36 protein-coding genes (1 of these 36 running past the window's edge) are annotated in these 42,837 nt (G+C 70.9%); 23 read left to right on the forward strand and 13 right to left on the reverse strand.

The window, feature by feature from the left end; genetic code table 11:
* The 4 genes from AB0D49_RS04680 to AB0D49_RS04695 all read right to left on the reverse strand — a co-directional run.
* On the reverse strand, positions 1 to 303 hold the 5' portion of the coding sequence (locus AB0D49_RS04680; protein WP_362750600.1) for a malonic semialdehyde reductase. The gene continues 288 nt to the left of window position 1, outside the view; only the first 303 of its 591 coding nucleotides appear in the window; its start codon is at positions 301 to 303; its stop codon lies off the left edge, out of view.
* A gap of 150 nt (positions 304 to 453) precedes the next feature.
* Positions 454 to 717, reverse strand: a complete 264-nt coding sequence (locus AB0D49_RS04685; RefSeq protein WP_362750603.1) for an exodeoxyribonuclease VII small subunit — start codon at positions 715 to 717, stop codon at positions 454 to 456.
* Between the two features lie 10 nt (positions 718 to 727).
* Complete coding sequence (xseA, locus tag AB0D49_RS04690; protein ID WP_362750606.1) at positions 728 to 1,948, reverse strand: exodeoxyribonuclease VII large subunit; 1,221 nt, start codon at positions 1,946 to 1,948, stop codon at positions 728 to 730.
* Between the two features lie 140 nt (positions 1,949 to 2,088).
* Positions 2,089 to 3,462, reverse strand: a complete 1,374-nt coding sequence (locus tag AB0D49_RS04695; RefSeq protein WP_362750609.1) for an APC family permease — start codon at positions 3,460 to 3,462, stop codon at positions 2,089 to 2,091.
* Positions 3,463 to 3,687: 225 nt separating this feature from the next.
* On the opposite strand from AB0D49_RS04695, the gene AB0D49_RS04700 reads away from it, so the two are divergent.
* Complete coding sequence (locus AB0D49_RS04700) at positions 3,688 to 4,698, forward strand: 4-hydroxy-3-methylbut-2-enyl diphosphate reductase (protein ID WP_362750612.1); 1,011 nt, start codon at positions 3,688 to 3,690, stop codon at positions 4,696 to 4,698.
* Between the two features lie 152 nt (positions 4,699 to 4,850).
* Positions 4,851 to 5,597: a polyphosphate--glucose phosphotransferase gene (gene ppgK, locus AB0D49_RS04705; RefSeq protein ID WP_362750615.1), complete on the forward strand. Its 747-nt coding sequence runs from the start codon at positions 4,851 to 4,853 to the stop codon at positions 5,595 to 5,597.
* A gap of 41 nt (positions 5,598 to 5,638) precedes the next feature.
* Here ppgK and AB0D49_RS04710 read toward each other — a convergent pair whose 3' ends face one another.
* Positions 5,639 to 6,136 (reverse strand): DUF6542 domain-containing protein, encoded by a 498-nt coding sequence (locus AB0D49_RS04710; RefSeq protein ID WP_362750618.1) that lies wholly within the window; start codon positions 6,134 to 6,136, stop codon positions 5,639 to 5,641.
* Positions 6,137 to 6,454: 318 nt separating this feature from the next.
* On the opposite strand from AB0D49_RS04710, the gene ychF reads away from it, so the two are divergent.
* A complete protein-coding gene (gene ychF, locus AB0D49_RS04715; RefSeq protein WP_362750621.1) occupies positions 6,455 to 7,543 on the forward strand; it encodes a redox-regulated ATPase YchF in 1,089 nt (362 codons plus the stop codon).
* Between the two features lie 115 nt (positions 7,544 to 7,658).
* Here ychF and AB0D49_RS04720 read toward each other — a convergent pair whose 3' ends face one another.
* Positions 7,659 to 8,240: a Uma2 family endonuclease gene (locus tag AB0D49_RS04720; RefSeq protein ID WP_362750624.1), complete on the reverse strand. Its 582-nt coding sequence runs from the start codon at positions 8,238 to 8,240 to the stop codon at positions 7,659 to 7,661.
* 725 nt (positions 8,241 to 8,965) lie between these two features.
* On the opposite strand from AB0D49_RS04720, the gene AB0D49_RS04725 reads away from it, so the two are divergent.
* The 3 genes from AB0D49_RS04725 to AB0D49_RS04735 all read left to right on the forward strand — a co-directional run bounded on the left by AB0D49_RS04725 (position 8,966) and on the right by AB0D49_RS04735 (position 10,353).
* The gene (locus tag AB0D49_RS04725) at positions 8,966 to 9,358 is read left to right on the forward strand and encodes a hypothetical protein (protein WP_362750627.1); all 393 of its coding nucleotides are present in this window, start codon (positions 8,966 to 8,968) and stop codon (positions 9,356 to 9,358) included.
* 162 nt (positions 9,359 to 9,520) lie between these two features.
* Positions 9,521 to 10,105, forward strand: a complete 585-nt coding sequence (locus AB0D49_RS04730) for a DUF2975 domain-containing protein (RefSeq protein ID WP_362750630.1) — start codon at positions 9,521 to 9,523, stop codon at positions 10,103 to 10,105.
* Positions 10,105 to 10,353, forward strand: coding sequence for a helix-turn-helix transcriptional regulator (locus AB0D49_RS04735; RefSeq protein ID WP_362750633.1), 249 nt, complete (start codon positions 10,105 to 10,107; stop codon positions 10,351 to 10,353). The genes AB0D49_RS04730 and AB0D49_RS04735 overlap by 1 nt, the downstream gene beginning before the upstream one ends.
* Positions 10,354 to 10,424: 71 nt before the next feature.
* On the opposite strand, the gene AB0D49_RS04740 is transcribed toward AB0D49_RS04735, so the two are convergent.
* A complete protein-coding gene (locus AB0D49_RS04740) occupies positions 10,425 to 11,129 on the reverse strand; it encodes a TetR/AcrR family transcriptional regulator (protein ID WP_362750636.1) in 705 nt (234 codons plus the stop codon).
* 171 nt (positions 11,130 to 11,300) lie between these two features.
* On the opposite strand from AB0D49_RS04740, the gene AB0D49_RS04745 reads away from it, so the two are divergent.
* Complete coding sequence (locus tag AB0D49_RS04745) at positions 11,301 to 12,428, forward strand: serine hydrolase domain-containing protein (RefSeq protein ID WP_362750639.1); 1,128 nt, start codon at positions 11,301 to 11,303, stop codon at positions 12,426 to 12,428.
* A gap of 503 nt (positions 12,429 to 12,931) precedes the next feature.
* A complete protein-coding gene (locus AB0D49_RS04750; RefSeq protein WP_362750797.1) occupies positions 12,932 to 13,432 on the forward strand; it encodes a glycogen debranching N-terminal domain-containing protein in 501 nt (166 codons plus the stop codon).
* 819 nt (positions 13,433 to 14,251) lie between these two features.
* Here AB0D49_RS04750 and AB0D49_RS04755 read toward each other — a convergent pair.
* Positions 14,252 to 15,193: a LysR family transcriptional regulator gene (locus tag AB0D49_RS04755; RefSeq protein ID WP_362750642.1), complete on the reverse strand. Its 942-nt coding sequence runs from the start codon at positions 15,191 to 15,193 to the stop codon at positions 14,252 to 14,254.
* Between the two features lie 107 nt (positions 15,194 to 15,300).
* On the opposite strand from AB0D49_RS04755, the gene AB0D49_RS04760 reads away from it, so the two are divergent.
* From AB0D49_RS04760 to AB0D49_RS04795, 8 genes are all read left to right on the forward strand, one after another.
* Complete coding sequence (locus AB0D49_RS04760; protein ID WP_362750645.1) at positions 15,301 to 16,131, forward strand: SDR family NAD(P)-dependent oxidoreductase; 831 nt, start codon at positions 15,301 to 15,303, stop codon at positions 16,129 to 16,131.
* 316 nt (positions 16,132 to 16,447) lie between these two features.
* Positions 16,448 to 18,118 carry a S8 family serine peptidase gene (locus AB0D49_RS04765; protein ID WP_362750648.1) on the forward strand — a complete coding sequence of 557 codons (1,671 nt, stop codon included), beginning with the start codon at positions 16,448 to 16,450 and terminating at the stop codon, positions 18,116 to 18,118.
* 171 nt (positions 18,119 to 18,289) lie between these two features.
* On the forward strand, positions 18,290 to 19,447 hold the full coding sequence (locus AB0D49_RS04770) for a DUF4190 domain-containing protein (RefSeq protein WP_362750651.1): 1,158 nt from the start codon (positions 18,290 to 18,292) through the stop codon (positions 19,445 to 19,447).
* A gap of 146 nt (positions 19,448 to 19,593) precedes the next feature.
* A complete protein-coding gene (locus tag AB0D49_RS04775) occupies positions 19,594 to 20,346 on the forward strand; it encodes a GntR family transcriptional regulator (RefSeq protein ID WP_362750654.1) in 753 nt (250 codons plus the stop codon).
* Between the two features lie 410 nt (positions 20,347 to 20,756).
* Positions 20,757 to 20,966, forward strand: coding sequence for an SPOR domain-containing protein (locus AB0D49_RS04780; RefSeq protein ID WP_362750657.1), 210 nt, complete (start codon positions 20,757 to 20,759; stop codon positions 20,964 to 20,966).
* A gap of 496 nt (positions 20,967 to 21,462) precedes the next feature.
* Complete coding sequence (locus AB0D49_RS04785) at positions 21,463 to 21,873, forward strand: (deoxy)nucleoside triphosphate pyrophosphohydrolase (protein WP_362750660.1); 411 nt, start codon at positions 21,463 to 21,465, stop codon at positions 21,871 to 21,873.
* Between the two features lie 254 nt (positions 21,874 to 22,127).
* Positions 22,128 to 22,559 (forward strand): ATP-binding protein, encoded by a 432-nt coding sequence (locus tag AB0D49_RS04790; RefSeq protein ID WP_362750663.1) that lies wholly within the window; start codon positions 22,128 to 22,130, stop codon positions 22,557 to 22,559.
* 251 nt (positions 22,560 to 22,810) lie between these two features.
* On the forward strand, positions 22,811 to 25,477 hold the full coding sequence (locus tag AB0D49_RS04795) for a SpoIIE family protein phosphatase (protein ID WP_362750666.1): 2,667 nt from the start codon (positions 22,811 to 22,813) through the stop codon (positions 25,475 to 25,477).
* Between the two features lie 110 nt (positions 25,478 to 25,587).
* Here the strand turns inward: AB0D49_RS04795 and AB0D49_RS04800 are convergent, their stop codons facing one another.
* The 5 genes from AB0D49_RS04800 to AB0D49_RS04820 form a co-directional block, all read right to left on the reverse strand.
* A complete protein-coding gene (locus tag AB0D49_RS04800; RefSeq protein ID WP_362750669.1) occupies positions 25,588 to 27,048 on the reverse strand; it encodes a hypothetical protein in 1,461 nt (486 codons plus the stop codon).
* Positions 27,049 to 27,295: 247 nt separating this feature from the next.
* The gene (locus AB0D49_RS04805; RefSeq protein ID WP_362750672.1) at positions 27,296 to 28,069 is read right to left on the reverse strand and encodes a succinate dehydrogenase/fumarate reductase iron-sulfur subunit; all 774 of its coding nucleotides are present in this window, start codon (positions 28,067 to 28,069) and stop codon (positions 27,296 to 27,298) included.
* Positions 28,066 to 29,991 carry a fumarate reductase/succinate dehydrogenase flavoprotein subunit gene (locus AB0D49_RS04810; RefSeq protein ID WP_362750675.1) on the reverse strand — a complete coding sequence of 642 codons (1,926 nt, stop codon included), beginning with the start codon at positions 29,989 to 29,991 and terminating at the stop codon, positions 28,066 to 28,068. The genes AB0D49_RS04805 and AB0D49_RS04810 overlap by 4 nt, the downstream gene beginning before the upstream one ends.
* Positions 29,991 to 30,824, reverse strand: coding sequence for a hypothetical protein (locus AB0D49_RS04815; protein WP_362750678.1), 834 nt, complete (start codon positions 30,822 to 30,824; stop codon positions 29,991 to 29,993). The genes AB0D49_RS04810 and AB0D49_RS04815 overlap by 1 nt, the downstream gene beginning before the upstream one ends.
* Positions 30,825 to 30,857: 33 nt before the next feature.
* Positions 30,858 to 31,145: a hypothetical protein gene (locus tag AB0D49_RS04820; protein WP_362750681.1), complete on the reverse strand. Its 288-nt coding sequence runs from the start codon at positions 31,143 to 31,145 to the stop codon at positions 30,858 to 30,860.
* Between the two features lie 384 nt (positions 31,146 to 31,529).
* Here AB0D49_RS04820 and AB0D49_RS04825 point away from each other — a divergent pair, with 384 nt between their 5' ends.
* From AB0D49_RS04825 to AB0D49_RS04855, 7 genes are all read left to right on the forward strand, one after another.
* The gene (locus AB0D49_RS04825; protein WP_362750684.1) at positions 31,530 to 33,659 is read left to right on the forward strand and encodes an ABC transporter family substrate-binding protein; all 2,130 of its coding nucleotides are present in this window, start codon (positions 31,530 to 31,532) and stop codon (positions 33,657 to 33,659) included.
* A 284-nt stretch (positions 33,660 to 33,943) separates the two neighbouring features.
* A complete protein-coding gene (typA, locus tag AB0D49_RS04830) occupies positions 33,944 to 35,860 on the forward strand; it encodes a translational GTPase TypA (protein WP_362750687.1) in 1,917 nt (638 codons plus the stop codon).
* Between the two features lie 491 nt (positions 35,861 to 36,351).
* Positions 36,352 to 37,398, forward strand: a complete 1,047-nt coding sequence (locus AB0D49_RS04835; protein WP_362750690.1) for an ABC transporter permease — start codon at positions 36,352 to 36,354, stop codon at positions 37,396 to 37,398.
* Positions 37,399 to 37,501: 103 nt separating this feature from the next.
* Positions 37,502 to 39,295: an ABC transporter substrate-binding protein gene (locus tag AB0D49_RS04840; protein ID WP_362750693.1), complete on the forward strand. Its 1,794-nt coding sequence runs from the start codon at positions 37,502 to 37,504 to the stop codon at positions 39,293 to 39,295.
* A gap of 99 nt (positions 39,296 to 39,394) precedes the next feature.
* Entirely contained in the window at positions 39,395 to 40,372 is a 978-nt protein-coding gene (locus AB0D49_RS04845) for an ABC transporter permease (RefSeq protein WP_362750696.1), read from the forward strand.
* Positions 40,373 to 40,387: 15 nt separating this feature from the next.
* Positions 40,388 to 41,449: an ABC transporter ATP-binding protein gene (locus AB0D49_RS04850; RefSeq protein WP_362750699.1), complete on the forward strand. Its 1,062-nt coding sequence runs from the start codon at positions 40,388 to 40,390 to the stop codon at positions 41,447 to 41,449.
* A 14-nt stretch (positions 41,450 to 41,463) separates the two neighbouring features.
* Positions 41,464 to 42,573 carry a dipeptide ABC transporter ATP-binding protein gene (locus tag AB0D49_RS04855; RefSeq protein ID WP_362750702.1) on the forward strand — a complete coding sequence of 370 codons (1,110 nt, stop codon included), beginning with the start codon at positions 41,464 to 41,466 and terminating at the stop codon, positions 42,571 to 42,573.
* Positions 42,574 to 42,837: the final 264 nt, after the last annotated feature.

The raw sequence follows: 42,837 nt of genomic DNA on the forward strand, positions 1-42,837 counted from the left end.
GAAGAGCTGGGGCAGCTCCTGGTGGAACTCGTTGTCCGCGGACAGGATCGCGACCAGCGGGGCGGCGGAGGTCTTGTTCCGGTTGCCCTCCGACATGTGCGCGACCAGACGCTCCCGGGCCTCGGCGGAGCGGACCAGGGTGACCCGCAGCGGGGACTGGTTCATGGAGGTCGGGCCGAACTTGACCAGGTCGTAGATCGCCTGCACCTGCTCCTCGGTGACGGGCTCGTCGGTGAAGGTGTTCGCGGTGCGCGCCTCGCGGAAGAGCAGGTCCTGGGCGGTGGGGTCAAGAACGAGAGACATGGGGGGCGCTTTCTGTACGGCCTGTGCGGCGAACCCGGTTGGTTCAGGGTTCAACTAGCTGACGCGCCAGAGGTTACGCCGTTGAAGGTTCAACCTTCAATCAAAAGTGGGTTCGCGTGATCCGTTTCACATAAACGGACCGTGGTCCGTCTAGTCGTCGTCCCGGGTGGCGGCGCCGGTGCTGGCGTCGGGCCGGGCCTCGTCGTCCTGGGCCAGGGCCGCGTCCAGCCGGGCGCGGGCGCCCTCCAGCCAGCGGCGGCAGACCTTGGCCAGCTCCTCGCCGCGCTCCCACAGGGCGAGGGACTCCTCCAACGTCGTACCGCCCGCCTCCAGCCGTCGTACGACCTCGATCAGTTCGTCGCGCGCCTGCTCGTAGCCGGGCGTCGTCTCGTCCACCGTGCTGCTGCTGCTCATGCCGTCCACCCTAGACATCGCCTCGGACATCGGCCCGTACCGTGAGTTCGCCCTCGGCCACGCGGGCCCGCAGGGGTTCGCCGGGGGTCACCTCGGCGGGGTCGCGGACGACATGGCCGTCGGGCTTCTGGAGCACCGCGTAGCCGCGCCGCAGGGTCGCCGCCGGGGAGAGGGCCACCACGCGGGCGTGCGTATGGGACAGCTCCGAGTCGGCGCGGTCCAGGAGATGGCCGAGCGTCCGGCGACCGCGGGCGAGCAGCGCGTCCAGCTGGTCGGCGCGTTCGTCGATCATGCGGTACGGGTCCTGTATCGACGGGCGGGTCACCGCGTGCGCCAGCCCGCGCTCCTCGCGCTCGACGAACGCCTCCACACTGCGCCGGGCGCGGGCCCGCAACTGCCCGACCCGCTCCAGCTCCTCGCCCACGTCAGGGACGACCTTCTTCGCGGCGTCGGTCGGGGTGGAGGCGCGCAGATCGGCCACGTAGTCGAGGAGCGGGGTGTCGGGTTCGTGGCCGATCGCGGAGACGACGGGCGTACGGCAGGCGGCCACCGCGCGGACGAGCTGTTCGTCGGAGAACGGGAGCAGGTCCTCGACGCTGCCGCCGCCCCGGGCCACGACGATCACATCCACCTCCTCGTGCGCGTCCAGCTCCTGCACCGCCTGGACGACCTGGTGGACCGCGTGCACGCCCTGCACCGGGACGTTGCGGACCTCGAAGCGGACGGCGGGCCAGCGGTGGCGGGCGTTCTCCAGGACGTCCCGCTCCGCGGCGGAGGCGCGTCCGCAGACCAGGCCGATGAGACGGGGGAGGAAGGGGAGGGGTTTCTTCCGGTCGGCCGCGAAGAGCCCTTCCCCGGCGAGGCGCTTCTTCAGCTGCTCCAGCCGGGCGAGCAGCTCACCGACGCCGACCGGGCGGATCTCGGTGGCGCGCAGCGACAGCTGGCCCCTCGGGGCGTACCACTCCGGTTTGGCCAGGACGACGACGCGGGCGCCCTCCGTGACGACATCGGCGACCGTGTCGAAGACCTGGCGGTAGCAGGTGACGGCGACGGAGATGTCGTGGGACGGGTCGCGGAGGGTGAGGAAGACGACGCCCGCGCCGGGGCGGCGGCTGAGCTGGGTGATCTGTCCCTCGACCCAGATCGTGCCCAGGCGGTCGATCCAGCCGCCGATCAGGCGGGAGACCTCGCCTACGGGGAGGGGGGTTTCGGGGGTGGAGGTGACGGCCATGGGGTGAGGGTAGTGGGAGGGGGTGACAAGGGGTGCGGTCCAGGTGTTGGTGCGGGTGGGTGGGGGCTGGTCGCGCAGTTCTCCCCCAGGGGGGTACCTCCAGCGCCCCTAGAAGCAGGGCGTCGCTGTCGCCCGCGCCCCTACAGGGAGGCGTTCTCCGCTCGCCCCCGTTGAAGCACCAGCACCCCCACCCCCACCGCCAGCCAGATCGCGCCCACCACCTGGGCCGTGCCGCTGGCCTCCACGATGACCGCGATCGTGATCGCCGCCCCGAGCACCGGCATCAGCACATGCCGCCACCAGATCACCGGCCCGCCCCGCCGCCGTACCGCGAACCAGCCCACCACGCTGGCGTGCAGCAGGGTGAAGGCGGTCAGCGCGCCGATGTCGACGACGGAGACCAGATGGTCCATGCCGTCCGCCGCCCGTGCCGCCCACACCGCCGCCACCAGCGTGATCACCGCCGCGCACAGCACCGCGACCCGGGGCACTCCGGAGTCCGTCCGGGACAGCGCCCTCGGCAGCCGCCGGTCCCGGCCCATCGCGAACAGCAGCCGTCCCGCCGCCGCCTGTCCCGCCAGCGCCGCGAACGCCGCCCCGATCGCCTTGCTCACCGCCACCAGATCGTGCAGCCAGGTCCCCACGGACGCGTCCACGGCGTCGTAGAAGGCCGTGCCCTGCTTGCTCGGGTCGGCGGCCAGTTCGGCGCTCGTGGTCGGTTCGAGCAGCGCCACCAGGTACGTCTGGACGACGAACAGGAAGCCCGCGAGCGCCAGGCAGAACAGCACCGCCCGCGCCACCTTCCGCGAGCCCCCCGTCACCTCCTCCGCGAACGACGCGATGGCGTCGAAGCCGAGATACGACAGCACCGCCACCGACACCGCCCCCAGGACCGCCGACAGCGCGAACGCCCCCTGGGAGCCGTCCCCGGACAACGGCGACAGCCAGCCGCGCTCCGCCCCGTCCCGGGCCAGCACCACGATCGCCGACACCACGAACACCAGCAGGACGACGATCTCCATCGCCAGCACCAGGAAGCCGACCCGCGCGGCGGCCCGTACGCCCCACAGGTTCAGCAGGGTCGTGATCACCACGGCGACGGCGGTCCACACCCAGCGGGAGACCTCCGGGACCAGCGCCTCCATGGCGATCCCGGAGAAGAGGTACGCCACGGCGGGGATCAGCAGATAGTCCAGCATCGCCATCCACCCGGCGATGAACCCCACGTCCCGCCCCAGCGCCGCCCGCGCGTAGGCGAACACCGACCCCGCGAGCGGCACCACCCGCACCATCTGCGCGTAGCTGAACGCGGTGAACGCCATGGCCACCGTCGCCACGAGGTACACGAGGGCGACCGCGCCGTGCGAGCGGGCGTCCAAGGTGCCGTAGATGCCGACCGGGGCCATGGGGGCGATGAACAGCAGTCCATAGACGACCAGGTCCCGGAAGCCCAGGCTCCGGCGCAGCTCGTGCTGGGCGTCGGCCGGGGGAGGGGTGGTGCCGGGTTCGGACATCGGTTCCTCAGCTCCTCGGCTGCCGGGCTGTTCACGTCCGCGATTCGTGATTCCGCGATGGGGAGGTTCGGCGATGCTGTGATTTTGGGAATCCGCGATTCCGTCGCAGCGCCCAGTGTCCGCCGATCGGTCATGGACGTCTCCGAGACCCGCCGAAGAGCCCGTCCGCTCGGTCAGGCGTACGGGTCGCGCACCGGGCCGAAGGGTCCGTAGGACGGCCGTACGATGGGACGCATGACTGCTTCGACTGGCCGCCGTGTCCTGCTCGCCGCCCCCCGTGGCTACTGCGCGGGCGTGGACCGCGCGGTGATCGCCGTCGAGAAAGCCCTGGAGCAGTACGGGGCCCCGATCTATGTCCGGCACGAGATCGTGCACAACAAGTACGTCGTGCAGACCCTGGAGCGGAAGGGTGCCGTCTTCGTCGAGCGGACCGAGGAGGTCCCGCCCGGGAACATCGTGATGTTCTCGGCGCACGGCGTGGCCCCCGTCGTCCACGACGAGGCGGCGCAGGGCAGGCTCGCCACCATCGACGCCACCTGCCCGCTGGTCACCAAGGTGCACAAGGAAGCCGTCCGGTTCGCGAACGAGGACTACGACATCCTGCTGATCGGCCACGAGGGGCACGAGGAGGTCATCGGCACCTCCGGCGAGGCCCCCGACCACATCCAGCTGGTCGACGGCCCCGGGGACGTGGCCAAGGTCGAGGTGCGGGACGAGTCCAAGGTCGTCTGGCTGTCCCAGACCACCCTGTCGGTGGACGAGACGATGGAGACCGTCGACGCCCTGAAGGAGAAGTTCCCGCAGCTCATCTCGCCGCCCAGCGACGACATCTGCTACGCCACACAGAACCGCCAGCTGGCCGTGAAGCAGATGGGCGAGGACGCGGAGCTGGTCATCGTGGTCGGCTCGCGCAACTCCTCCAACTCCAAGCGCCTGGTCGAGGTCGCCAAGCTGGCCGGCGCCCGCGCGTCCTACCTCGTGGACTTCGCGAGCGAGATCGAGGAGGCGTGGCTGGAGGGCGTGAGCACGGTCGGCGTCACCTCGGGCGCGTCGGTGCCGGAGGTGCTGGTCGAGGAAGTCCTGGAGTGGCTGTCGCAGCGCGGGTACGCGGATGTGGAGCTGGTCAAGGCCGCGGAGGAGTCGATCATCTTCTCCCTCCCGAAGGAGCTGCGCCGGGACCTGCGCGAGGAGGCGGCGACGCTGGTCGCGGAACGGGGCGGGTCCGGCACGGAGTGACGCGTGGCGGCGGCACGGAGTCCCGCTTGGCGTGGCGGCACGGATGGAAGTCTGGCCGGGCGGCACGGATTGACGCCTGAGCGACGGGGGGAAACCGTCGGCTCGGTGACGTCCGGGGAGTGACTGTCAGTGGTCCGTCGTAACGTGGAGCCATGCAGATCTTCGGTGTGGACATCGGTGGTTCCGGCATCAAGGGCGCCCCTGTGGATCTCGACAGGGGCGACCTGGCCGAGGAGCGCTTCAAGGTGCTCACCCCGCACCCGGCGACCCCGGACGGCGTGGCCGACGGGGTCCGGCAGGTCGTGGAGCACTTCGGCTGGACGGGCCCGGTCGGACTGACCTTCCCGGGCGTGGTCACGGGCGGCGCGATGGTCCGTACGGCCGCCAATGTGGACAAGAGCTGGGTCGACACGGACGCGCGGGCCCTGTTCAGAGACGCGCTCGGCGGACTGCCGGTGCTGGTGGTCAACGACGCGGACGCGGCGGGCGTCGCCGAGCTGGCCTTCGGCGCCGGACAGAACCGCGGGGGCACAGTGATCCTGCTGACCTTCGGCACGGGCATCGGCAGCGCCGTCTTCGTGGACGGGGTCCTGGTCCCCAACACCGAGCTGGGCCATCTGGAGCTGCACGGCCATGACGCAGAGAAGCGCGCCTCCAGCAAGGCCAAGGAGGACCACGACCTGACGTGGGAGCACTGGGCGCACCGGGTCCAGAAGTATCTGGCGCATGTGGAGATGCTGTTCTCGCCGGAGCTGTTCATCATCGGCGGCGGCGTCAGCCGCAAGGCCGACAAGTTCCTGCACTTCATCGAGGGCATCAAGGCGGAGATCGTCCCGGCACAGCTCCAGAACAACGCGGGGATCGTGGGGGCGGCGATGCGGGCGGCGAAGGCGCAGTAGGGGGGGAGGGGAGGGCTGTAGAGGAGTGCGGCCGTGCCCTTCTAGGACCCGGCGGTCATACGGCGCCGACTCGGCGGTACGGCCCCGCCGCCCCGCCGTCGCCGCGCCATGACCCGCACCTTCCGTACGGTCGCGATGGACCCGGCGACCAGGGTGCCGCCGTACAGCCACCCGGCCTCGGTGGCGAGGGCGGTGAACAGCCCCATCAGCCGGGCGAGCACCCCGTTCCCCTCGGCGATGGGCAGCAGCCCGAAGGCGAACGCGATGGGGACGACGACGGGGGCGGTCACCAGGTCGCCGGGCCGCACCCAGAGCGCGGTGAGCGCGCAGACGGGCAGGAACAGCACGCCGTACACCGTCACCGAGCCGTCGAAGAGCAGCCCGATGAGCAGGGCGAGGACCAGCATCGTGCCCACGCAGAACAGTCCGCCGCCGAGCCCGGTCAGCCGGGGGCCGGGCAGCCGCCGGGCGGTCGGGGCGGGGGAGGGGGGAGCGGTTCTGGCGCCACTGGCGCGCCCGGACCGGGCCTGCGGCGGCACGGGCGGCACACGCCGGGCACGACGGCCTGGGCCGCCCGGTCGGGACTGGGGGGAACGCATCCTGGGTTGCTCCACTGGACCAACTTAGGTCGGTTAATGTGCCGAATAGGCCGACAGACACGCCGGTGGGGAGAGCTTGACCTCTGTTCGAGGGGAGGCGGGGGCGACGGGACGCGCTTCGGCGCCGGGCACCGGACGGACGTCCGGGGGCCGGGGACCCACCCCGTAGACTGGTGGATCGGCCAGTGAGAGCCGCCCCCGGCTCGCCCTCCGGTCACCCCGCCCTCCAGGCCCCATCACCCACGGGAAGACTTCAACGTGTCGCTCACGATCGGAATCGTCGGTCTGCCGAATGTCGGCAAGTCGACCCTGTTCAACGCCCTGACCAAGAACGACGTGCTCGCGGCCAACTACCCGTTCGCCACCATCGAGCCGAACGTGGGTGTGGTCGGTGTCCCCGACCCCCGGCTGGCGAAGCTGGCGGAGATCTTCAAGTCCGAGCGGGTGCTCCCGGCGACGGTCGACTTCGTCGACATCGCGGGCATCGTGCGTGGCGCCTCCGAGGGCGAGGGCCTGGGCAACAAGTTCCTGGCGAACATCCGTGAGTCCGACGCGATCTGCCAGGTCATCCGCGCCTTCAAGGACGAGAACGTGGTCCATGTCGACGGCAAGGTGTCCCCCAAGGACGACATCGAGACCATCAACACCGAGCTGATCCTGGCCGACCTCCAGACCATCGAGAAGGTCCTCCCGCGCCTCCAGAAGGACTCGCGGATCAAGAAGGACCTGGCGCCGAAGGTGAAGGCGGTCGAGGAGGCGAAGGAGATCCTGGAGAAGGGCGACACGCTCTTCGCACATGGCGTCGTCCAGGGCAGCGAGAAGGCGTCCCCCCTGCACGACCTGCACCTCCTCACGACGAAGCCCTTCCTCTACGTCTTCAACGTCGACGAGGACGAACTCCTCGACGAGTCCTTCAAGACCGCCCAGCGCGCCCTGGTCGCCCCCGCGGAGGCGATCTTCCTGAACGCCAAGCTGGAAGCGGAACTGGCGGAACTGGACGACGCCGACGCCCTGGAGCTCCTGGAGTCCGTCGGCGCCGAGGAACCCGGCCTCGCGACCCTCGCCCGCGTCGGCTTCAACACCCTCGGCCTCCAGACCTACCTCACGGCCGGCCCCAAGGAATCCCGCGCCTGGACCATCAAGCAGGGCGCGACGGCCCCGGAAGCGGCCGGTGTCATCCACACCGACTTCCAGAAGGGCTTCATCAAGGCGGAGGTCATCTCCTTCACAGACCTGGTGGAGACGGGGTCGGTGGCGGAGGCGAGGTCCAAGGGGAAGGCTCGGATGGAGGGGAAGGACTATGTGATGCGGGATGGGGATGTGGTGGAGTTTCGGTTCAATGTGTAGTCGCTTGACTACTGTGTGTTAGCTATGTGTGTCAAAAACGTGCAGGTCGGAAGGGGTCGGACTCTGACGAGTTCGACCCCTTCTGTGTTTCCCGTGCTGACTTGGCGCTGACTCTTCAGCCCCTTCGGGGCGGTGTGAGCTTGTCAAGGTCCAGGCTGACTTGGAAGGGCACCGGGCGCTGGAGGGTGCCTCGGAAGATGCCGGCGGGCGCGTAGGCGCCGGTGGGTTCGTCGAGCTCGTAGACATGGACGACGGGGGCCCCGTCCTCCTCCTCGATGCACCAGTAGTGCGGGATGCGGGCCTCTGCGTACTTGCGGAGTTTTACTGTGCGATCGCGATGGGCCGACTCTGGGGACACGACCTCGATGACGAGCTGGACGTCCTGCGGTGCGAACCAGGTACGGTCGCCGTCGAAATCGGCGGTCGTCACCAGCAGATCCGGTTCGGGACGGTTGCGCGGGTCGAGCTTGATGGTCATTTCGCGGCCGACTCTGGTGTCGGCGGGCACCTGCTCCATGAGTGCGACGGTGAGCATGGTGACGAGGTGGCCGTGCCACCACCTCTGGGGCGACATCATGAAGACGAGGGCTCCATCGATCAGCTCAGTGTGGCGGGGTGCCTCGGGGAGGCGGTCGAGGTCCTCCGCGAACCAGCCTTCCGCGCGCGGCGGGCGCATCCAGTCGGGCAGTGCGGTCATGGCTTCACGGTAGCTGCCCGCAGCTGAGGCTGGAGAGCCGACGGTCCCGGCCGGAGGCTCTCCGGCAGCTTGCCGCACCACAATCGGCCATCCACCTAACAGACGGCCATGAGCGACTCAGGGCCCAACGCGAGCAGGCGGAACCGTACGTCATCGTCGACATCAGGCCCCGCATCCCTGGTGCGTCATTGCTTGTGCTGGTGATCGAAAGCATGGGACAGACGTCGGCCCGCAACGTGCGCATCTCGTCGAGCACTGGGGCGGCAGTCGCGGTCGCTTGACGAGTTGAGTCAGCAGATTCAGCAGGGTGTTGGACGGCAAGACTCGGAGCGCCCGTCGGACGCTGACGTTCCCGACTTGGTGGAACCCGTCCTCCCTGAGATCCCTCTGGCGCCGCTGAGAGACGATGGCGATTCGGTGTAACAGTCGTACACCCGTGCTGATTCCGTGCTGACTTGGCCCGCTTAGAACTGTGTTTCCGCAGATGGGAGCCCTGTATTGCATATTTCCGGTTCAACGTGTAACGGACGACATGCCGCCACCGCGGACCCCAAGGGCCCCCGCTCCTCAGAGCCGCGCCCCTTCGTGCCACCCGAAGAAGTGCAGGTGGCCGCCGGTGAATCAAATTCATCACCGAACCCATGAACCTCACCTTCAAGCCAATCCGTCCACCTGGACAGCGCCCGCCCACTCCAGGGCGTGGCACCGGCAGAGTGGAGGCAGAAATGGCGAAGCGGTTCGGGATGAAGAAGGCGCTCGCGGGGGTGGCGGGCCTGATGCTCGCGCTCGGCGCGGCGGGGACCGCCGAGGCGGCCTCGTCCGCGGCGGCGGCCGAGTACATCGTCGTCGCCGTCGCGTACGAGCACGCCAACTACGGTGGCGAGTCCTACGAGCTGTGGGCGAGGCCGTGCGACACCACCGGGACGCAGTACATCAACGACCTGGGCGGCTGGAACAACCACATCAGCTCCATCGACATCCGGGGTTCGAGATGTGTCGTCACGCTCTTCTCGGGGACCTACGCCGGGGGGTACCGGAAGTCCTTCTACGGTGACTCCTCCTACGTGGGCAACGACTTCAACGACCGTGCACGCTCGCTGACCTTCTCCAAGTTCTAGGACGCACGGCACGGTCTGATGGGGCGGGGTCGGGTCCGGGGCGCAGGCGGCGCCTCGGACCCGACCCCGCCTCCTTCCGTCTCCCGACCCTCGGACTTGTCGATTATCGATATGCTCCGCTACCTTGTGCGTATCGAAACTCGATATGGGGGGTGCGGTGCAATGAACACGCGACTCATCAAGACCCTGGCCTCGGTCACCTTCGTGCTGGGGGTGCTGTCCGCGCTGGCCTTCGCCGGCATCGGGATCACGCACCTGCTCGACGACGGGTCTGTATGTGCGGAGACGGACTACTGGGCGAACGCCGCGCTGGAGGGGCCGCTCGCGGTCGACGCGGGGGTCGAGGCGTCCGGCAGTGTCACGCGGCTCTGTCAGGAGAGTCCGTCCATCGGGCAGCGTGCGGCCGGGCTCGGGGGTGAGCTGCCCTGGCTGCTGTTCGGCGCGGTCGCGCTGCTGCTCTTCTCCCGGCTGCTCGACGCCGTACTGCGGGAAGGGCCGTTCACCGAGGTGGTGGCCCGCCGGCTCACCGGCCTCGGCTGGTCCGTCGTCGTGGGGACGCCGCTGGCCGGGCTGGTCGTCGGCTGGTCGCAGTCCTGGCTGGTGGCGAGCATGGCGCCGACGGTGGGGTCCGGGCCCGAGTTCGCCGGGTCCATGGCGCTGGTTCTCGCCGGGCTCGCCGCGGTGATCATGGGGCGGATCATGCGTGAGGGTGTGCGCATGCGGGAGGACCTCGAAGGGACCGTCTGATGCCCGACGAGGAACCTCATGCCATCCGTATCCACCTCGACCGGCTGCTTGCCGAGCGCGGTATGACGCTCACCGAACTCTCCACACAGGTGGGTATCACCGTCGTCAACCTCTCCATCCTGAAGAACGGACGCGCCAAGGCCATCCGGTTCTCCACGCTCTCCAGGATCTGCGAGGTTCTGGGATGTCAGCCGGGGGAGTTGATCACCTTCGACGGGGGCGGGGCCGGGGCCGGGGGCGGTCCGTAACAGCTGGCCCGTCCCTCCCGGCCCCCGGGGAGTTGATTGCCGTCGATCCGGGCGGGGGCGGTCCCGACCGGCTAGCCCGTTCCGCCTGCCCCCTCGGCCCCCTCGTCCCCCTCGCTCCTCCCGTCCGTCCCGTACGCCGCCAAGAACACCCCGATCGCCGCCCCCGCCCGGCTCTCCGTCTCCTCCGGGGACAGGGGCGCGCCCGGCTGGAACATCGCTCGGTTGACCGGGGTCCACATCGTCAGGCCCGCGAAGTGTTCCGCCGCGGTGTGGGGGTCGGGGGTGTCGAGGAGGCCGCGGGCGGTGAGGTGCTGGAAGCCCTCCGCCAAGGTGCGCATCCCGCGTTGGAAGCCCTGTTCGTAGTAGGTGCGGCCGAGGTCGGGGAAGCGTTCGGCCTCGCTGATGACCAGGCGGCGGAGCTGGACGACCTCGGGGCGGTGCAGGGCCGTGATGCAGCGGTGGGCCAGGAGCCGTAGGTCTTCGGCGACATCCGCGGTCTTCTCGAAGGTGGCGATCACGTCCTGGAAGAGTGAGTCGATGCCGTGCACCGAGTCCAGGATCAGGCCCGTGAACAGTTGTTCCTTGCCGCTGAAGTGTTTGTAGAGGGTCTGCTTCGAGACGCCCGCCTTCGCGGCGATCTCGTCCATGCTCGTGCCGGGATAGCCCTTGGCCAGGAAGAGTTCCGTGGCCGACGTGACCATCGCCCGTCGCTTCAGGGCTGAGCGACCGCCGGTGGGGGGTGGTGGGGCGGGGCGGGTGCCGTTCGTCGGGGGCATGGGGCTCCTGTTCCTCGTCGTCCTCGTCGTCGTCGGTCGTTGCGCGACGGGCGTCGTCATACGGCTGTCGGGATAGTACTGGACAGTCTAGTTTTCTTGTGGGTACTGTACCGTCCAGTTCCGAAGCAGGGGCGCAGATGAGCCTCTCGCGGCCCGAGATGGGGGAGATCCATGCTGGTGCAGAAGAAGATCCAGAGTGTTGTCGACGACTTGGTCAGCAGTGGTGCCGAGCAGGGGGTGCAGGTCGCCGTCTACCGGGAGGGGCGGCTGGTCGCCGATGTGCGGGGTGGTGTCGCCGATGGTGAGCGGGGGGTCGCGGTCGGCGGGGACACGCTGTTCTACGCCACCTCCACCGGGAAGGCCGCCACCGCCACCCTCGTCCATGTGCTGGTCGAGCGGGGGGCGTTCGGGTACGACACCCGGATCGCCGAGCTGTGGCCGGAGTTCGCCGCCGAGGGCAAGGGCGAGGTGACCGTCGGACACGCCCTGACCCACCGGGCCGGGGTGCCGGGGCTGCCCGCCGACACCACCCCCGAGGACCTGTGCGACTGGGAGAAGATGTGCGCCGCCCTCGCCGCCGCCCGCCCCTGGTGGACGCCGGGGACCGAGATGGGCTACCACGCCCAGAGCTACGGCTATCTGCTGGGCGAGGTGGTGCGCCGGGCCACCGGGGTGCCGATGTCCGCCGCGCTGCGTCAGTACGTCACCGAGCCGCTCGGGATCGGCGACGAGCTGTACTTCGGGGTGCCGGAGGAGGAGCTGGGGCGGGCGGCCTGGCTCACCGACGGGCCGACCCCTGAGATGCCGGAGGGGATGGACCTGGCGGAGATCCCCTTCTTCCAGGTGGTCCACGGGTACACCGCCGCCCCCATGGCGGCCATGCCCGACGCCGCCTTCGGCAACCGCACCGACATCCTCACCTCCGACATCCCGGCCGGCGGCACCATGACCGCCCGTGGCATGGCCCGGATGCTCGCCGCGCTGATGGACGACGTCGACGGGGTACGGCTGATCAGCCCCGAGCGGCTGCGGCAGGTCACGGCCGTCGCCGCCGAAGGGGTCGACCGGGTCATCGGGTTCCCGCTCACCCGCGGGTGCGGCTACGACCTCGGCTACGCATGGCCCACCGAGCAGCCCGCCGCCTCTGTGTTCGGCGCCGCGGGCAGCGGCGGTACGGCCGCCTTCGCCGACACCGCCACCCGCACCGCGTTCGCCGTCATGAAGAACATCCACGCCCCCGGCGACTACAGCACCGTCCAGCGGATCGCCGATGTCATCGCCGAGGACGGGCGCCAGTGACCCGGTAGCGGCGGCTCACTCCTTCACCGCGCCCGCGTTCGCGCCCTGCACGAAGTGCCGCTGGAAGCAGAAGAACAGCGCCGCCACCGGCAGGGTCGCGAGCAGCGCCGCCGCCAGCTTCGAAGATGCCGGTCGCGTCCACCAGCAGCGGAAGGATCATGCCGGTGTACGACCAGCGCCACGAACGCCGAGTTGCCCAGCCAGCGCAGGAACGGCACCCCCGACGCCGACTCGCTCAGACCCAGCAGCCGTGCGTACGCGGACACGGCGGCGGGCCCCTCGGCCGCCGGGCTCCAGCCGTTCCTGCATGACGCGGTCGTCACGCTGCACGCGCCGAGCCTGGTCATCTCCTGTGCGGACGGGCAGCTCAGCGGAGGTGCGGACGGCTTCTGCCACGGGGACCGCCGGGCCCTCGGCGAGCTGACCGTCGCCGCCGAGGGCGTTCCGCTCGCCCCCGTGCACGGCGGCTGCGCGGCGCCGACCGGGCCGGGTTCCGGGCCGTCCTGCGCGGCCTCGGCGAGAGCACCCCGGACCCCGCCGTCGCCCTGCACCGCCGGCGCACCATCGCCGACGGCCGTCTCACCGAGGTCCTGGAGGTCACCAACGCGGGCGTCCACGCGGTGCGCGTCCGGCTGACGGTGACCGCCGGGACCGACCTCGCCACCATGGAGGAGGTCAAGTCGGGCCGGGTGCCGGACCGCCGGGCGCCCACCGCGTCCGACGCCACCGGCCTGACCTGGACCGACGGCGACTTCACCGCGCGGCTGACCCGCGACCCGGCACCGGACGCCCTGGACCCGGCGCCGGACGCCCTCGACCCGGCCGAGGGGGCGGCACCTCCCACGCCTTCTCCCACGCCCTCTCGTACGCCTCCTCCTACGACCTCGCCCCCCCGCCCGGCACCTCCTGGCGGGCCCCCCTCACCACCACGGCGGCCTACGCGGACGGCGACCAGTTCCCCGCCCCGCCCACCGGCTCGCTGCCCTGGTCGGTCCCCGCGCTGACCAGCGCCGACCGGGGTCTGGACCGCTGGCTGGAGCAGTCGCTCGCCGATCTGGACCGGCTGCGGCGGGCCGACGGACAGTCACCGGACCCGGCCCGCCCGGACCAGTTCCTCGCGGCGGGCGCCCCCTGGTTCCTCACCCTGTTCGGCCGGGACTCCCTGTGGGCCGCGCGGATGCTGCTGCCGCTGGGCACCGGCATCGCGGCGGGCACCCTGCGCACCCTGGCCCGCCGCCAGGGCGGGGTCGGCGACCCGGTCACCGAGGAACAGCCCGGCAAGATCCTGCACGAGGTGCGCCGCGGCACCCTCGACCACACCCTCCCGCCGGTCTACTACGGCACGGTCGACGCCACCCCCCTGTGGATCACCCTGCTCCCGAAGTACGTCGACACCACCGGCAAGGGCCTGTCCAACCAGGGCTGGAAGGACTCCACCGACTCCATCCGCTTCCACGACGGACGGCTCGCCGCAGCCCCCATCGCGCTCTGCGAGGTCCAGGCGTACGCCTACGAGGCCGCGCTCGGCGGGGCGGCGCTGCTGCGGGAGTTCGGGCGGGGCGGCGCGGACGAGTGGGAGGAGCGGGCGGCGGCCTCCGTCTCCGTGCCCCAGTCCGCGCTCGGCCTGGAGGCGGACCTCCCGGCGGGGACGCTCACCGTGCGCCCGGCCCTGGCCGCGTCCTTCGCGCCGCTCACGGTGACCGGGCCGCGCCTGGCCGACGGCCGGGTGGACATCACGGTGGACCGGGCCGGGACGGCGCGGGTGACGGCGCCGGACGGGGTACGGTCCCGGACGGCGTACGGCGGTGAAGGGCGCCCGCCCTTCATGGCCGCGCCTTCTCCGCCCCGTCGCCCACCACCCGCCCCGTCACCTCCCGGCAGGCCGTCACATACCCCCGTACCAGGTCCCGCCGCTCGGCCTCGCCGCGCCGCCAGGCCAGTACGTACCGGCTCGGGCCCAGGCCCGTCAGGGGGCGGGTGGTCACCCCGGGCTGGGTGATCAGGGGAGCGTTGCCCGCGGCGACCAGACAGACGCCGAGACCGGCGACCAGCGCCTCATGCGTCTCCTCCGCGCTCGCTATCTCCGCGCCCACCCGGGGCGGGGTGGTACGGGCGTCCAGGCCGAGGAAGTGGTCGCGCAGCGGGCCCGCGCCGTGCGGGAGGGCGAGGAAGGGCTCGTCGGCGAGTTCGGCGAAGTCGATCCGGTCGCGGGCGGCGAGCGGATGGCCCTCGGGGAGCGCGAGCAGCCGGGGTTCCTCGGCGACCGTCGTCCAGTCGAAGCGGTCGGGCCCGGCCAGCGGGAGCCAGACGAAGGCCACGTCCGTGCCGCCGTCCGCGAGTCCGGCCGTCGGGTCGTCCCAGCCGACCGGGCGCAGCCGGACCGTCGCCCCGGGGTGCGCGGCGGAGAACCGGGAGCGGATCGCGGGCAGCAGCCCGCCCCGGCCAGGGCTGGTGCTCAGCCCCACGGTCAGCGTGGCGCGCCGGGCCGCGCGGGTCTCCTCGACGGCCGCCGCGCCCCGCGCCCAGGCGGCCAGCATCTGACGGGCGTGCGGCAGCAGCGCGGCCCCGGCCTCGGTGAGCGTGACGCCTCCGGGACCCCGGTGGAACAGCTCCGCCCCGAGCTGCCGCTCCAGCGCGCGGATCTGCTTGCTGAGCGCGGGCTGGGACACGTACAGCCGCTCGGCGGCCCGGGTGAAGTGCAGTTCGTCGGCGACCGCGAGGAAATAGCGCAGGTCCCGGGCGTGTACGTCCGGCGTCATAACCATGGGGCATGAGGCTAGGTCTTGGACGCCGGGCCACGCCACGGAGAAAAGTAGGGATCACAGCGGGACGCAATAAAGCAGAACGAAGCAGAACGAAACGGGAGGACGCCATGGACAAGGTGTGGTTCGTGACGGGCGCGAGCAGCGGTTTCGGACGGGCGATCACCGAGGCGGCCCTCGCCGACGGGGACGTGGTGATCGGCTCGGCGCGCCGGGCCGCCGCGCTGGACGACCTGGCGCGGGCGTGTCCGGACCAGTTGGAGGCGCGGGAGCTGGACGTCACCGACACGGGCGCGGCCGGGGCGGCGGTCGCGGAGGTGCTGAAGCGGCACGGGCGGATCGACGTCCTGGTCAACAACGCGGGGCGGACCCATGTGGGGGCGGTGGAGGAGACCACGGACGACGAGCTGCGGGCGCTGTTCGACGTCCATGTCTTCGGTCCGGCGGCGCTGACCCGGGCGGTGCTGCCGGCCATGCGGGAGCGCCGCTCGGGCGCGATCGTGCAGATGAGCAGCATGGGCGGGCAGTTGTCGTTCGCGGGGTTCGGCGCGTACAGCGCGACCAAGTTCGCGCTGGAGGGGCTGTCGGAGGCGCTCGCGGACGAGGTGCGGGAGTTCGGTGTGCGGGTGCTGATCGTGGAGCCCGGCGCGTTCCGTACGGGACTGTTCCAGGGCGCCTCGGCCGGGGCGAGCGTGGACGGCGGCAACTACCCCGGCGTCACCGGGACCCGCCGGATGATCGCCGCCTCGGACGGCGCCCAGCCCGGCGACCCGGCGAAGGCGGCGGCCCTGGTGCTGGCCGCGCTGGCGGCCCCGGACGCCCCGCTGCGGCTGCCGCTCGGCGACGACGCGGTGAGCGCGGTGCTGGCCCACGCGGACCAGGTGCGCACGGAGGTCACGGCGTGGGCGGACCGGACCCGGGCCACGGCGCTGGAGGAGTGAGGCACCGGGGGTCCCGCACCTCCGCCCCCACCCCGTCCGCGCGCTGAACCACAGGTCAGTAGGGCACCCGCCCCGGCACTCCGGGCGGGTGCCGAACGGGTGCCGGGGCGGGCGTCGGCCGGTCATGTCCGGGGCGTGGCAAGGACGTTACGTCCGTGCCGCGCCCCTTGTGCAATCCCTGTGGAGGCAGCAATCTTTCGGCTGACACACCGGTGCACGACCCCTTTCTGATTGACATGGACCTGCCATGCGAAGGGCTCGTGTGCCGTACCACCCCCACACATGCGGCGCACCACCGAAGAGGAGGACCCCTCGGATGGCAGTGATGCGTACTCCCCACTCCTGGAACCACTCCTGGAACCACCCCTGGCACCACTCCACGAACCACCCCGCGAACCACGCCTCGACCGGCAGAACCGGCTCCACCCGGCGAAGACTGACGGCGATCAGCGTGTTCGCCTCCGCGGCCCTGGCCGCCGGTCTCGTCTCCGCCCTCCCCGCCGCCGCGGCCCCCGCTGCTCCCGCGGCCGAAGGGCGCATCCAGTACGAGGGCGCGGCGAACGCCGTCGCCGACAGCTTCATCGTCACCCTGAAGCCCGGCCACGCCCGCGCGGGCACCGCCGCGGGCAAGGCGATCACCGACAAGTACGGCGCCGGGATCGAGCGCACCTACCGCACGGCCCTCAACGGCTACGCGATCGAGGCGACCGAGGCCGAGGCCAAGCGGCTCGCCGCCGACCCGGCCGTCGCCTCCGTCGTCCAGAACCGCACCTTCACCATCGAGGCGACCCAGCCCAACCCGCCCTCCTGGGGCCTGGACCGCATCGACCAGCGCGCCCTGCCGCTGAACAGCTCCTACACCTACCCGGACAACGGCGGACAGGGCGTCACCGTCTACGTCATCGACACCGGCGTCCGCATCACCCACAGCGACTTCGGCGGCCGGGCCCGCTACGGCTACGACGCCATCGACAACGACAACACCGCCCAGGACGGCAACGGCCACGGCACCCATGTCGCGGGCACCGCCGCGGGCACCGCCTACGGGGTCGCCAAGCGGGCGGACATCGTCGGCGTGCGGGTCCTGAACAACGCGGGGTCCGGTACGACCGCGCAGGTCGTCGCCGGGATCGACTGGGTGGCCCAGAACGCGGTGAAGCCCGCCGTGGCCAATATGTCGCTGGGCGGCGGCGCCGACACCGCGCTCGACACGGCCGTCCGCAACGCCATCGCCTCCGGTGTCACCTTCGCCGTCGCGGCCGGGAACGAGTCCACCAACGCCTCCACCCGCTCGCCCGCCCGCGTCACCGAGGCCATCACCGTCGGCGCCACCACCTCCACCGACGCCAAGGCCAGCTACTCCAACTACGGCACGGTCCTCGACCTGTTCGCGCCGGGCTCGTCGATCACCTCGGCGTGGAACACCGGCGACACCGCCACCAACACCATCAACGGCACCTCGATGGCCACCCCGCACGTGGCGGGCGCGGCGGCGCTCCATCTGGCCGCCAACCCGGCCGCCACCCCGGCCCAGGTCTCGACCGCCCTGACCACCGCGGCCACCCCGAACGTCGTCACCAGCCCCGGCACCGGCTCCCCGAACCGGCTGCTGTACGTCGGCGGCGGCACCCCGAACCCGCCGGGCCCGCGGTTCGAGAACACCGCCGACCACGCCATCGCGGACAACGCCACCGTCGAGTCCCCGGTGACCGTCTCCGGCGTGAGCGGCAACGCGCCCGCCGCGCTGGCCGTCGAGGTGCACATCGTGCACACCTACATCGGCGACCTCCAGGTCCAGCTGGTCGCCCCGGACGGCACCGCGTACACCCTCAAGGCGTACGGCACCGGCGGCAGCACGGACAACATCGACACCACGTACACGGTGAACGCCTCCTCCGAGGTCGCCAATGGCGGCTGGCGGCTGCGGGTGAGCGACAACGCGAACGCGGACACCGGCCGGATCGACGCCTGGGCGCTCCAGTTCTGATGCCGTTCCCCGCCCCCTGACGGGCCGGGACGCACCGCACGACACCCCCCGCCCCCGTGGACGGCCACCGGTTGTTCCGGTCCGCCCCGGGGGCGGGGGCACGTACGATGCCCGAGCCCGCGCAGATCCGCGCGGACCCCCCGACTCGCCCCAGCCAGGAGCACGGCAGCCGTGTCCATACCCCCGCCGCCCCCGGACTCCCAGCCGCCGTACGGCGGCAACCCGCCCCCGCCCGGCCCGTATCCGCAGTGGAACTGGCCGCCCCCGCAGCCGCCGCGGCGGCCGTCGGTGAACGGGTTCGCGGTGGCCGCGCTGGTCCTCGGCATCCTGTGTCTGGTGCCCCTTCTCGGCCTGGTGCTGGGCGTGGTGGCGCTGGTGCAGATCCGGCGCAGCGGCGAGCGCGGCAAGGGCATGGCGATCGCCGGTGTGGTCCTGTCCTCGGTCGGCATGGTGCTGTGGGTGACGCTCATGGTCACCGACGGCCTCAGCTCCTTCCTGGACGACTTCGCGGCGGGGGTGCACGAGAGCAACACCCTCTATGTCGAGACGGGCACCTGCTTCAACACCCCCGGCGGCCCGTCCGGGGAGGTGACGTACGACCTCGACGAAGTGCCCTGCGAGGACCGCCACGAGGGCGAGGTGTTCGCCACCTTCGAACTGCCCGACGGCGACTTCCCCGGCGACGCCCGGATCGAGGAGACCGCCGACGAACGCTGCTACGCCCTCCAGAGCAGCTACGCGATGGACAGTTGGGCCCTGCCCGAGAACGTCGACGTGTACTACCTGGTGCCGATCCGCAGCAGCTGGCGGCTCGGCGACCGGGAGGTGGCCTGCTTCTTCGGCCATGTCGACACCGGCTCCCGCCTCACCGGCTCGCTACGCAACGACGGCACCAACCTCGACCAGCACCAGATGGCCTTCCTGCGAGCCGAACAGCTGCTGAACGAAGCCCTGGACAGCATCCCCGAGGAGGAGTACGTCGAGGACGACCTGCCCGGCCACCAGGAGTGGGCGCGCCGGATGGAGGGCGCCCTCGGCGAGCAGATCACGATGCTGGAGGCGCACACCTGGCCCGCCGCCGCGGCCGATCCGGTCGCCGCGCTGGTCAAGGACCTGCGTGAGGCGCGCGAAGCCTGGGACAAGGCGGCGAACACCACGGACGTCGACGCCTACTACGTCCATATGGACAAGGGGTTCACCCTGACCGACCCGGCCCGGTCGGTCGCCCCGCGCACGGCCCTCGGCCTGGCGACGGACCCGCCGTACACCTATGAGGAGGAGGGCGGTCCGGCGGACGGCGGCTCAGGAAGCGGCGGCGTCGACGTGTGAGCGGCGCCGCAGCGGGGAGAAAGTGCCTGCGTAGTGGATCTCCGGCCGGGCGTCATCACATCGAGTGAATCTCTGGCCTTTGCTTGCACCGTACAACCCACGGTTGCCACGCTGTTGCTGTCTGTACAACCTGATGGGAGCGGCCAGTGACTTTCGGTGAGCAGCCGGCGTACCTGCGGGTCGCGGGAGATCTCCGCAAGAAGATCGTCGACGGACAGCTGCCGCCGCACACCCGGCTCCCCTCCCAGGCCCGCATCCGCGAGGAGTACGGGGTCTCGGACACGGTGGCGCTGGAGGCGCGCAAGGTCCTGATGGCCGAGGGCCTGGTCGAGGGCCGCTCCGGGTCCGGGACGTACGTCCGGGAGCGGCCGGTGCCCCGCCGCATCGCCCGCTCCGGGTACCGCACGAAGGGCGGGGCCACCCCGTTCCGCCAGGAGCAGGCCGACGCGGGGGCGCGCGGCACCTGGGAGTCGGGCAGCGCCCAGACCGAGGCGGGCGGGGCCATCGCGGAGCGGCTCGGGCTCAAGCCGGGCGAGCGGGTGATGTGCACCAAGTACCTGTTCCGGGAGGCCGGTGAGCCGATGATGCTCTCCACCTCCTGGGAGCCGCTGTCCGTCACCGGGCGCACACCCGTGATGCTGCCCGAGGAGGGCCCGCTCGGCGGGATGGGCGTGGTGGAGCGGATGGCCGCCATCGACATCGTGGTGGACAACGTGACGGAGGAGGTCGGCGCCCGCCCCGGTCTCGCCGAGGAACTGCTCGCCCTCGGGGGTGTTCCCGGCCATGTCGTGATCGTCGTCCAGCGCACGTTCTACGCCTCCGGACGGCCGGTGGAGACTTGCGACGTGGTGATCCCCGCGGACCGCTACCGGGTCGCCTACCATCTGCCGGTCCGCTAGCGCACCGCTGACCGGCGGCTCCCGCGCCCCGCGTCGACGGGGCGCGCTCCCCTTGCCGTGGTGCGCTCCGTGTGAGCCAGCGTGCGCCGTCGCGCAAGGCCGCCCCCGGTTGTCCGTCGCCGGGGGCGGCGCGCGTCCGGCGCGGGGCGGGAGTCGTCGCAGGTGGCGGTACCAGGGCGGGCGCCGTACGGCGGTGGATGCGCGGGAGTGCGCGGACGGCGCGTTCGTGGGCGTGCGCCCCCGGTGTGCTGGCTGGTTGCGTGCCTCTTTGTGAAAAGGCGTATTCGCTGCGTGAAGGTAAGGCGTAGGCTCGGGCATATGCGGAGTGCGGTTTCCTTATCGGGTGGGGCTCGGCCCAGGACGCGGGCGGGGAGCGGACGCGTCGGGGCGGGACGGAGCGGAGAGGCGCGATGAACGACAGCGCGGTCGTACTTCCCTGGCTCGTCATACGGCAGGACGACAACGGCAACCGCTACCGCGTGGGGAGGTACGCCACCCGCGCGGAGGCCGAGCAGATAGCCGACAGCCTCGGCGACCGGGGCCACAAGCAGCTCTACTTCGTGGAACGCATCGACGGCCCCGACGCCGCCGACGCCGTGGGGGAGACGGCGCCGGGCTGAGCGGCCGGGGGTGACTGGACGATCGCTTGATCCACCGGGGGCCGCCGACCGGCCGGCTGCTTGAGCCGCCGAGGGGACGACCGGCCAGACGACCGCTTGAGCCGCCGACTGCTTGAGCCGTCGCCCCGGTCGACCTGCGGAGCTTCCGAGGCGCCGAGCGGTCGAGCCACCGACCGTTTGAGCCGCCGCATGGTCGACCCGCAGAGTTTCTGAGGCGCCGAGCGGTCGAGCCACCGACCGCTTGAGCTATCACCCGGTCCAGCCACCGCCCCGCCGGGCGTCCAGCCGCCCCACCGCCGTCTGACTGGCGCCCGCCCGCCGACCCACCGCCGCCCGCCCGCCGTCTCACCGGCGTCTGTCCGCCGCCCGCCCGGCGGCGGCCCCCCGCTGCCCTCCGCCGCCCGCCCGCCGACCCACCGCCGTCTCACCGGCGCCCGCCCGCCGCCCGCCCGGCGGCGCCCCCCGCTGCCCCCCGGGCCCGGCTAGGCTCCCGCGCATGAGTGAACGCATCCTCGTGGTGGGAGCCGCCCTCTTCGACGGCCCCCGGCTGCTCGCCGCCCGCCGCAGTGCCCCGCCCGCCGTGGCCGGTCGCTGGGAGCTGCCCGGCGGCAAGGTGGAGCCCGGCGAGCGCCCCGACGCGGCGCTGGTGCGCGAGCTGCGCGAAGAACTGGGTGTCGACGCCGACACCGTCGCCCAGGTCCCCGGCGAGTGGCCGCTGACCGGCCCGTATGTGCTCCAGGTCTTCACCGCGCGGCTGCGTCCGGGCTCCCCGGACCCGGAGCCGCTGGAGGACCATGACGCCGTGCGCTGGCTCGACCCGCAGGAGATCTGGGACGTCGACTGGCTGGCGCAGGACGTCCCGGCGGTCCGGGCGGCGCTCGCACAGGGTGACGAGGACCGGGCCTGACGGCGCCCCCGGCGCACGGCCCCGATCCGGGCGGGACCCCGCGTCGGACCCCTCGTCAGCGCACCCCGCGCACATCCGCCCGGAACCAGCGCACCCCCCGGCGCACAACCCCCGCCCCACCCCCCTGGTCACGCGCTGCGTACGCCCTGGGTGCCTCGGTGCGCCCAGACCGTTCCTTACCCGAGTCTCAGATTCGATGGCGATAGAGCCCCATGAATGCCGGGTATGTCGCTATTAATCCCACGAAACAAGACATGCGTGGGCTCGCGGTCTGGGAAGTGATCGGTGTGATCGACACCGAAGGCGACTGCGTCGACTGGACCTTTCCCGCGGAACCCGGGGCCGTGCGCACCGCACGGGCCGAGGTCCGCGAGCAGCTCCGGACCTGGCACCTGGAAAGCCTCATTGATCTCGCGGAGCTGCTGGTCAGCGAGCTGGTCACCAACGCGCTGCGGCACGCCACCGGACCGGTCGGGCTCCGGCTGATCCGGCGGCGCGGGCCGCACGGGATGCTGCTCGTGGAGGTCTCCGACCCGCTTCCGGACCTGCCCACCGAGCGCGCTCCGGACCCCGAGGACGAGAGCGGCCGGGGGCTGCTTCTGGTCGCCTCGTCGGCCGACCGCTGGGGCACACGACCGGACGACAGCGGTAAGACGGTGTGGTTCGAACTGGCGGTACCGGGGTGAATCGGGTGTACAGCGCCGCCGCCGCTGTCGCCTGGACGGTTCCGGCCACCGGAGCCCGCCCCTGAGCGTGGTTCGACGCCGTGTCCGCTGGTTAGAAGACTGGTTGTGTTCTCGCAGCGCGGGCCGAAATGCACCCGGCCCGTGCTGTGATCGTGAACACCGTGTTGCGCGGCGCCGTAGTGCTGGATACTGCGGGCAGCCGCCACCCGGTGACCGGTGCCGGGCGCGGTGAGCTGGAGGGGACGGTTCGCGTGAGCGAGATACCAGCGAAGGCCACGGGGTCCGAGGACCCGTCGGACCGAGCGAGGCGGACTGCGCAGTCGTCCGCACGCGCGGCGGACGGCGCTCTCGCCCTGGGCGGGGCGCGGCCCGGCGACGCCCTGTGGCAGAGCAGTCCGCCCGGCTCGATCTACGACTACATCAAGGTGGCTTCGTTCTCCGTCGGCCCCGACGGGCTGGTCGACCAGTGGAGTCTGCGGGCCGAGCAGCTGTTCGGCATCCCCGCGGTGCGGGCCGTCGGCATGGACCCCATCGAGGCGTTCATCGACCCCGAACTGCGTGAGCGCGGCCAGCGGAAGATGGCCGAGATCCTGGACGGCCGGGAGTGGACCGGGCTCGTCCCGTTCCGGACACCCGAGCACCCCGACGGCACTCCGGGGGACGAGGGGCTCGCCGAGGTGTACGTCATGCCGACCCGGGCCGAGAGTGGTGAACGGGCAGCGCTGTGCATCGTCGTCGATGTCCGGGTGCTCCGCCGGATCGAGACGGACCTCGCCGCCTCGCAGTCGATTTTCGGCCAATCTCCGTTCGGGTTCGTGCTGATCGACACCGAGTTGCGGGTGCGCCGTGCCAACGCCCGGTTCGCGTCCATCTTCGGCGGGGTGCCCGACGACCACCGCGGGCGCAGCGTCCACGACTATCTGCCCCGCCCGGAGGCCGAACGCGTCCTCGCCACCCTGCGCCGGGTGCTGGAGACCGGCGAGTCCATCACCGACATGCACATCACCGGCCATGTCCCCGGCTCCGAGGACCGCCGCCACTGGTCCATCAACCTCTACCGGGTGCACAGCGGCACCGGCCGCCCCATCGGCATCGCCTGGCTCGGCACCGACATCACCGCCCGCCGCGCCGCCGCCCGCGAGGCCGCCGCCGCCCGCCGCAACCTGGCCCTGCTCAACGAGGCCGGTGCCCGCATCGGCAACTCCCTGGACCTGGAGACCACCGCCCGCGAACTTCTCGACGTCGCCGTCCCCGGCTTCTGCGACCTCGCCAGCGTCGACCTCTACCAAGGACTGCTGGCCGGTGACGAGACCCCGCCCGGACTCGCCGACGGCAGCGCGGGACTGCGCCGGGTCGCCTACGCCAGCGCCGTCGCCGACCTCCCCTTCACCGGCACCACCACCCCCGTCCCGGTCGGCGCGGTGCACCACTTCGGCTTCAACTCCCCGCACGCCGACGCCCTGCGCACGGCCCGTACCCGGAATGTGCCGCCGGAGGACGGCGGGCTCGTGCAGTCCACCCTCGCCGTGCCGATGGTCGCCCACGACACCGTCGTCGGGCTCGCCCAGTTCTCCCGCACCAAGGGCAGCGAGCCCTTCGGGGACCGGGACCGGGACCTCGCCGTCGAACTCGCCGCGCGCGCCGCGGTCTGTATCGACAACGCCCGGCTCTACCGCCGGGAGCACGAGCGGGCGCTGATCCTCCAGCGGTCCCTGCTGCCGCCCGGCGACCCGGTCGCCGCCGGACTCGACATCGCCTGCCGCTACCGCCCCGGCAACGCCTCCACCGGCCGCCCCAGCGAGGTCGGCGGCGACTGGTTCGACGTCATCGAACTCCCCGGCCACCGCACCGCCCTGGTCGTCGGCGACGTCATGGGCCGCGGACTGCGCGCCGCCGTCGCCATGGGCGAACTGCGCACCGCCGTACGCACCCTCGCCCAACTCGACCTGGAACCCGCCGAGGTGCTCTCCCAGCTCGACGAGATCGCCCGCGGGCTCGGCACCCCCGGCGGCCCCGGCCCCGCGTTCGGCCCCGGCGGCGGCATCCAGCAGGCCACCCGCGCCGCCCGCCGCCACCCCCGCGAGGCGGAACTCGCCGAGGTGTACCTCGCCACCTGCATCTACGCCGTCTACGACTCCGTCACCCGGCGGTGCACCTTCGCCAACGCCGGGCATCTGCCGCCGGTCCTGGTCGAACCCGGCGAGAGCGCGCTGATGCTGGACGTACCGCCCGGGATGCCGCTCGGTGTCGGCGGCGAACCCTTCGAGGAGGTCGAGGTCGAACTCCCCGAGGGCGCGCTGCTCGCCCTCTACACCGACGGTCTGGTCGAGTCCCGGGACCACCCCCTGGACGAGGGGCTCCAGGCGTTCGTCGGCGCGCTCACCGACCCCTCCCGCCCCCTGGAGGACGTCTGCGACCACGTCCTGACCACCCTCGACACCCACCACGGCGAGGACGACATCGCGCTGCTGATGGCCCGGGTCCAGGGTCTGCCCGCCGACTCGGTCGGCGACTGGACCCTGCCGCGCGAGCCGCGCAGCGTGGGCCGGGCCCGTGAGTACGCCCGCGGCCAGCTGCTCAGCTGGGACCTCGAACCCCTGGTCGACACCACCGAACTGCTGGTCAGCGAGCTGGTGACCAACGCGCTGCGGTACGGCGAGGGCGAGATCCGGCTACGGCTGCTGCTGGACCGGACCCTGGTGTGCGAGGTGTGGGACTCCGGACTGGTGCAGCCCAGACGCCGCCGCGCCCGGGACACCGACGAGGGCGGCCGGGGACTCCAGCTGGTCGGGCTGCTCTCGGCGGCCTGGGGCTCCCGCCGAACCCCCCGGGGCAAGACCGTCTGGTTCGAGCTGCCGCTGCCCGACGGGGAGGGCGGGGTCGTCGACCCGGCGGAGGCCCTGCTGAGCCTGTTCTGACCCCCCGCGGGGGCTTCCCGGGGGCGCTACGGACCTAGGGGGTGTCTGACGGATCTCCGTGGCGTCGCGACGCCCGGCACGAACGCCGCTCCTTCTCCCACGGAGATCCATCAGACACCCCCGAGCCGCCCCCGGGTGTGCGGGCCGCCGAAGCTCACCGGCGGTCCGGCGTCCTCGCCCTCGTCCAGCAGCACCCCGCCCAGCACCGCGCCCGCCGTCCCGGCCTCGTGCCCGGAGTCCTCCGGATACGGATTGCCATGGGTGCGGACCTCCTGCTCGGCCAGCTCACGGGCGCGGCGGGCCAGTTCGTCCGCCCGCACCGGGTCGGTGTCCAGCAGCCGGAACGCGGTGGCCAGCAGGGTGCGGGGAGCCGCCGACACGGCCGCCCGGTGGGTGGTGACATACGCGTCCGCCGTCGCCGTACCGCTGCGCGCCGGGAGGTCCGCCGCCGTCGCCGGTGCCGCGCGCCCGACCCGCCGCAGCAGCTCCAGCGGGTCGTACGGCCCCCCGTCCGCGAGCGCCGCGCGGACGGCGGTCAGGGTCAGGTGCGCCGGGACGGTCTCGGTGTCCGGGCCGTCCCGGGCGGCGAGGTCGGTCTCGGCGCGGTCCAGCGCGGCCGGGAGGAGCGCCTGAGCCGTCCGCAGGTCCGCCGCCAGTCCGTCCACCGCGTCCAGCAGCACCGCCGCCTGCACGATCGCCCCCTCGGCCGCGCGCAGCCCGGCCGCCGCCGGACCCGGCTCGTCCCGGTCGGCGCGCTGGCGGGACCGGTTGAGCGCCAGCGCGGCGAACACCAGCCGGTCCCTGGCCTGCTCGACGAAGCCGGTGACGGGCGCGGTCGCGCCCGGGGTGTGCCGCCCGGCCAGCTCGGTCACGGTCCGCTCGGCCGGGGCGATCCGGGCGGTCAGCTCACGGAACCGGGCCTCGGCCCGCCGCAGCGCCGGGCCGGGGTCGCTCTCCAGCCGACGGGCCGCGTCCAGTGCCGGGGTCCGGGCGTCCAGCAGCCGTCCCGCCTCCGTACAGCGTCCGGCGATCCCGGTGAGCGCCTGCCGCCGGGCGTCCTCCTCGCGCGGGACGCCCTCGTCGTACCGCTGCCGGATCGCGAAGGCCGCCGACAGTTCCGTCCCGGCGTGCCGCAGGGTGTGCCGGAAGGGGGCGGCCGTCGGCTCGTCCCAGTCGGCGGCGGCGAGGTCCAGTTCCTCCCGGCTGGCGCGGACGCTGTCGTCGGCGGCCACCAGCAGGGCCCGTGACTCCTCGTCCAGCCGGGACAGCGGCCAGGACCCGGCGTCGGCGGACGGGGCGGGCGCCGGGGTGGTACGGCCGTGCAGGCGCCGGGTGCGGCGCAGATAGCCGTATGTACCGGCGACCACCGCGCCCACCGCGACGATCAGGGGCAGCGCGAGGTCGGCGGCCGAGGTGCCCTGCTGCTGGGCGGCCCGGTGACCCCGGGCGACCGGAAGCGCCAGGCCCAGCCAGAGCACCGCTATCACCACACCGAGTGCCGACTGGGCCAGGCGCGCGGATATGTGGGCCTTGGCCCGCCTGGGCCTGCCCCGGATCAGGGAGCGCGTCACAATTCGGAGCGTATGGGGAGGTCTCCGGCTCCGCGAGCGGGACGGGGCAGGCGTGGCGGCGGGCGGGACCGGATCGGATCGGATCCCGGGGGCTGACGGCGGGCGGGACCGGTCGGGCACCGCTCCCGGGACGCGGGGCAGGTCCCGGGGCGCGGCGGAGGAATCCGGTCAGATCCCGGTCGGATTCCAGATAGTCCCGGTCAGATCCCGGATAGTCCCGGTCGGATCCCGGTCGGATTCCGGTCGGCTACGACGTGGAGCGCCTCCTGATCTTCGAGCCCAGCCAGACCAGCGGGTCGTACTTGCGGTCCACGGCCCGTTCCTTCAGCGGGATCAGCGCGTTGTCGGTGATCTTGATGCCCTCGGGGCAGACCTCCGTACAGCACTTGGTGATGTTGCAGTAGCCGAGGCCGTGTTCGTCCTGGGCGGTGGTCTTGCGGTCAAGGCCGGACTCGGCGGCGGCGTCCAGCGGGTGCATGTCCAACTCGGCGACCCGCATCAGGAAGCGGGGGCCCGCGAACGCCTTCTTGTTCTCCTCGTGGTCGCGCACCACATGGCAGGTGTCCTGGCACAGGAAGCACTCGATGCACTTGCGGAACTCCTGCGAGCGGTCCACGTCCTCCTGGAACATCCGGTACTCGCCCGGCCCGACCCCGGCCGGGGGCACGAACGCGGGCACCTCACGGGCCTTGGTGTAGTTGAAGCCGACGTCCGTGACCAGATCGCGGATCACCGGGAAGGTGCGCAGCGGGGTCACCGTGATGGTCTCGTCCCGCTCGAAGACCGACATCCGGGTCATGCACATCAGCCGTGGCCGCCCGTTGATCTCCGCCGAGCACGAGCCGCACTTGCCCGCCTTGCAGTTCCAGCGGACCGCCAGGTCCGGGGTCTGGGTGGCCTGGAGGCGGTGGATGATGTCGAGCACCACCTCGCCCTCGTTGACCTCGACCGTGAAGTCCTGAAGACCGCCGCCCCCGGTGTCGCCGCGCCACACCTTGAAACGGGCCTCGTAGCCGCTCACTCGTACAGCTCCTCTTCGGCCAGGTACTTGACCAGCTCCTCCTTGTCGAACAGGGCGAGCAGGTCCGGGCGGATGGGTTCGGTGTTCTCCCGGGTCAGGGCGATCCGGCCGCCCGGCGGGGCGGTGGCGGCGGCGAGCGCGCAGAGCAGGTTCACATTGCGCCAGCGGCGGTCCATCTCCGGGTGGTCCTCACGGGTGTGGCCGCCGCGCGACTCGGTGCGCTCCAGCGCCGCGCGCGCCACGCACTCGCTGACCAGCAGCATGTTCCGCAGGTCCAGGGCGAGGTGCCAGCCCGGGTTGAACTGGCGGTGCCCCTCGACCGCGACCCGCCCGGCCCGCTCCCGCAGCTCGGCCAGCTTCTCCAGGGCGTGCGCCATCTCGCCCTCCCGGCGGATGATGCCCACCAGGTCGTTCATGGTCTGCTGAAGCTCCTGGTGCAGGGTGTACGGGTTCTCCGGCGCCCCCGTCCCGCTCTCCCCGGACCCGTCCCCGGTCGTGCCGAAGGGGCGCAGTGCCTCCGCCTCCGCCGCGTCCACCGTGCCGTCCGCCGCCCGGGGGCGGTCGGTGAGCCCGGCCGCGTACTCGGCCGCGTGCCAGCCCGCGCGGCGGCCGAAGACCAGCAGGTCGGAGAGCGAGTTGCCGCCGAGCCGGTTGGAGCCGTGCATCCCGCCGGCCACCTCACCGGCCGCGAACAGCCCCGGCACCCCGCGCGCCGCCGCCGTGTCGGAGTCCACGGCGACCCCGCCCATCACGTAGTGGCAGGTGGGCCCGACCTCCATCGCCTCCGCCGTGATGTCGACGTCCGCCAGCTCCTTGAACTGGTGGTACATCGACGGCAGCCGGCGTTTGATCACCTCGGCGGACATCCGGGTGGACACATCCAGGAACACCCCGCCGTGCGGGGAGCCCCGGCCCTCCTTGACCTCGGAGTTGATCGCGCGGGCCACCTCGTCGCGGGGCAGCAGTTCGGGCGGGCGGCGGTTGTTCTCGGGGTCGTCGTACCAGCGGTCGGCCTCCTCCTCCGTCTCGGCGTACTTCTCCTTGAAGACGTCCGGGACGTAGTCGAACATGAACCGCTTGCCCTCGGAGTTCCTGAGCACCCCGCCGTCGCCGCGCACCGACTCGGTGACCAGGATGCCCTTCACCGACGGCGGCCAGACCATGCCCGTCGGATGGAACTGCACGAACTCCATGTTCAGCAGGGGCGTCCCGGCCAGCAGCGCCAGCGCGTGACCGTCGCCGGTGTACTCCCAGGAGTTCGACGTCACCTTGAAGGACTTGCCGATGCCGCCGGTCGCGATCACCACCGCCGGGGCCTCCAGCACGAAGAAGCGGCCGGTCTCGCGGTCGTAGGCGAAGACCCCGGCGACCTTGCCGTCCGCGTCCTGGAGGATGCGGGTGACCGTGCACTCCTGGAACACCTTCAGCCCGGACTCGTAGTCCCCGCCGTCCTGGTGGTCCTGCTGCTGGAGGGCGACGGTCCGCTGCTGGAGGGTGCGGATCAGCTCGAGGCCGGTGCGGTCGCCGACGTGCGCGAGGCGCGGATACTCATGGCCGCCGAAGTTGCGCTGGGAGATCCGGCCGTCCTTCGTACGGTCGAACAGGGCTCCCCAGGTCTCCAGTTCCCACACCCGGTGCGGGGCCTCCTGGGCGTGCAGTTCGGCCATCCGCCACTGGTTGAGGAACTTCCCGCCGCGCAGGGTGTCCCGGAAGTGCGTCTGCCAGGTGTCGTGCTCATTGGCGTTGGCCATGGCGGCGGCGATGCCGCCCTCCGCCATCACCGTGTGCGCCTTGCCGAACAGCGACTTGCAGATCACGGCGGTCCGGGCGCCCCGCTCGCGTGCCTCGATCGCGGCCCGCAGACCGGCGCCGCCGGCCCCGATCACCACGACGTCCCACTCCTGCCGGTCGACCACGGACATCAGAAGAACCTCGGATCGTCGAAGGCGCCGGACGCCACCAGGTACACATAGAAGTCGGCGAGCGCCACGCTCACCAGCGACGCCCAGGCGAGCTGCATGTGGCGGGCGTTCAGCTTCCCGACCCACTGCCACATGCGGTAGCGCACGGGATGCTTGGAGAAGTGCTTGAGCTGGCCGCCCACGATGTGCCGGCACGAGTGGCAGGACAGGGTGTACGCCCAGATCAGCACGATGTTCACCAGGAACACCAGGGTGCCGAGCCCCATATGGCCCCAGGCGTAGTGCTCGTCGCGGAACGAGAGCACGGTGTCCCAGGTGAGGATGCAGGCGACCAGCAGCGCCGCGTAGAAGAAGTACCGGTGGATGTTCTGGAGGATCAGCGGGAAGCGGGTCTCACCGGTGTACTTGGTGTGCGGCTCGGCCACCGCGCAGGCGGGCGGGGACGCCCAGAAGCCCCGGTAGTACGCCTTGCGGTAGTAGTAGCAGGTCAGCCGGAAGCCGAGCGGGAAGATCAGGATCAGGATCGCCGGTGAGATGCCCCACCAGCTCCCGACGATCTCCCAGTTGGGTCCGCCCCGCATGGTCTCGCAGTTCTCCGCCAGACAGGGGGAGTAGAAGGGCGAGACATAGGGGGCCGCGTAGTAGTCGGCGTTGGCGAAGGCCCGCCAGGTCGAGTACGCGATGAAGGCCAGCAGTCCGGCGGCGGTGGCGGCGGGCGCCAGCCACCAGCGGTCGGTGCGCAGATGACGGGCGGCGATCGCGGCGCGGCCGGCACCGCGGACGCCGCCGGACGGTTGGGATCGGGTGGTCGGGGGTTCCGTACCAGTTGCCAATGCATGACTCCGGTCGGGATTCGGGGGCCGCTCTCAGGGCGCACGCCGGTCGCGAGCGCCGAGGCCCTCGTCGTCCGTGTCCACCCACAGGCTGTTGTCGTAGGGGGTGTCGGGGATGGTGACCAGCTCCGGGCGTTTCGGCGTGGTCGGGGCGGACACCGTCTGGCGCAGCAGCGCGACGCTCTCGCGCAGATGCTCGCAGTCGGTGCGGACCCGGCGGACGTCGAGCCCGTCGCCCACCTGCTGTTCCAGACGCCGTACCGACCGGGACAGGTCGTCGAGGCACTTCTGGAGCGACGTCAGTTCATCGTGCACGGACATGACGTGACCTCTTTTCCGTCGGCTTCGTTGTCGGGCACGGCCCGGGGCCGGCGCGGACGGCGACGTTCATGCGCCTGCGAGTGTTGCGCGTCACACCGGCCGGTGGGAAGGGACGTGCACCGATTGGCCGAGGCGTACAGGTGTGCCCGGCCGGTCTGCGGGGGCGCTCGGTCGGATGTCCGGTCCCCGTCGGCGGGGCGCGCGGGCCGGGCGGCTGAGCCGCTCGGGTGAGGTTCCCGCCTCTCGGCGCCGTGTCGCCCCGTATTGCCGAACCCTTTCCTCTTCAGTGACCGCAGAGAGAAGAAATCATCTGATCAACTCCAAATCGGTCAAATACCAACAATCATGATCATAACTCCCGCGGCTCTCCGGAGGTACGCAGCGATGTCCCACCCCGTCGGTCCGCGCGCGGTGCTGCGCTCGGTCGCCTTCCTCACCGCGGGAGCCCTCGCGGTGCCGCTCCTGGCCGCCTGCGGCGCGGACGACCCCGCGGGCAAGCCGCTGGCCGGGCAGGACATCGCCCCGGTCGCCCGGGACCAGGTCGCCGACGGCGGCACCCTGCGCTGGGCGGTGGACTCCGTGCCGGAGACCCTGAACGCCTTCCAGTCCGACGCCGACGCCACCACCAACCGGGTCGCCCAGGCCGTGCTGCCGTCGATGTTCCGGCTGGACGACAAGGGCCGCCCGCAGATCAACGCGGACTATCTGGAGTCCGCCAAGGTGGTCAAGACCGAACCCCGCCAGGTCGTGCTGTACAAGCTCCACCAGCAGGCGGTGTGGAGCGACGGCCGGGAGATCGGCGCCGCCGACTTCGCCGCCCAGTGGCGCGCCCTGAACGGCAAGGACAGCGCGTACTGGACCGCCCGCAACGCCGGGTACGACCGGATCGAGCGGATCGAGCGGGGCAAGAACGACCTGGAGGTCAAGGTCACCTTCGCCCGGCCGTACGCCGACTGGCGCTCGCTGTTCTCGCCGCTGTACCCGAAGGAGGTCATGGGCACGCCGGACGCCTTCAACGACGGGGCGCGGCGCAAGCTCAAGGCCACGGCCGGACCCTTCGCCGTCCAGAAGATCGACCGGGACAACGACCAGATCACGCTGGCCCGCAATCCGCGCTGGTGGGGCGAGCCGACGAAGCTCTCCGAGATCGTGCTGAAGTCGGTGCCGCGCGGCAAGCGGATCGACGCGCTGACCGGGGGCGAGGTCGATCTCGCGGAGGTCGACCCGGAGGCGGCGCGCAAGGTGGGGCTGGCGGGGCCGGAGCAGGAAGGCAAGGCGGACAAGGACGGGAAGAAGGCCGGGGACAAGGGCGCCGCCGGTGCTCCCGCCCGCCCGCTGACCGCCGAGCAGAAGGCGCTGAAGGCGTACGAGATCCGCCGGTCCCTGGAGCCCGCCTACACCCAGCTCGCGCTGAACGGCTTCGACAGCCCGCTGGCCGACGAACGGGTACGGCGGGCGGTGGCCCGCGCGCTGGACCGCAAGGAACTGGCCAAGGTGGTCCTCAAGCCGCTGGGCCTGCCCGCCGAGCCGGTCGGCAGCCATCTCGCGCTGTCCGGTCAGGCCGCGTACGCCGACAACAGCGGGGCGCTGGGCGACCAGGACACCGCGGAGGCGCAGGCGCTGCTGGCCGACGCCGGATGGGTGCCCGGGGGAGCGGCCAAGGACAAGGGCAAGGGCGCCGGGAAGGCAGCCGGGTCCGAGGGCGACGGCGAGTCCAAGGACGGTACGTCCGAGGAGGGCGCCGAGGAGGAGTCGGCGGGCGGCGAGGACGGTACGTACATCGTCGGCGAGGACGGCAAGGCGCGCGACGAGCAGGACACCGGCGAGGAGGGCACGCAGGACGCGGCGCACCCCGCGCAGGACGGCAAGCAGTACGCCGGGGAGGGGCTGAAGCAGGGCGGGGCGCCGGGGGCGTACGCGCCCAAGGGCACCGCGGCACCGGCCGGGGCGGCACGGGGGCCGCTGGCCAAGGACGGCAAGCCGCTGAGCCTGCGGTTCGTGGTGCCGTCCGGGAAGGGGTCGGAGACGCTGCGGGTGGTCGCCGACCGGATCTCGCGGATGCTGGACGAGGTGGGGATCCGGACGGAGACGAAGAAGGTCTCCGACGAGAGCTACTTCAAGGACCACATCGCGTCCGGCGAGTACGATCTCGCGCTCTACTCGTGGCCCGCGTCGGCCTACCCGGCGACGGACGCGCGGCCGATCTACGCCAAGCCGGTGCCGGCGGCGGACGGGTCGCTGAACGTGGAGCAGAACTACACACGGGTCGGCACGGATCAGGTCGATCAGTTGTTCGATCAGGCGATCTCGACGCTGGATGAGGGCGAGACGCGGTCCTTGCTGCGCAAGGCCGATGGGCGGATCTGGGCGGCTGCGGGGTCGATTCCCCTGTACCAGCGTCCGCAGCTGGTGGCTGCGAGGACGTCCCTGGTGAACGCGGGGGCGTTCGGCTTCCAGACACCGGTGTACGAGGACATGGGGTTCTTGAAGAAGGGCGGCAAGAAGAAGGGGTAGCGGCGGTCGTCGTACGGGTGCGGGTGAGCGGTGGCTGATCGCGCAGTTCTCCCCCAGAGGGGGCACCCCCACCCCCAGAGGGGGTACCCCCAGCGCCCCTAAAAGCAGGGCGTCGCCCCTCCGCCCGCCTCTCAAACCCCACCCCACCTGCGGAAACCCTCCCGGTGTAGGCCGGAGGCGGGGGCAACGTAGGATGGGGTGAGGCCGTGGCATGTCAAGCCCGGCAGGGCCTGCTGACAGATTCAGACGCGGGCCGTCCTCACACTCCGGGAGTACGCCGCACCATGGCTGTGACTGCAACGCGTCACGACATCCGCAACGTCGCCATCGTCGCCCATGTCGACCACGGCAAGACGACCATCGTCGACGGCATGCTGAAGCAGGCCGGTGCCTTCGCCGCCCACCAGCTCGAACAGGTCGACGACCGGGTCATGGACTCGAACGACCTGGAGCGTGAGAAGGGCATCACGATCCTCGCCAAGAACACGGCGGTGAAGTACCACCCCAAGGACGGCGGCGACCCGATCACGATCAACATCATCGACACCCCCGGCCACGCCGACTTCGGCGGCGAGGTCGAGCGCGGTCTGTCGATGGTGGACGGCGTGGTGCTGCTGGTGGACGCCTCCGAGGGGCCCCTCCCGCAGACCCGCTTCGTGCTCCGCAAGGCGCTCCAGCAGCGGCTGCCCGTGATCCTCTGCATCAACAAGACGGACCGCCCGGACTCGCGGATCGACGAGGTCGTCAACGAGACGTACGACCTCTTCCTGGACCTGGACGCGGACGAGGAGCAGATCGAGTTCCCGATCGTCTACGCCTGCGGCCGGGACGGCATCGCCTCCCTGACCAAGCCGGACAACGGCACGGTCCCCGCCGACTCGGACAGCCTGGAGCCGTTCTTCTCGACCATCCTCCAGCACATCCCGGCGCCCACCTACGACGAGGACGCCCCGCTCCAGGCGCATGTCACCAACCTGGACGCGGACAACTTCCTCGGCCGGATCGCCCTGCTCCGGGTCGCCCAGGGCGAGCTGCGCAAGGGCCAGACGGTCGCCTGGATCAAGCGCGACGGCTCCATCTCCAACGTCCGGATCTCCGAGCTGATGATGACGGAGGCGCTCACCCGCAAGCCCGCCGAGAAGGCCGGCCCGGGTGACATCTGCGCGGTCGCCGGTATCCCGGACATCATGATCGGCGAGACCCTCGCGGACACCGAGAACCCGGTCCCGCTGCCGCTGATCACGGTGGACGAGCCCGCGATCTCGATGGTGATCGGCACCAACACCTCACCGATGGTCGGCCGGGGCGCCACCGGCAAGGGCGCGGACAACAAGGCGGCCGTCAAGGACCGCAAGGTCACCGCCCGCCAGGTCAAGGACCGCCTCGACCGCGAGCTGATCGGCAATGTCTCGCTCCGCGTGCTGGAGACCGAGCGGCCGGACGCCTGGGAGGTCCAGGGCCGTGGTGAGCTGGCGCTGGCCATCCTGGTGGAGACCATGCGCCGGGAGGGCTACGAGCTGACCGTCGGCAAGCCCCAGGTCGTCACCAAGGACGTGGACGGCAAGACGTACGAGCCGGTCGAGCGGATGACGGTGGACGTGCCCGAGGAGCACATGGGCGCGGTCACGCAGCTGATGGGCGTCCGCAAGGGCCGGATGGACAACATGTCCAACCATGGCTCGGGCTGGGTCCGGATGGAGTTCGTGGTGCCCTCCCGCGGGCTGATCGGATTCCGGACGGAGTTCCTCACCCAGACCCGCGGCACCGGCATCGGGCACTCCATCCACGAGGGCTTCGAGCCCTGGTTCGGCGCGCTCCAGACCCGGAACAACGGCTCGCTGGTCGCCGACCGGTCCGGCGCGGTCACCGCCTTCGCGATGACGAACCTCCAGGAGCGCGGCGTCCTCTTCGTGGAGCCGGGCACCGAGGTGTACGAGGGCATGATCGTCGGTGAGAACTCGCGCGCCGACGACATGGACGTGAACATCACCAAGGAGAAGAAGCTCACCAACATGCGGTCGTCCACGGCCGATGTGACGGAGTCGATCGTCCCGCCCCGCAAGCTCTCCCTGGAGCAGTCCCTGGAGTTCTGCCGGGACGACGAGTGCGTCGAGGTGACCCCGGAGGCGGTTCGCATCCGCAAGGTGAACCTGGACGCCCGTGAGCGGGCCCGCGCGGCCAGCCGGGCCAAGCACGGCTGACCCGTCCCTCCCGCGACCCCAGCGGCGCCCACGGCCCGGCTCTCCGCCCGGAGGGCCGGGTTCTTCGGCGTTCCCCCGCGCGGGCCGTCCGGGAGCCCGTACGCTCCCGGGGAGGTTCTTCGGCGGGTGGGCGGATGTGTCGAAGGCCACTTCAAGGGTCGCGCGCGACCCTCGTTCCCGGCTGTTCCGGATCACCCGGCACAGCCCTTAAAGCACTGTTCGGATATCGGTGAGCGAGCGATCAAGTTTCGGACATGTAAACCAAAATAACATCCCGGAATGTCCGGTTCGTCGTTTTGTTGTCTCACATGTCAAGCGCGCGCAGGTGTCAATCCTCGCAATTTTTGCTCAAAATATGGACGCTAGGGAGATCCCTATGCCTTCCGCCCTTGACGCGCGTTGATGCACTTGGCGAAAGTTCCCCCAAACCACAGAACCTGCCGGTATCTGTGCTGCGCTGAACTCTCCAACCCCCCGGGGGAAGAACACACATGACCAGTCCAACCAAGGCCGAGGGCTCGGGGTCCGCGGTCGCCTTGGACCCTGAGCTGGATGCGACCTCCGAGGTCGCCAAGGGCGCGCCCAAGCTGGAGGGCCGTTCCCCCGGGCAGCTGATGTGGCAGCGCTTCAGGCGTGACCGTACCGGGATGATCTGCGCCGGTGTAGTGATTTTTTACTTCGTCATCGCACTGCTGGCGCCCGTGCTGACCGGTATCAGCGGCACCAACCCGTACACGCTGTACGGCCAGGACCCCACCTACGCCGACAAGCCGGTGCTGGACGACTTCGGTCTGCCGCTCGGCTACTTCGGCGGCGTCTCGGCGGACCACTGGTTCGGCGTCGAGCCGCAGTACGGCCGTGACCTGTTCGCGATGCTGGTCTACGGGATGCGGACCTCGCTGTTCATGGCGCTGGGCGTGACCACCCTGCTGATGATCACCGGTATCACCCTCGGTCTGATCGGCGGCTACTTCGGCGGCCGTACCGACTACTGGATCGGCCGGGTCACGGACTTCTTCCTGTCCTTCCCCCAGCAGCTGTTCTTCATCGCCTTCATGCCGGTGGTCACCGCGTTCTTCGTGGACCCGCGGGAGGAGACGCCCACCTACTTCCGGGCGCTCGCCATCCTGATCGTGCTCTGGCTGCTCGGCTGGATGGGCATGGCCCGACTGGTCCGCTCGACGGTGCTGTCACTGCGCGAGCGGGAGTTCGTGGAGGCCGCCAAGGTGGCCGGCGCCTCGCCGGGCCGGATCGTCCGCAAGGAGATCCTGCCGAACATCGTCTCGCCGATCCTGGTGCAGTTCACCTACCAGCTGCCGAGCACGATCCTGTCCATCGCGTTCCTCTCCTTCGCGGGTGTCGGCTTCATCGAGCCCACCCCGGACTGGGGCCGGCTGTTCGCCGCCGGTGCGAAGTACGCGGAGCAGGACCCGGCCTTCATGTTCTTCCCCGGTGTGGCACTGGTGATCTTCATTCTGTGCTTCAACCTCCTCGGGGACTCCGTACGGGATGCCTTCGACCCGAAGTCCGGGCGGTAAAAGCGTCCATTGGTGGGGGGTGACTGCCGCCCCCGCGTCGGCCTACCAGCCGCGTCAGGCAGTACTCATGGATAACAACCGACAGGTAGGTGCATTCACCGCTATGAAGACGTTCACCTCGCGTAGAGCGCGTGCCATAGTCGTCGCCCTCGCGGCCGGCTCGCTCGCCCTCACCGCTTGCTCGGAGAACACCGGCTCCAGCTCCGGCAAGGACTCCGGCAAGGACCAGGAGGAGGCCAAGACCCAGTCGAACGCGGTGACCTACCAGGACGCCGCCGCCTCGACCGGTCCGGCCGAGGAGGTCCCGGGTGCCAAGCCCGGCGGCACGATCATCGCGTACCAGGAGTCGGGCCTGTCCCACCTGGACCCGGGTCAGATCTACGTCTCCGACGCCGGCCAGGTCGCCAACCTGCTGTTCCGCGGTCTGACCAACTTCGAGGAGGACGGCAAGGGCGGCGTCTCCGTCGTCGGCGACCTCGCCACCGACTCGGGCAAGATGTCCGACGGCGGCAAGACCTGGACCTTCACGCTCAAGGACGGCATCAAGGACCAGAACGGCAAGGCGATCACCTCCGCCGACGTCCGCCACACCATCGAGCGCACCTACGCCGAGTTCATCTTCGACGGCCCGACCTACATCCAGAACTGGCTGAACGGCTCGAAGTTCAAGGAAGCGCTGCCCGACGGCGGCTACGGCGACAAGCACCTGCCCGCCGAGGTCCTGGACACCCCGGACGACAAGACGATCGTCTTCCACTTCGACAAGCCGCGTCCGGACCTGCCCCAGACGCTGGCCATGCCGGGCTACTCGATCGTCCCCGAGGCGAGCGACACCAAGGAGCAGTACGACAAGGCTCCGGTCGCCACCGGCCCGTACAAGATCGCCGAGTACAAGCTGGGCAAGTCCCTCAAGCTGGTCAAGAACGACCAGTGGGACCCGAACAGCGACTCCGTGCGCCACCAGTACGTCGACGGCTGGGACTTCCAGTTCGGTGTCACCGAGTCCACCCAGACCAAGCGTCTGATCTCGGACCAGGGCGACTCCAAGAACGCCATCCAGTTCACCGGCAGCGTCGAGGCCACCCAGATCCAGGACGTCGTCGGCGACGCCGAGGTCAACAAGCGCACGATCCAGGGCTTCCAGCCCTACGTCCAGGTGCTGAACTTCAACCTGGACCGGGTCAAGAACAAGGCCGTCCGTGACGCGATCACCTACGCGGTGAACTCCAAGTCGCTGATCGCCGGTGAGGGCGGTGCCTACGGCGGTGACGTGGCCGCCAACCTGCTCGCCCCGACCCTGCCGGGCTACGAGGCCGACTACGACCCCTACGGCCGTCTGAAGACGCCGCAGGGCAACATCGAGAAGGCCAAGGAGCTGCTCGCGGACGTCCCGGCCGCCGAGAAGAAGCTGGTCTTCGCCTACGCCAACAGCGAGGCCGGCCAGAAGCGCAAGGTCGCCATCGAGGACGCGCTGACCAAGATCGGCGTCGATGTGGTCGCCAAGGAGATCGACGCGGCGAGCTACTACGAGCAGATCGGCAAGCTCGACAACCCGTACGACATCTACATCTCCGGCTGGGGCCAGGACTGGCCGTCCGCCGGTACCGTCATCACCCCGGTCTACGACGGTGACCAGATCGCCGACGGTTCGCCGAACTACTCGCACATCAACGACCCCAAGGTCCAGGAGCTGATCAACAAGGCCCTGACCCAGGAGCCGACCGAGGCCGCCGCGACCTGGACCGAGGCGCACCACTACATCCTGGAGAAGGTCAACCCGGCCGCTCCGCTGTGGTACACCAAGCAGTTCCAGCTCTACGGCTCGAACATCGGCGGTGCCCGCTACAGCACCGAGTCCAGCTACATCGATGTGACCCGGCTGTTCCTGAAGTCGTAGCTCTCTACGGCTGATCGCGGGAGTGCGCACCAGGCGGAGCGCACTCCCGCGGTTCCGCGCAAACCTCCCACCGTCTCCGCAGAGAGCAGCCTCCCCGCCATGCTTCAGTTCATCATCCGGCGCTTGGTCGGTGCCGTCGTCACCCTGTTCCTCATCGGGGCAGCGACCTTCTTCCTGTTCGTCGCCGCGCCGTCCGACTACGCCTCTCTGGCCTGTGGCAAGGACTGCTCACCGCAGCGACTGGAGGAGATCAGAACCGCCCTCGGTCTCAACCTGCCGATCACCACGCAGTTCTGGGACTTCATGTCCGGCATCGTGGCCGGCCGTGACTTCCCGACCGGCCACTGTTCCGCGCCCTGCCTCGGACAGTCCTTCTACTCCGGTGACATGGTCTGGAACACGATCATGGACCGGTTCCCGCTGACCCTGTCGCTGACCGCCGGCGCCATCGTGGTCTTCCTCACCGTCGGTATCGGGGCCGGGATGCTCGCCGCGTACCGGCGCGGCACCCTGGTCGACAAGATCGCCACCGGTTCGTCCATGGTGCTCAGCTCGTTCCAGATCTACTTCCTCGGCCCGATCGTGCTGCTGATCTTCGTCTACAGCACCGGCTGGGTGGAGGACCCCAAGTACGTCCCGTTCACGGACGACCCGTTCGGCTGGCTGGCCGGACTGTGGATTCCGATGATCGTGATGGCCACCATCTTCACCGCGCAGTACACCCGTATGGCCCGTGCCTCGCTCATCGAGCAGCTCGCCGAGGAGCATGTCCGCACGGCCCGTGCCAAGGGCATGCCCAAGCGCTATGTGTTCTTCCGCTACGCCTGGCGCGGCTCGCTCATCCCCATCGTCACGGTCCTCGGTATCGACATCAGCGCCCTGCTGGGCGGCGGTGTGGTCACCGAGCTGACCTTCTCGCTCCAGGGCATCGGCCGGCTGGCCGTCGACGGAGCGACCACGAAGGACCTCCCGCTGACGATGGGCGTCATGCTGTTCGGCGCCTTCTTCATCCTGCTTCTGAACATCCTCGTCGACATCGTGTACGCCTGGATCGACCCGCGCGTCCGGCTCTCCTAGGAAGAACCCACCACCGTGACCACACTGACCAAGACCGAGGACGCCCCGGCCCCGACCGGGCCCGAGAGCTTCCTCTCGGTCCGTGACCTGCGGGTGCAGTTCTCCACCGAGGACGGCATCGTCAAGGCCGTCGACGGACTGTCCTTCGATGTCGAGCGCGGCAAGACCCTGGGCATCGTCGGCGAGTCCGGTTCCGGCAAGTCCGTCACCAACCTGACGGTGCTGGGGCTGCACAACCCCCGCTCCACCACCGTCGACGGCGAGATCGTCCTCGACGGCAAGGAGCTGGTCACCGCCACCGAGAAGGAGCTGGAGAAGCTCCGCGGCAACAAGATGGCGATGATCTTCCAGGACCCGCTGACCGCGCTCTCCCCGTACTACACGGTGGGCCGCCAGCTGTCCGAGCCGTATATGAAGCACACCGGCGCCTCCAAGAAGGAGGCCAAGGACCGGGCCGTGCAGATGCTGGAGAAGGTCGGCATCCCGCAGCCCAAGGTGCGCTTCGACGACTACCCGCACCAGTTCTCCGGCGGTATGCGCCAGCGCGCGATGATCGCCATGGCGCTGATGTGCGACCCCGATCTGCTGATCGCGGACGAGCCGACCACCGCGCTCGACGTGACCGTGCAGGCGCAGATCCTGGACCTGCTCAAGGACCTCCAGCAGGAGTTCGGCTCCGCGATCATCTTCATCACCCACGACCTCGGCGTGATCTCCACCATGGCCGACGATCTGCTGGTGATGTACGCGGGCCGGGCCGTGGAGCGCGGCAGCGTCAAGGAGGTGCTGCGCACCCCCAAGCACCCGTACACCTGGGGCCTGCTCAGCTCGATGCCCCGGCTCGACGGTGACATCCACCAGGATCTGACGCCGATCCCGGGCTCCCCGCCCTCGCTGCTCAACCCGCCGTCGGGCTGCCCCTTCCACCCGCGGTGCGCCTACCCGGAGAAGGTCGCTGGCGGACTGTGCAGCACCGCCCGGCCGCCGCTGGGCGAGGGCCGTGCCGCCGCGTGCCACCTCACGGCGGAGCAGAAGCAGACCATCTTCATCGACGAGATCCAGCCCCGGCTGCGCTAGGGAGATTCGACATCATGAGCGAGAACCTCACGCTCCCCGCACAGCAGGGCGCCACCGACACCGACCGGGAGACCCTCCTGGAGGTCAAGGGGCTGACCAAGCACTTCCCCATCTACGGCGGCTTCCCGATCAAGCGCAAGGTCGGCGCGGTCCAGGCGGTGGACGGGGTCGACCTGACCGTCGGCGTCGGCGAGAGCGTCGGCCTGGTGGGCGAGTCGGGCTGCGGCAAGTCCACCACCGGGCGGCTGATCACCCGGCTCCTGGAGCCCACCGCCGGTTCGATCCACTACGCCGGGCACGACATCACCACTGCCTCCCGCCGTCAGATGGCCCCGGTCCGCTCCGAGATCCAGATGATCTTCCAGGACCCGTACTCCTCGCTGAACCCGCGGCAGACGGTCGGCACGATCATCAAGTCGCCGATGGAGGTCAACGGGATCAACCCGGCGGGCGGCCGGGAGAAGCACGTCCGGGAGCTGCTGGAGCTGGTCGGGCTCAACCCCGAGCACTACAACCGCTTCCCGCACGAGTTCTCCGGCGGTCAGCGCCAGCGCATCGGGGTGGCCCGCGCGCTCTCCCTGAACCCCAAGCTGATCGTGGCCGACGAGCCGGTCTCCGCGCTGGACGTCTCCATCCAGGCCCAGGTGGTGAACCTCCTCCAGAAGGTCCAGGAGGAGATGGGCATCGCGTTCGTGTTCATCGCCCACGACCTGGCGATCGTCCGGCACTTCTCGCAGCGCGTGGCCGTGATGTACCTCGGCAAGGTGGTCGAGGTCGGCGACCGGGAGTCCATCTACACCCGGCCCCGCCACCCCTACACCCACGCCCTGCTGTCCGCCGTCCCCGAGGTGGAGATGACGGACGACGAGGAGCCGCGCGAGCGGATCCGGCTCGCCGGTGACGTGCCCTCGCCGATCCATCCGCCGTCCGGCTGCCGCTTCCGTACGCGGTGCTGGAAGGCGCAGGACAAGTGCGCCACGGAGGAGCCGCCGCTGGTGCAGATCTCCGGCAACCGGGGTGGTCACCTCACGGCCTGCCACTTCCCGGAGGACCCGACGACGGAGGCCCGCGACCACGACGTGGTCATGGACCCGGCCCTGAAGGCCCTGGAGCAGCCGGAGTAGCCCTCCACCCCGCGTCTCGACGCCCGTGGCCCGCCCCCAACTCACCGGGGGCGGGCCACGTCTGTTTCTTGGACAGGGGAGGGTGCGGCCCGGTGGGGGCTGGCCGCGCAGTTCCCCGCGCCCCTGAGAACGACGCAGGGGCACCGCACGTGTGGCGTCGCCGGGTGCGGGCTGTCATCGTGCGCAGTTCCGCCAATGTGCAGGCGGGCGCGAAGACCAAGGCGTCCCGGGTGCTGCACGGCGTCTGGCTGCTGCTGTTCGCCG

This window comes from Streptomyces sp. NPDC048290 (assembly GCF_040652095.1).
Taxonomy (GTDB): Bacteria; Actinomycetota; Actinomycetes; order Streptomycetales; family Streptomycetaceae; genus Streptomyces.

Bases quoted from the DNA above. Each gene is read 5' to 3' on its own strand.
- AB0D49_RS04685 (WP_362750603.1), bottom strand. From the start codon at position 717: ATGAGCAGCAGCAGCACGGTGGACGAGACGACGCCCGGCTACGAGCAG.
- xseA (WP_362750606.1), bottom strand. From the start codon at position 1,948: ATGGCCGTCACCTCCACCCCCGAAACCCCCCTCCCCGTAGGCGAGGTC.
- AB0D49_RS04695 (WP_362750609.1), bottom strand. From the start codon at position 3,462: ATGTCCGAACCCGGCACCACCCCTCCCCCGGCCGACGCCCAGCACGAG.
- AB0D49_RS04700 (WP_362750612.1), top strand. From the start codon at position 3,688: ATGGGACGCATGACTGCTTCGACTGGCCGCCGTGTCCTGCTCGCCGCC.
- ppgK (WP_362750615.1), top strand. From the start codon at position 4,851: ATGCAGATCTTCGGTGTGGACATCGGTGGTTCCGGCATCAAGGGCGCC.
- AB0D49_RS04720 (WP_362750624.1), bottom strand. From the start codon at position 8,240: ATGACCGCACTGCCCGACTGGATGCGCCCGCCGCGCGCGGAAGGCTGG.
- AB0D49_RS04725 (WP_362750627.1), top strand. From the start codon at position 8,966: ATGGCGAAGCGGTTCGGGATGAAGAAGGCGCTCGCGGGGGTGGCGGGC.
- AB0D49_RS04730 (WP_362750630.1), top strand. From the start codon at position 9,521: ATGAACACGCGACTCATCAAGACCCTGGCCTCGGTCACCTTCGTGCTG.
- AB0D49_RS04735 (WP_362750633.1), top strand. From the start codon at position 10,105: ATGCCCGACGAGGAACCTCATGCCATCCGTATCCACCTCGACCGGCTG.
- AB0D49_RS04740 (WP_362750636.1), bottom strand. From the start codon at position 11,129: ATGCCCCCGACGAACGGCACCCGCCCCGCCCCACCACCCCCCACCGGC.
- AB0D49_RS04745 (WP_362750639.1), top strand. From the start codon at position 11,301: ATGCTGGTGCAGAAGAAGATCCAGAGTGTTGTCGACGACTTGGTCAGC.
- AB0D49_RS04755 (WP_362750642.1), bottom strand. From the start codon at position 15,193: ATGGTTATGACGCCGGACGTACACGCCCGGGACCTGCGCTATTTCCTC.
- AB0D49_RS04760 (WP_362750645.1), top strand. From the start codon at position 15,301: ATGGACAAGGTGTGGTTCGTGACGGGCGCGAGCAGCGGTTTCGGACGG.
- AB0D49_RS04765 (WP_362750648.1), top strand. From the start codon at position 16,448: ATGGCAGTGATGCGTACTCCCCACTCCTGGAACCACTCCTGGAACCAC.
- AB0D49_RS04780 (WP_362750657.1), top strand. From the start codon at position 20,757: ATGAACGACAGCGCGGTCGTACTTCCCTGGCTCGTCATACGGCAGGAC.
- AB0D49_RS04785 (WP_362750660.1), top strand. From the start codon at position 21,463: ATGAGTGAACGCATCCTCGTGGTGGGAGCCGCCCTCTTCGACGGCCCC.
- AB0D49_RS04790 (WP_362750663.1), top strand. From the start codon at position 22,128: ATGCGTGGGCTCGCGGTCTGGGAAGTGATCGGTGTGATCGACACCGAA.
- AB0D49_RS04810 (WP_362750675.1), bottom strand. From the start codon at position 29,991: ATGTCCGTGGTCGACCGGCAGGAGTGGGACGTCGTGGTGATCGGGGCC.
- AB0D49_RS04820 (WP_362750681.1), bottom strand. From the start codon at position 31,145: ATGTCCGTGCACGATGAACTGACGTCGCTCCAGAAGTGCCTCGACGAC.
- AB0D49_RS04825 (WP_362750684.1), top strand. From the start codon at position 31,530: ATGTCCCACCCCGTCGGTCCGCGCGCGGTGCTGCGCTCGGTCGCCTTC.
- typA (WP_362750687.1), top strand. From the start codon at position 33,944: ATGGCTGTGACTGCAACGCGTCACGACATCCGCAACGTCGCCATCGTC.
- AB0D49_RS04835 (WP_362750690.1), top strand. From the start codon at position 36,352: ATGACCAGTCCAACCAAGGCCGAGGGCTCGGGGTCCGCGGTCGCCTTG.
- AB0D49_RS04840 (WP_362750693.1), top strand. From the start codon at position 37,502: ATGAAGACGTTCACCTCGCGTAGAGCGCGTGCCATAGTCGTCGCCCTC.
- AB0D49_RS04845 (WP_362750696.1), top strand. From the start codon at position 39,395: ATGCTTCAGTTCATCATCCGGCGCTTGGTCGGTGCCGTCGTCACCCTG.
- AB0D49_RS04855 (WP_362750702.1), top strand. From the start codon at position 41,464: ATGAGCGAGAACCTCACGCTCCCCGCACAGCAGGGCGCCACCGACACC.